General features: G+C 49.2%; 60 protein-coding genes (2 of these 60 only partly in view). 44 read left to right on the top strand and 16 right to left on the bottom strand.

The window, feature by feature from the left end:
* The 3 genes in view from bsdC to CXL14_RS01545 are tightly spaced (at most 17 nt apart) and all read left to right on the top strand, a layout consistent with a single transcriptional unit that may run on beyond the window.
* Positions 1–974, top strand: the 3' portion of a protein-coding gene (gene bsdC, locus CXL14_RS01555; protein ID WP_003156369.1) for a phenolic acid decarboxylase BsdC. 448 nt of this gene lie to the left of the window's left edge; the window shows 974 of its 1422 coding nt (coding positions 449–1422); its start codon lies beyond the left edge, outside the window; its stop codon occupies positions 972–974.
* 17 nt (positions 975–991) lie between these two features.
* On the top strand, positions 992–1219 hold the full coding sequence (locus CXL14_RS01550) for a non-oxidative hydroxyarylic acid decarboxylases subunit D (RefSeq protein ID WP_007410250.1): 228 nt from the start codon (positions 992–994) through the stop codon (positions 1217–1219).
* Positions 1219–1680 (top strand): hypothetical protein, encoded by a 462-nt coding sequence (locus CXL14_RS01545; protein WP_014416886.1) that lies wholly within the window; start codon positions 1219–1221, stop codon positions 1678–1680. The genes CXL14_RS01550 and CXL14_RS01545 overlap by 1 nt, the downstream gene beginning before the upstream one ends.
* A 42-nt stretch (positions 1681–1722) precedes the next feature.
* On the opposite strand, the gene CXL14_RS01540 is transcribed toward CXL14_RS01545, so the two are convergent.
* Positions 1723–3201, bottom strand: a complete 1479-nt coding sequence (locus CXL14_RS01540) for a peptide MFS transporter (RefSeq protein WP_012116786.1) — start codon at positions 3199–3201, stop codon at positions 1723–1725.
* 278 nt (positions 3202–3479) lie between these two features.
* Here CXL14_RS01540 and CXL14_RS01535 point away from each other — a divergent pair, with 278 nt between their 5' ends.
* The gene (locus tag CXL14_RS01535) at positions 3480–5225 is read left to right on the top strand and encodes a right-handed parallel beta-helix repeat-containing protein (RefSeq protein ID WP_014416887.1); all 1746 of its coding nucleotides are present in this window, start codon (positions 3480–3482) and stop codon (positions 5223–5225) included.
* Between the two features lie 92 nt (positions 5226–5317).
* Here CXL14_RS01535 and CXL14_RS01530 read toward each other — a convergent pair whose 3' ends face one another.
* Positions 5318–5539, bottom strand: coding sequence for a YczF family membrane protein (locus CXL14_RS01530; protein WP_014720711.1), 222 nt, complete (start codon positions 5537–5539; stop codon positions 5318–5320).
* Positions 5540–5660: 121 nt separating this feature from the next.
* On the opposite strand from CXL14_RS01530, the gene gerKA reads away from it, so the two are divergent.
* The 10 genes from gerKA to CXL14_RS01480 all read left to right on the top strand — a co-directional run bounded on the left by gerKA (position 5661) and on the right by CXL14_RS01480 (position 16448).
* Positions 5661–7301, top strand: a complete 1641-nt coding sequence (gerKA, locus tag CXL14_RS01525; RefSeq protein WP_014416889.1) for a spore germination protein GerKA — start codon at positions 5661–5663, stop codon at positions 7299–7301.
* Positions 7288–8514 carry a Ger(x)C family spore germination protein gene (locus CXL14_RS01520; RefSeq protein ID WP_014416890.1) on the top strand — a complete coding sequence of 409 codons (1227 nt, stop codon included), beginning with the start codon at positions 7288–7290 and terminating at the stop codon, positions 8512–8514. Before gerKA ends, CXL14_RS01520 begins: the two co-directional genes overlap by 14 nt.
* 24 nt (positions 8515–8538) lie before the next feature.
* Positions 8539–9657 (top strand): endospore germination permease GerKB, encoded by a 1119-nt coding sequence (locus tag CXL14_RS01515; protein ID WP_014416891.1) that lies wholly within the window; start codon positions 8539–8541, stop codon positions 9655–9657.
* A 168-nt stretch (positions 9658–9825) separates the two neighbouring features.
* A complete protein-coding gene (locus CXL14_RS01510) occupies positions 9826–11151 on the top strand; it encodes an LLM class flavin-dependent oxidoreductase (protein WP_094296447.1) in 1326 nt (441 codons plus the stop codon).
* A gap of 13 nt (positions 11152–11164) precedes the next feature.
* The gene (locus tag CXL14_RS01505) at positions 11165–11656 is read left to right on the top strand and encodes a GNAT family N-acetyltransferase (RefSeq protein WP_014416893.1); all 492 of its coding nucleotides are present in this window, start codon (positions 11165–11167) and stop codon (positions 11654–11656) included.
* Positions 11657–11684: 28 nt separating this feature from the next.
* On the top strand, positions 11685–12476 hold the full coding sequence (locus tag CXL14_RS01500; RefSeq protein ID WP_014416894.1) for an amino acid ABC transporter substrate-binding protein: 792 nt from the start codon (positions 11685–11687) through the stop codon (positions 12474–12476).
* A 22-nt stretch (positions 12477–12498) separates the two neighbouring features.
* On the top strand, positions 12499–13173 hold the full coding sequence (locus CXL14_RS01495) for an amino acid ABC transporter permease (protein ID WP_007410261.1): 675 nt from the start codon (positions 12499–12501) through the stop codon (positions 13171–13173).
* A gap of 13 nt (positions 13174–13186) precedes the next feature.
* Positions 13187–13936 carry an amino acid ABC transporter ATP-binding protein gene (locus tag CXL14_RS01490; protein WP_014416896.1) on the top strand — a complete coding sequence of 250 codons (750 nt, stop codon included), beginning with the start codon at positions 13187–13189 and terminating at the stop codon, positions 13934–13936.
* 17 nt (positions 13937–13953) lie between these two features.
* Entirely contained in the window at positions 13954–15105 is a 1152-nt protein-coding gene (locus CXL14_RS01485) for a M20 peptidase aminoacylase family protein (protein WP_014416897.1), read from the top strand.
* Entirely contained in the window at positions 15102–16448 is a 1347-nt protein-coding gene (locus CXL14_RS01480) for an MmgE/PrpD family protein (RefSeq protein ID WP_014416898.1), read from the top strand. The genes CXL14_RS01485 and CXL14_RS01480 overlap by 4 nt, the downstream gene beginning before the upstream one ends.
* A 103-nt stretch (positions 16449–16551) precedes the next feature.
* Here the strand turns inward: CXL14_RS01480 and CXL14_RS01475 are convergent, their stop codons facing one another.
* Positions 16552–17235, bottom strand: coding sequence for an ABC transporter ATP-binding protein (locus tag CXL14_RS01475; protein ID WP_014416899.1), 684 nt, complete (start codon positions 17233–17235; stop codon positions 16552–16554).
* A gap of 14 nt (positions 17236–17249) precedes the next feature.
* Entirely contained in the window at positions 17250–18683 is a 1434-nt protein-coding gene (locus CXL14_RS01470; RefSeq protein ID WP_014416900.1) for an ABC transporter permease, read from the bottom strand.
* A gap of 212 nt (positions 18684–18895) precedes the next feature.
* On the opposite strand from CXL14_RS01470, the gene CXL14_RS01465 reads away from it, so the two are divergent.
* The 4 genes from CXL14_RS01465 (at position 18896) to CXL14_RS01450 (ending at position 22403) form a co-directional block, all read left to right on the top strand.
* Positions 18896–19579 (top strand): two-component system response regulator YclJ, encoded by a 684-nt coding sequence (locus tag CXL14_RS01465; RefSeq protein ID WP_014416901.1) that lies wholly within the window; start codon positions 18896–18898, stop codon positions 19577–19579.
* Complete coding sequence (locus CXL14_RS01460) at positions 19566–20993, top strand: two-component system sensor histidine kinase YclK (protein WP_088056326.1); 1428 nt, start codon at positions 19566–19568, stop codon at positions 20991–20993. The genes CXL14_RS01465 and CXL14_RS01460 overlap by 14 nt, the downstream gene beginning before the upstream one ends.
* Positions 20994–21151: 158 nt before the next feature.
* Positions 21152–22300: a Rap family tetratricopeptide repeat protein gene (locus CXL14_RS01455; protein ID WP_014304340.1), complete on the top strand. Its 1149-nt coding sequence runs from the start codon at positions 21152–21154 to the stop codon at positions 22298–22300.
* Positions 22284–22403 (top strand): phosphatase RapC inhibitor PhrC, encoded by a 120-nt coding sequence (locus CXL14_RS01450; protein ID WP_003156334.1) that lies wholly within the window; start codon positions 22284–22286, stop codon positions 22401–22403. Before CXL14_RS01455 ends, CXL14_RS01450 begins: the two co-directional genes overlap by 17 nt.
* 150 nt (positions 22404–22553) lie before the next feature.
* On the opposite strand, the gene CXL14_RS01445 is transcribed toward CXL14_RS01450, so the two are convergent.
* The gene (locus tag CXL14_RS01445) at positions 22554–22664 is read right to left on the bottom strand and encodes a YjcZ family sporulation protein (RefSeq protein ID WP_369878517.1); all 111 of its coding nucleotides are present in this window, start codon (positions 22662–22664) and stop codon (positions 22554–22556) included.
* Between the two features lie 79 nt (positions 22665–22743).
* Positions 22744–24108 (bottom strand): aspartate kinase, encoded by a 1365-nt coding sequence (locus CXL14_RS01440; RefSeq protein WP_014416903.1) that lies wholly within the window; start codon positions 24106–24108, stop codon positions 22744–22746.
* Positions 24109–24521: 413 nt separating this feature from the next.
* On the opposite strand from CXL14_RS01440, the gene CXL14_RS01435 reads away from it, so the two are divergent.
* From CXL14_RS01435 to CXL14_RS01420, 4 genes are read left to right on the top strand one after another with little or no spacing between them, the layout of a single operon-like run.
* Positions 24522–25475 (top strand): ABC transporter permease, encoded by a 954-nt coding sequence (locus CXL14_RS01435; protein WP_014416904.1) that lies wholly within the window; start codon positions 24522–24524, stop codon positions 25473–25475.
* The gene (locus tag CXL14_RS01430) at positions 25465–26412 is read left to right on the top strand and encodes an iron chelate uptake ABC transporter family permease subunit (protein ID WP_014416905.1); all 948 of its coding nucleotides are present in this window, start codon (positions 25465–25467) and stop codon (positions 26410–26412) included. The genes CXL14_RS01435 and CXL14_RS01430 overlap by 11 nt, the downstream gene beginning before the upstream one ends.
* Entirely contained in the window at positions 26406–27164 is a 759-nt protein-coding gene (locus CXL14_RS01425) for an iron ABC transporter ATP-binding protein (RefSeq protein WP_012116804.1), read from the top strand. The genes CXL14_RS01430 and CXL14_RS01425 overlap by 7 nt, the downstream gene beginning before the upstream one ends.
* Before the next feature lie 21 nt (positions 27165–27185).
* The gene (locus tag CXL14_RS01420) at positions 27186–28130 is read left to right on the top strand and encodes a siderophore ABC transporter substrate-binding protein (RefSeq protein WP_012116805.1); all 945 of its coding nucleotides are present in this window, start codon (positions 27186–27188) and stop codon (positions 28128–28130) included.
* Between the two features lie 41 nt (positions 28131–28171).
* On the opposite strand, the gene CXL14_RS01415 is transcribed toward CXL14_RS01420, so the two are convergent.
* The 4 genes from CXL14_RS01415 to CXL14_RS01400 all read right to left on the bottom strand — a co-directional run bounded on the left by CXL14_RS01415 (position 28172) and on the right by CXL14_RS01400 (position 31700).
* Positions 28172–29596 carry an MDR family MFS transporter gene (locus CXL14_RS01415; protein WP_014416906.1) on the bottom strand — a complete coding sequence of 475 codons (1425 nt, stop codon included), beginning with the start codon at positions 29594–29596 and terminating at the stop codon, positions 28172–28174.
* A gap of 17 nt (positions 29597–29613) precedes the next feature.
* Positions 29614–30489, bottom strand: coding sequence for a TetR/AcrR family transcriptional regulator (locus CXL14_RS01410; RefSeq protein WP_022552589.1), 876 nt, complete (start codon positions 30487–30489; stop codon positions 29614–29616).
* A 160-nt stretch (positions 30490–30649) separates the two neighbouring features.
* A complete protein-coding gene (nfsA, locus tag CXL14_RS01405) occupies positions 30650–31396 on the bottom strand; it encodes an oxygen-insensitive NADPH nitroreductase (protein WP_014416908.1) in 747 nt (248 codons plus the stop codon).
* A 16-nt stretch (positions 31397–31412) separates the two neighbouring features.
* A complete protein-coding gene (locus tag CXL14_RS01400; protein WP_014416909.1) occupies positions 31413–31700 on the bottom strand; it encodes a putative quinol monooxygenase in 288 nt (95 codons plus the stop codon).
* A gap of 141 nt (positions 31701–31841) precedes the next feature.
* On the opposite strand from CXL14_RS01400, the gene CXL14_RS01395 reads away from it, so the two are divergent.
* Positions 31842–32156 (top strand): ArsR/SmtB family transcription factor, encoded by a 315-nt coding sequence (locus CXL14_RS01395; protein ID WP_012116810.1) that lies wholly within the window; start codon positions 31842–31844, stop codon positions 32154–32156.
* A gap of 27 nt (positions 32157–32183) precedes the next feature.
* Here CXL14_RS01395 and gabR read toward each other — a convergent pair whose 3' ends face one another.
* Positions 32184–33593 (bottom strand): MocR-like transcriptional regulator GabR, encoded by a 1410-nt coding sequence (gene gabR / locus CXL14_RS01390; RefSeq protein WP_014416910.1) that lies wholly within the window; start codon positions 33591–33593, stop codon positions 32184–32186.
* Between the two features lie 107 nt (positions 33594–33700).
* On the opposite strand from gabR, the gene gabT reads away from it, so the two are divergent.
* The 4 genes from gabT to gdh all read left to right on the top strand — a co-directional run bounded on the left by gabT (position 33701) and on the right by gdh (position 38326).
* Positions 33701–35008 carry a 4-aminobutyrate--2-oxoglutarate transaminase gene (gabT, locus tag CXL14_RS01385; protein ID WP_014416911.1) on the top strand — a complete coding sequence of 436 codons (1308 nt, stop codon included), beginning with the start codon at positions 33701–33703 and terminating at the stop codon, positions 35006–35008.
* 105 nt (positions 35009–35113) lie between these two features.
* Positions 35114–36502 (top strand): succinate-semialdehyde dehydrogenase, encoded by a 1389-nt coding sequence (gene gabD / locus CXL14_RS01380; protein WP_014416912.1) that lies wholly within the window; start codon positions 35114–35116, stop codon positions 36500–36502.
* A gap of 154 nt (positions 36503–36656) precedes the next feature.
* Complete coding sequence (locus tag CXL14_RS01375) at positions 36657–37520, top strand: RhaT/GlcU family sugar-proton symporter (RefSeq protein WP_014416913.1); 864 nt, start codon at positions 36657–36659, stop codon at positions 37518–37520.
* Between the two features lie 20 nt (positions 37521–37540).
* Positions 37541–38326, top strand: coding sequence for a glucose 1-dehydrogenase (gene gdh, locus CXL14_RS01370; protein ID WP_015416819.1), 786 nt, complete (start codon positions 37541–37543; stop codon positions 38324–38326).
* A gap of 45 nt (positions 38327–38371) precedes the next feature.
* Here gdh and CXL14_RS01365 read toward each other — a convergent pair whose 3' ends face one another.
* From CXL14_RS01365 to CXL14_RS01355, 3 genes are read right to left on the bottom strand one after another with little or no spacing between them, the layout of a single operon-like run.
* On the bottom strand, positions 38372–38983 hold the full coding sequence (locus CXL14_RS01365) for a YcnI family copper-binding membrane protein (RefSeq protein ID WP_007410287.1): 612 nt from the start codon (positions 38981–38983) through the stop codon (positions 38372–38374).
* A 12-nt stretch (positions 38984–38995) separates the two neighbouring features.
* Positions 38996–40624, bottom strand: a complete 1629-nt coding sequence (locus CXL14_RS01360; protein WP_014416914.1) for a copper resistance CopC/CopD family protein — start codon at positions 40622–40624, stop codon at positions 38996–38998.
* Positions 40625–40656: 32 nt separating this feature from the next.
* A complete protein-coding gene (locus CXL14_RS01355; RefSeq protein WP_007609432.1) occupies positions 40657–41229 on the bottom strand; it encodes a DeoR family transcriptional regulator in 573 nt (190 codons plus the stop codon).
* Positions 41230–41405: 176 nt separating this feature from the next.
* On the opposite strand from CXL14_RS01355, the gene CXL14_RS01350 reads away from it, so the two are divergent.
* The 5 genes from CXL14_RS01350 (at position 41406) to CXL14_RS01330 (ending at position 45406) form a co-directional block, all read left to right on the top strand.
* The gene (locus tag CXL14_RS01350) at positions 41406–41747 is read left to right on the top strand and encodes a hypothetical protein (RefSeq protein ID WP_014416915.1); all 342 of its coding nucleotides are present in this window, start codon (positions 41406–41408) and stop codon (positions 41745–41747) included.
* A gap of 175 nt (positions 41748–41922) precedes the next feature.
* Positions 41923–43362 carry a PTS mannitol transporter subunit IIBC gene (locus tag CXL14_RS01345; protein ID WP_014720723.1) on the top strand — a complete coding sequence of 480 codons (1440 nt, stop codon included), beginning with the start codon at positions 41923–41925 and terminating at the stop codon, positions 43360–43362.
* 25 nt (positions 43363–43387) lie between these two features.
* A complete protein-coding gene (locus tag CXL14_RS01340) occupies positions 43388–43819 on the top strand; it encodes a PTS mannitol transporter subunit IIA (protein ID WP_012116817.1) in 432 nt (143 codons plus the stop codon).
* 1 nt (position 43820) lies between these two features.
* A complete protein-coding gene (locus tag CXL14_RS01335) occupies positions 43821–44942 on the top strand; it encodes a mannitol-1-phosphate 5-dehydrogenase (RefSeq protein ID WP_014416916.1) in 1122 nt (373 codons plus the stop codon).
* Between the two features lie 68 nt (positions 44943–45010).
* Complete coding sequence (locus CXL14_RS01330; RefSeq protein ID WP_014416917.1) at positions 45011–45406, top strand: 3-hydroxyacyl-ACP dehydratase FabZ family protein; 396 nt, start codon at positions 45011–45013, stop codon at positions 45404–45406.
* 38 nt (positions 45407–45444) lie between these two features.
* Here the strand turns inward: CXL14_RS01330 and CXL14_RS01325 are convergent, their stop codons facing one another.
* Positions 45445–45609: a hypothetical protein gene (locus CXL14_RS01325; RefSeq protein WP_003156294.1), complete on the bottom strand. Its 165-nt coding sequence runs from the start codon at positions 45607–45609 to the stop codon at positions 45445–45447.
* A 127-nt stretch (positions 45610–45736) separates the two neighbouring features.
* On the opposite strand from CXL14_RS01325, the gene CXL14_RS01320 reads away from it, so the two are divergent.
* The 9 genes from CXL14_RS01320 to CXL14_RS01280 all read left to right on the top strand — a co-directional run bounded on the left by CXL14_RS01320 (position 45737) and on the right by CXL14_RS01280 (position 53148).
* The gene (locus tag CXL14_RS01320; protein ID WP_014416918.1) at positions 45737–46486 is read left to right on the top strand and encodes a Cof-type HAD-IIB family hydrolase; all 750 of its coding nucleotides are present in this window, start codon (positions 45737–45739) and stop codon (positions 46484–46486) included.
* A 206-nt stretch (positions 46487–46692) separates the two neighbouring features.
* The gene (locus CXL14_RS01315) at positions 46693–47457 is read left to right on the top strand and encodes a 5-oxoprolinase subunit PxpA (RefSeq protein ID WP_007609444.1); all 765 of its coding nucleotides are present in this window, start codon (positions 46693–46695) and stop codon (positions 47455–47457) included.
* Positions 47458–47479: 22 nt separating this feature from the next.
* Entirely contained in the window at positions 47480–48694 is a 1215-nt protein-coding gene (locus CXL14_RS01310) for an NRAMP family divalent metal transporter (RefSeq protein WP_014416919.1), read from the top strand.
* Positions 48695–48719: 25 nt separating this feature from the next.
* A complete protein-coding gene (locus CXL14_RS01305) occupies positions 48720–49493 on the top strand; it encodes a putative hydro-lyase (RefSeq protein ID WP_231844641.1) in 774 nt (257 codons plus the stop codon).
* Between the two features lie 30 nt (positions 49494–49523).
* Positions 49524–50255 carry a 5-oxoprolinase subunit PxpB gene (pxpB, locus tag CXL14_RS01300; protein ID WP_014416921.1) on the top strand — a complete coding sequence of 244 codons (732 nt, stop codon included), beginning with the start codon at positions 49524–49526 and terminating at the stop codon, positions 50253–50255.
* Between the two features lie 2 nt (positions 50256–50257).
* Positions 50258–51265 carry a 5-oxoprolinase subunit C family protein gene (locus CXL14_RS01295; protein WP_014720726.1) on the top strand — a complete coding sequence of 336 codons (1008 nt, stop codon included), beginning with the start codon at positions 50258–50260 and terminating at the stop codon, positions 51263–51265.
* A gap of 17 nt (positions 51266–51282) precedes the next feature.
* Entirely contained in the window at positions 51283–52032 is a 750-nt protein-coding gene (locus CXL14_RS01290) for an IclR family transcriptional regulator (protein WP_014416923.1), read from the top strand.
* 64 nt (positions 52033–52096) lie between these two features.
* Complete coding sequence (locus CXL14_RS01285; RefSeq protein ID WP_014416924.1) at positions 52097–52738, top strand: GDSL-type esterase/lipase family protein; 642 nt, start codon at positions 52097–52099, stop codon at positions 52736–52738.
* Positions 52739–52932: 194 nt separating this feature from the next.
* Complete coding sequence (locus tag CXL14_RS01280; protein ID WP_369719110.1) at positions 52933–53148, top strand: YczI family protein; 216 nt, start codon at positions 52933–52935, stop codon at positions 53146–53148.
* Here CXL14_RS01280 and CXL14_RS01275 read toward each other — a convergent pair.
* Positions 53119–53439, bottom strand: a complete 321-nt coding sequence (locus CXL14_RS01275; RefSeq protein WP_014416925.1) for an antibiotic biosynthesis monooxygenase family protein — start codon at positions 53437–53439, stop codon at positions 53119–53121. The genes CXL14_RS01280 and CXL14_RS01275 overlap by 30 nt on opposite strands.
* Before the next feature lie 156 nt (positions 53440–53595).
* Between CXL14_RS01275 and CXL14_RS01270 the strand changes: the two genes are divergently transcribed.
* The 3 genes from CXL14_RS01270 to CXL14_RS01260 all read left to right on the top strand — a co-directional run.
* Complete coding sequence (locus CXL14_RS01270) at positions 53596–55599, top strand: penicillin-binding transpeptidase domain-containing protein (RefSeq protein WP_014416926.1); 2004 nt, start codon at positions 53596–53598, stop codon at positions 55597–55599.
* 114 nt (positions 55600–55713) lie between these two features.
* A complete protein-coding gene (locus CXL14_RS01265; protein ID WP_014416927.1) occupies positions 55714–56616 on the top strand; it encodes an aldo/keto reductase in 903 nt (300 codons plus the stop codon).
* A 299-nt stretch (positions 56617–56915) separates the two neighbouring features.
* On the top strand, positions 56916–56995 hold the 5' portion of the coding sequence (locus CXL14_RS01260; RefSeq protein ID WP_014416928.1) for a BglG family transcription antiterminator. Its footprint extends 2005 nt past the window's final position; the window shows 80 of its 2085 coding nt (coding positions 1–80); its start codon is at positions 56916–56918; its stop codon lies off the right edge, out of view.

The following is a 56995-nucleotide window of genomic DNA, read 5'->3' as shown; positions in this document are numbered from 1 at the left end:
TTGAAGATCCGGACAATTTCGGCAAGCAGAATGTCGGTATTTACAGAATGCAGGTAAAGGGAAAAGACCGCCTCGGCATTCAGCCCGTGCCTCAGCATGATATTGCGATTCATCTTCGCCAAGCTGAAGAACGCGGCGTGAATCTTCCCGTTACGATCGCGCTCGGCTGTGAGCCGGTGATTACGACAGCTGCATCAACTCCGCTGTTATACGATCAATCCGAGTATGAAATGGCCGGCGCAATTCAAGGGGAGCCCTACAGAATCGTCAAATCTAAATTGTCTGATTTAGACATCCCTTGGGGCGCTGAAGTCGTTCTGGAAGGAGAGATCCTTGCGGGAGAACGGGAATACGAAGGACCTTTCGGTGAGTTCACGGGCCATTATTCCGGCGGCCGCAGCATGCCGGTGATCAAAATCAAACGGGTATATCATAGAAACAATCCGATTTTTGAACATTTATACTTAGGCATGCCGTGGACGGAGTGCGATTATATGATCGGCATTAATACGTGCGTGCCGCTTTACCAGCAGCTCAAGGAAGCTTATCCGAACGAAATTGTCGCCGTGAACGCGATGTATACGCACGGGCTGATCGCCATTATTTCCACGAAAACGCGCTACGGCGGCTTTGCCAAGGCGGTCGGCATGCGCGCCCTGACCACGCCGCACGGACTCGGCTACTGCAAAATGGTCATTGTCGTGGATGAGGATGTCGATCCGTTTAACCTCCCGCAAGTCATGTGGGCGCTCTCAACGAAAATGCATCCGAAACACGATGCAGTCATCATTCCTGACCTGTCCGTCCTTCCGCTTGACCCGGGGTCTGATCCGGCAGGGATGACACACAAAATGATTCTTGACGCGACAACGCCTGTCGCGCCGGAAACAAGAGGCCATTATTCTCAGCCGCTTGATTCTCCGCTGACAACGAAAGAGTGGGAACAAAAACTGATGGACTTGATGAATCAATAAGAAAGGATGAGATTGCAATGAAAACATGCCCGCGCTGTGAATCGAAAAAAGGAGAAACCGTCAGCCAATCGCCGGTCAAAGGCGCTTGGGAAATATACCAATGCCAAACCTGCTTTTTCACATGGAGATCCTGTGAACCGGAAAGCATCACGAATCCGGCGGCATTCAACCCGGCATTTAAAATCGATCCGAAAGAAACAGAGACGGCCGCACATGTTCCCGCTGTTCCGGAAAGAAAAGCGTAATGCTGCCGGAGCAGCTGCCGGAGGCGCTTTACACGCTTTTAGACGGGACGGAGCTTGAAAAAAAGCAGCACGACGCGTTTGTGCTCCAATCTGTGACGAAAGAAGGCCGTCCGCACGCGGCCATGATCAGTGCCGGTGAAATCGTGGCCGTGAGCAGAACGAATCTCCGGCTCGCCTTATGGAAAAACACGACGACCGTAAGCAGCCTGCTGCATTCGGGACAAGCGCTTTTCATCGCCTGGAACGGAGGAGCCGCATATTATGTCACATTGGAATGTGAGGCGCTTCCGCCGCTGAAAGAGGCGAAACACGAGCGGGAACGGTTCAGCTGCCGCGTGATCACCGTCAAGGAAGATCGGGCGAAATACGCGGATCTGATATCCGGACCGGCCATCCAGCTCCACGAACCGGAAGATGTCTTGAAGAGATGGAGAGAAGCACTTGAGGAGTTAAAACGATAGACGCATAAAAAAAGCCTGCGGACGATTCCGCAGGCTTTTCTTTTATTGTACGCCTTTCATCGCCCGTTTAATGACGGGAGACAGAAGAATCAAAATAATACCGAGAATGATCGAAACAAGACCGATTGAGCCGAAGTAGGCCGCTTCAGAAATCTTATCAAACAAACCGACTACTTTTGCGTTCAGGGCTTGACCGCAGGCGTTTGTTAAAAACCACATGCTCATCGTCTGCGCTGAGAAAGCGGCAGGCGCAAGTTTTGTTGTGACGGATAAACCGACCGGTGAAAGGCAAAGCTCACCAAGCACAACCAAAAGGAAGCTGAGCACAAGCCAAAGCGGGCTCACAAGCTCGCCGCTTCCGCCCATAACCGGAAGCACCATGACTAAAAATGATAATCCGGCAAGGATAATGCCGATCGCGAATTTAATCGGTGTTGAAGGCTGGCGTTTGCCGAGCTTCATCCAGATCCAGGCGAACACCGGCGCGAAAATAACGATGAATAATGGATTCAGAGACTGGAACCATGAAGACTCAAGATGCATGCCCGCAAAGGAAAGTCTCGTGCGCTGATCCGCATATAAAGCAAGAATCGTCGCGCCCTGCTCCTGAATCGCCCAGAACATTGCCGCTGCAACAAACAGCGGAACATAAGCCGCAAGCCTTGATTTTTCCGTTTTCGTCGCTTTTTTGCTCGTGAACATCACGATAAAGTAAATGACCGGAATGACAATGCCGAGGATACTGACGGTGTCAATCACACGCTGGATCGTCAGCCAGCCGGTTTGGATCAGAACGATGATAACGGCTGCTGCGATGACCACTCCGATTCCCGTGCCGATCACTGATGATTTAGAAATCGGATTCGGTACATTGGAGCCTGCTTTGCCGAGGTATTTCTTTCTCGTAAGAGCGAAAACAATCAGTCCGAGGAACATACCGGCCGCGGCGCATCCGAAGCCTAAGTGGTAGTTGTACTTCTGTCCGAGTGTTCCGACAATTAGCGGCGCAAGCAATCCGCCGAGGTTGATGCCCATGTAAAAGATGCTGAAACCTGAGTCGCGGCGCTCGTCTTCCTTCGTATATAAATCTCCGACAACGCTGGATACGTTTGGTTTAAGCAGGCCGGTTCCGATAATGATCAGAGCCATGCTGGTGAAAAACGCCGCCGTGCTGCCAGGGAAGGCAAGAGCGATGTGCCCGAACATAATTAAAATTCCGCCGTAAAATACGGTGTTTGCCGTGCCGAATACCCGGTCGGCCAGCCATCCGCCGATGACGCTCGACATGTATACGAGAGACCCGTATATGGACATGATGGCAACTGCGGTCGTTTTATCAAAGCCGAGACCGCCATGAGCGACTTCCGTGTATAAATAGTAAAGCAATATGGCTCTCATACCATAGTAGGAGAAACGCTCCCAAAATTCGGTGAAAAACAGTGTGAACAAGCCGCGGGGATGACCGAAAAAGCCTCGTTGCGGCACAGTTTCTGTTATAGAGTCCTTATCAATAGATGCCACCTGAGCCAACCCTTTCTTAAAAAAGTGTATTACAAAAATCATATTCTTATATAATACTTGTGTCAATATAATTTATACTGAATTCAAAAAATTCCAGAATGAAAAGATATTAAAACGTTGAATATAGACGAATTTTCCTAATTCCAATGACTTATTTTGTTATATTATCTGACTAAACTATCTTTATAAACTTTTTTAATAAAATTTAAAGTATGTACAGGCGGAGCGGGATATGGCGGAATAAGATGACAATAAGAGAGGAAGGAGGAGATTATCACTTGCCGAATCGTATATTGGATATTACGGATTGCGGTGTGGCGGCAGACGGAAAAACCGACGTGACGGGCGCCATCAACCAATGCTTGGCCAGGGCCGTCAGCGAAGGCTGTCATACGGTGTTTTTTCCGCCCGGAACGTATAAAATCAACGGCACGCTTGGCGGGGACAGAAGCCAGCCGTTTCGGAACGCCGGGATTAACGTGCCGAGCCATCTCACCATCGTTTTAGATCCGGAATGCACGATTAAAGTGGCGCCGAACAGCTCCTGGGGCTACTCGGCTTTCTATATAGGCAGGCGTGAAAATGTCACCATCACCGGCGGCCGGATCATCGGGGAACGGGATGAACACACGTATACCAATGTCCCTTTGCGGTCGACCCATGAATGGGGGTTTGGAATCTGTATTGAAGGCAGCAGCAATGTGCTGATCGAAAATGTGAAGATTTCCGATTTTACGGGAGACGGCATTATTGTCAGCCCGCTCGGGTTAAAAACAAACAGTGATTACGAAACTTCAGAACAGGTGACCATCCGCCGCTGTGAGATCAGGCAGTCAAGGCGGAACAACATTTCAATCACCGGCTGCAATACCGTTACGGTGGAAGAATGTGTAATTGAAGACGCCGGGCAAGGGAACGGAACGGCTCCGAAATTCGGAATCGATATTGAATCGTACGGAGAAGGCGATATTGATTATGAAGAAGCTCTTCATATTACGGTCCGCAACAACTTTTTTTCCGGAAACGCCGCAAGCTCAGTCACCAACTTTAACGGATATAATGTGTTAATTGAAGGAAATCATTCCGATAACACAATCAGCTACGGGTATGGGGCACATACCGTCATTTCGGGGAATGTTTTCTTTCGGTCAGACGGCGGCTCAAGGACCGCAGTTGCCGGACAAGGTGTGTCACAAGGACAGGACAGCAGCAATGCCGTCATTTCCAACAATCTGATTACCGGTTTTTCCACCGGAATAGATGTAAGGGGAAAAAGCGTCCTCGTCACCCATAACAAAATCAATCAATTTGAAAATACGGGCATTTCCGTCTATCAGGCAGAAGATGTGACCGTTGACGGCAATGTCATTGAAAACGGACGTTCCGAAACGAGACGAAGCACGGGGATGCGGGCGACGCTGTCGGAAAACGCCGTCTTTACGAATAACACTCTGAATCAGGTGACAGACGGAATCAGCATGTCGGCCGGCAATATCACCGTAAAACAAAATGTGCTGACATCGTTCAGCCGGGGCATATGGGTCACAGGCGGAAATGCCGTTATTGAAGGAAATACGCTGATTCCGAATGCGTATCAGGGCGCCGCGGAGTCCTATGCCGTATCTGTGACAAATGACGCCAGGGCTGTCATCAAAGGCAATCTCTTTAAGAACTATAAAAACTATCCCGTATTCAGTTCAACATCCTCGGGAACCTCTGTCATCAGCAACCGCTTTGAATCATCACCGCTTATCGTTACCGTGTATCTGAACTCAGGCACGCATGAAGTCATAGACAATACGCTTACGATCAACCGAACGGCGGGCAGCCCGATCGGCATCTATCTGAACGGAGCCTCCAATTCCCTCGTGTCGGGCAATACCATCAACAACCTTTCCGCCGCTTCTGCTTCCGCCATCCAAACCAATTCCTCCGCAAGTACTAAAATTATCGGCAACCGCATTATCAAAGGCGTCATTGTGAAACACACGACAGATACGGAAAGCGGAAATATCGTCATCTGAAAACAATCTGCGCCGGAAACATAAAAAGAACACATGAACTCCGAAAGAAGGAGGGATGTGTTCTTTTTTGACACAATACAGCCGTGCGCCTGTCAGGCATCTTTTTTACCTGATTTATATAAAACGATCATTTCTCTGATTAAAAAGAGGGCGAATAAAAACAGCATCAGCCATTCTGAGAAGGTGGTCAATTTAAAAGCGGACAGGTTGTTTTGGACCGCTCCATAGAAACTGAAACCTTGCAGCATATCCATCGTTACTGAAATGATCAGACAGGCAGCAAGCAAAAAAAATGAAACCCCCAATATTTTCATGCGCATCACTCTCCCTTTTTATCCTTTTCGATTACGCAGAACTTATACAGACTTTCCGCCGTGCATAATCTTTTGCCGTACAGGAAGAATATGAAAAAAACGAGGAAAGGTTTTTTGCGATATGCCGCCATTTTTTAAGCAGAAGAAACAAAAAAAAGCCGATCAAAACGACCGTGACAATGAAGGCAGAAAAGAAGCGGACAGCCAGCCGGACAAAGAGCGGGATGAGCCGATCTCCCTCAGCTTAAAGCAAAATATGAAGAAACTGTCTGAGAGGTTCGGCAACAGTGCCGATGTCGTCATCCGCCGGCTGAAAATCGGAAAAGAAGAGCTTCCGGCCGCAATTGTGTATATCGCCGGTTTGGTAGACGAACAGCTCGTCAGCCAATCCCTTCTGGAGGATTTAATCGACATCCCGTCCGTTCAGCCGGAACAAGCAGTCTGCCTGATATACGATAAAACGCTTGCGATCGGCGGGGTGAAAGAGGAAGAAAAATGGAAAAGTCTTTATGCCGGGCTGGTGGCGGGCAGCACGCTCATTTTTGTCGACGGGGCTGACAAGGCGCTGATCGCCAGCACGGAAGGGGGAGAGCACCGGTCCATTCAAGAGCCGAGCACCCAGGTCTCTTTCCGCGGCCCGCGGCAGGGATTCACTGAATCTCTGCAAACCAATATTTCCATGATCCGCAGGTATGTAAAAACGCCTGATGTATGGGTTGAAAAAATGGAGATCGGACACGAAACGAATACGGATGTCGCGCTGATGTATATTAACGGAATTTGTGATAAAAAGCTGATTAAGGAAGTCCGCAAGCGGCTGAAGCACATTGACATCGACAGCATTCTGGAATCCGGCTACATTGAACAGCTCATTGAAGACGCGCCGTTTTCTGTGTTTCCCACCGTATATCATACAGAGCGGCCGGACGTTGTGGCGGGGAATCTGCTGGAAGGACGATTTGCGATTGTCGTGGACGGAACGCCGTTCGTTCTCCTCGCGCCGGCATTATTTATTCAATTTTTTCAATCCGTTGAGGATTATTATTCACGATTTGATATCGCCACTAGCATCAGGGTGCTGCGGGTTTTGATCTTCTTCATTTCACTGGTGGCGCCGGGGATTTATGTGGCGGCGACGACCTTTCACCAGGAAATGATTCCGACGCAGCTGCTGATTGTCATCGCGGCCCAGCGGGAGACGGTGCCGTTCCCGGCCGTGATTGAAGCGCTGACGATGGAAGTGGCCTTTGAGATTCTCAGGGAGGCGGGTGTCCGGCTTCCGAGAGTTGTCGGCTCCGCCGTTTCCATCGTCGGAGCGCTTGTCATCGGCCAGGCCGCCGTGCAGGCCGGCATCGTCTCCCCGGCCATGGTTATCGTCGTCGCGCTGACGGCGATTGCCAGCTTTGCGACCCCGGCTTTTGACATGGCGATATCTGCGCGCCTGATCCGGTTTCTCTTTATTCTGTCGGCGGCGGTTATGGGATTTTACGGGCTGATTCTGGGCATTATCATGATGTTTGTCCATCTGTGCGGCCTGCGTTCATTCGGATTTCCGTATATGTCCCCGCTCGCTCCTTTAACCCCGGGCGGACTGAAGGATTCCCTCCTCCGCGCTCCGTTATGGGCGGATGAAAAAAGGCCGGGACTGCTCGTGCAGGAAAACAACAGGCGCCAAGGGGAACATCAAAGACCGAAACCGGAGACATCCAGAGGAATGGTTAATAAAGATGTAGAAGAGGGCGACGGTAATGAAAAGACGTAAATGGATGCTTATCCTTTGTACGATGGTTTCCCTTATGTTTGTATCCGGATGCTGGGATAAAAGGGAGCTGACCGATTTAGCGGTGATCTCCGCCATCGGTATTGACCGGACCGAAACGGGAAAATACGTCCTTCATTTCCAAATTATCAATCCGGGAAATGTGGCCGGCGGTCTGCAGGGCGGCGGAGCGGGAGACCGGCCTCCGGTTTCCGTCTATTCGGTGTCCGGAGACAATATGACGGAAGCTTTGAGAAAAGGCTCGATGAAAGTGTCCAGAAGGCTCTATTTTGCCCATACGAATCTCGTGGTGTTCAGTGAAAAGCTGGCGAAAGAGGAAGGGCTCAGTTTTATTCTGGACAATCTTGACCGCGACACCGAATTCAGGACGACCGCAACCGTTGTGATCGCGCATAATTGCAAGGCTGAAGACATTATTAAAGTGCTGACGCCGATTGATAAAATCCCTTCCAATAAAGTGAACAAGACGCTCAGCTTCACGCAGGAACAATACGGCAGAGTCATTAAAACCAGCCTTCAGGACGTTCTGATTGATCTCGCTTCTCCGGCCGGGTCGCCGTTTATTCCTGGTTATGAAATGCACGGAGACGATAAAGCCGGTCCTACGATGGAAAATACGCAGACAACTGAACCGGAAGCAGTGCTGTCAGCGGACGGACTGGCGGTGTTCAAAAAGGATGGGAGGCTGGATTACTGGATTGAGGATGACGACAGTGTGGGGGCTGTATGGCTGCTCAATAGGATCAAACATACGTTCATCAATGCGGATTGGAAGAACGTGAAGCATGCAATCAGTCTGCAGGTCACCCGCCAGAATACAAAGGTGACGGCCACTTTTCCGAACGGAAAACCGAATATTCACGTGCATGCTCAGGTCGAGGGGCTGGTGGACGCTGTCAGATACCCTTTCCATCTGTCTGATCCGCAAGTGCTGATGACGATGCAAAAGGCGCTCAGCGTGCAGCTTGAGAAAGATATCACCAAATCGATTGAAGATATAAAAGCCCATAAGAATGACTTCGTCGGCTTCGGAGACCTGATCTATCGGAAGCATCCGGACAAATGGAAAAAGTTCAAAGGGAAGTGGGATGAAGAATATTTCCCCAATCTCCCCGTAGATGTCAAAACGGAAGTCATTATCAGAAGAACGGGCTTGCGGAATAATCCTCTCTCAGACAAGCTTGAGCATGATTGATTTGAGGAGAAAGGAGCGAAGCGTATGGAAAATGCGAAAATCGGCACGCGTCAGCTGTTTATTATGATCATTTTGTTTGAATTGGGCAGTTCGTTATTGATCCCGCCGGGAACGATGGCCGGGCGGGATGCGTGGCTGTCCGTGCTTCTCGGGTGCGTTATCGGTCTCGGGCTTTTCTACGTTTATCAGGCGCTGTATCAATTTTTTCCTGAGTCTTCTCCGAGAGATTACATGAACGAACTGATCGGCAGACATCTGAGCTGGGCGGTCTCCCTTCTTTATATTCTCTATTTTGCTTATATCGCGGCCCGCGTATTGCGGGATTTTGGCGAAATGCTTGTCACCTTCGCCTACCAGGACACGCCGCTTTTAATTGTGAATGCCATGCTGATGATCGCCGCGATATTTGCGGTCAGAAAGGGAATTGAAGTGATAGCGAGAGCCGGCGAGCTGCTGTTTGGCATTATGTATTTCCTGACAGCCGTCGGGCTGATCCTCATTATCAGCTCAGGCACGATAAACCTCAGATTTCTCCAGCCCGTTTTAGCGGAGGGTGCAGGAACGGTCATTTATTCCGTGTTTAAACAGACGATGTTCATCCCGTTCGGTGAATTAATCGTGTTTGTCATGATTTTCCCTTATTTAAAAGATCGGAAAAAGGTGAAGAAAACCGGATTTCTGGCGATTATCATCAGCGGGCTGTTTTTGGCGATGTCAGTGGCGATTAATATTTGTGTGCTGGACGTCAACTTAATGCTCCGCTCTCAATTTCCGCTGCTGAGCACCATACAGACAATTAAAGTGGAAGAGTTTTTAGACCGGCTGGATGTCTTTTTCATGCTCGTGCTCGTCATCGGCGGTTTTTTCAAAGTCAGCCTTTTTACATATGCGGTTGTCGTGGGCGTGTCCACGCTGTTTAAAGAAAAAAATCCGTCCCAGCTGGCCTTCCCGGTCGGATTGGGGGTGCTGATTCTCTCCATCAGCATCGCAAGCAATTTTTCGGAACACATGAATGAAGGCTTAAACATTGTGCCGATCTATATTCATCTTCCGTTTCAAGTGCTGTTCCCCGTTTTGCTGCTTATCATTGCCGTTATTAAGAAAAAGGTCAAAGGGACCGTCTATACAGTTTCGAAGAAATAACCCGGGCGGTGCGCCGGGTTTTTTTAAATATCATGATTTTTGTCTTAATGCATTGACAAACTTGCCTGACAATTGTACATTTTGATTTATTCTTATAAAATTACTAGGAAATATAGGTTTAGTGGTGTTAATATTTTCCTAACTGTATTTCAGAATAGAAGGAGATCCATCATGACAAAGAAAAAAGAAATCAAACTCGGTGTGTTTCTCGCGGGCACCGGCCATCATGTCGCTTCTTGGAGACATCCTCAGGCACCGGCGGACGCGAGCATGAATTTGGATTATTTCAAAGAACTGGCGAAAACGGCTGAGCGGGGGAAATTGGACATGCTGTTTTTGGCGGACAGTTTATCAATAGACGGCAAATCACATCCGAATGTGCTGACGCGCTTTGAGCCGTTTACGCTGCTGTCGGCGCTCGCTCAGGTCACATCCCGCATCGGTCTGACGGCGACCGCATCTACCACATACAGCGAACCGTTCCATATCGCGAGACAATTTGCATCGCTTGATCATCTTTCCAACGGCCGCGCGGGCTGGAATGTCGTCACATCATCGATTGAATCGACCGCGCTTAATTTCAGCGGCGAAAAGCATCTTGAGCACCATCTCAGATATCAGCGCGCGGAAGAATTCGTTGAAGTCGTCAAAGGATTATGGGATTCGTGGGAGGAAGACGCCTTTATCCGTGACAAAGAATCAGGAGCATTTTTCGATAAAGACAAAATGCATGAATTGAACCATAAAGGAACATATTTCTCCGTGAGAGGGCCGTTAAATGTCGCCCGCACACCTCAAGGGCGCCCGGTCATTATTCAGGCCGGATCATCAGGAGACGGAAAAGCGCTGGCCGCCAAAACGGCGGAGGTCATTTTCACCGCGCAAAATCATTTGGAATCCGCGCAGGAATTCTATCAATCTATTAAAGAACAAGCGGCTTCTTTCGGCCGTGATCCTGAAAAAATCGCGATCATGCCGGGAATTTTTCCCGTTATCGCCGATACCGAAGAAGAAGCAAAGGCAAAATATGAAGAGCTCCAAGACCTCATCATTCCGTCTGTCGGCCTGAACATTCTGCAAAACTATCTGGGCGGCGTCGACCTTTCCGCCTGCCCGCTTGACGGCCCGCTGCCTGAATTGGATGCGGATGCGTCGAATGCCGTTAAAAGCCGGTTCAAGCTCGTTCAGGAGATGGCCAAACGCGATAACATGACCATCCGCGAACTTTACAAATATGTGGCGGGTTCAAGAGGCCATCATATCTTTGTCGGAACGCCGGAACAGCTTGCCGATAAGATGGAAGAATGGGTCGGAAAACAAGCTTGTGACGGTTTTAACATCATGCCGCCGCTTTTGCCTGAAGGTCTCACTCTTTTTGTAGACAAAGTGATTCCGATTTTACAAGAACGGGGCGTGTTCAGAAAAGAGTATGAAGGAACGACGCTCAGAGAACATTTCGGACTGGAAAAACCGGCAAACCGATATGCCGGCTAAAGGAGGGCTCATCATGTCAAGACAATACCGGCTCGCAACGGAGGCAGACGCTTATGAGCTGCTTTCACTGACACTGCGGGCGTATGAACCGATCCGCAAGCTCGGCATCAACTTTGCCGCTGCCACGGCGGATAAGGAGCTCGTTTTGAATAACATACAAAAAAACGCCTGTTACGTTTTGGAAGAAGACGGACGGATTCTGGCGACGATTTCTCTGCGGATGCCGTGGGGGCCGAATCCCGGGCCGTATGGTGTCCCTCATATTTGGTGGTTCGCCGTCGATCCTGAAACCGGAAAAAAAGGGACGGGCTCGGACATGCTGGAGTGGCTGGAGAATACAGTGCTCCGCGATACATTAAAAGCGCCTTTCGTGTCACTGGGCACAGCGGACAAGCATCCGTGGCTGATCGGCATGTACGAGCGGAAAGGCTACGTCCGTGCAGGCGAAAAGGATTTAGGAAAAGGGCACATCACCATTTATTTAAAAAAACAATTGCAGGATTAACATTTTAATAGGAAAAGGCGGGATTTCAATGAAGAAGAAAACATGGGCTTTGCTGCTGTCTGCCGCGCTTTTGGCGGTCTTATCAGCATGCGGAAACGGAAAAGAAAGCGAAGGCGGCGATAACGTACTGCATGTAGGCGCCACGGGACAAAGCTATCCGTTCGCATATAAAGAAAACGGCAAGCTGACCGGCTTTGACGTGGATGTCATGGAAGCCGTCGCGAAAAAAATCAACATGAAACTGGACTGGAAGCTGCTTGAATTCAGCGGTCTGATGGGAGAGCTCCAGACCGGCAAACTCGACACCATCTCTAACCAAGTCGCTGTCACGGACGAACGCAAGAAAACGTATAACTTCACAGAACCGTATTCGTATGCGGGCACTCAAATCGTCGTCAAAAACGATAACAAAGACATCAAATCAGTCAACGATCTGAAAGGAAAAACAGTGGCGGCCGTTCTGGGCTCAAACCACGCGAAAAACCTTGAGAGCAAGGACCCGGATAAAAAAATCAACATTAAAACATATGAAACACAAGAAGGTACGCTGAAAGACGTGGCTTACGGACGGGTTGACGCTTATGTAAACAGCCGCAGCGTCCTGATCGCCCAGATCAAAAAGACCGGTCTGCCTCTGAAATTAGCAGGAGACCCGATTGTCTATGAAAAAGTCGCTTTCCCGTTTGCGAAAGATGCGGCTCACGATAAAATCCGTAAAAAAGTAAACAAAGCCATTGAAGACCTGCGGAAAGACGGCACGCTGAAAAAGCTGTCTGAAAAGTACTTTAACGAAGATATCACAACGGAAGCAAAGCATTAAGAAACGGCGGTGAAAATCGAGAATGAACAGCATTGATTGGGGATTTATGTTTTCAGCTTTTCCCGCGTTAATCGAAGCCTTGCCGATCACATTACTTATGGCCGTCGCGGCCATGGTATTTGCCGTGATCGGCGGCCTTATATTAGCGCTTATCACAAAAAATCGTGTTCCTGTGCTTCACCAGCTGTCAAAGGTGTATATTTCATTTTTCCGGGGCGTGCCGACGCTCGTGCAGCTTTTCTTAATTTATTACGGCCTGCCTCAGCTGTTTCCCGGAATGAGCAAGATGACGGCGTTAACTGCGGCGATTATCGGGTTAAGCCTGAAAAATGCCGCCTACTTGGCTGAAATCTTCCGCGCGGCGCTCAACTCAGTCGATGAGGGGCAGCTTGAAGCCTGTCTGTCTGTCGGAATGACAAAATCCCAGGCGTACAGACGGATCATTTTCCCGCAAGCCGTCAGAAACGCGCTTCCCGCGACGGGAAATACGTTTATCGGCCTGTTAAAAGAAACATCGCTCGCCTTTACATTAGGAGTGATGGAAATGTTCGCCCAAGGAAAAATGTACGCATCAGGCAACCTCAAATATTTTGAGACGTATTTAGCCGTCGCGGTCATGTACTGGATTCTTACGATTATTTACAGTGTGCTGCAGGATCTGCTCGAACGGGCGATCAGCAAGCCTTATCGCACATAGGAGGAGGCTCAGGATGATACAAGTCAGACATATTCGAAAAGCATTTAAAGACCTTACCGTACTTGACGGGATCGATCTTGAGATCAAAAGCGGCGAAGTCACGGCCATCATCGGCCCGTCAGGCTCGGGAAAATCAACGCTCCTCCGTTGTTTGAATCTGCTGGAGCGCCCGGATGACGGCATCATTGAAATCGGTGATGCAAAGCTGAATGCCTCGTCCTATTCGCGCAAAGACGTTCATAAGCTTCGCCAGCAGACGGCGATGGTGTTTCAGAATTACAACCTGTTCAAAAACAAAACCGCCCTGCAAAATGTGACAGAGGCGCTGATCACCGCGCAAAAGAAACCGAAAAAAGAAGCGGAACAGATCGGTATGGATCTGCTGCGGCAAGTCGGTTTAGAACACAAAGCGGACAGCTACCCGATTACGATGTCAGGCGGGCAGCAGCAGCGGATCGGGATTGCGCGCGCCTTGGCCGTTGATCCTCACGCGATTTTACTGGATGAACCGACTTCGGCCCTTGACCCTGAGCTTGTAGCCGGGGTGCTCCAAGTCATCAAATCAATTGCCGAAAAACAGACAACCATGATCATTGTCACGCATGAGATGGCTTTTGCTCGTGAAGTGGCCGACAAGGTTATTTTTATGGCAGACGGACGCATCATCGAACAGGGAACGCCGGAAGAGCTGTTTGACAATCCGCAGAACGAACGGACGAAAAAATTCATTAAGCAAGTGGGAGAGCCCGCCGAACTTGTCTAAGAAGGGAAGAAGAAGAAATGGCAAATGAAACGTATGAATCATTAAACAAACGTTTAATCAATATCCGCCGCGACCTTCATGAACACCCTGAGCTGTCAGGCGAGGAATACGAAACGACGAATAAAATCCGCCGCTGGCTGGAGGAAGAAGGAATCACGGTTCTTGATGTGCCGAAACTTCAAACCGGAGTGATCGCTGAAATCAAAGGAGACAAAAGCGGCCCCGTCATCGCCGTCAGAGCGGACATCGACGCATTGCCGATCGAAGAGAAAACAAACCTTCCGTTTGCTTCGCGAAACAGCGGCGTGATGCACGCCTGCGGCCATGATTTCCATACGGCATCTATCCTCGGCACGGCTTTTTTATTAAATGAGAGAAAGCATGAGCTGAAAGGAACGGTGCGGTTTATTTTTCAGCCCGCGGAAGAAATTGCCGCCGGAGCAAGACAGGTCATTGAAGCCGGCGCGCTTGACGGTGTATCGGCGATATTCGGCATGCATAACAAACCTGACCTCCCCGTCGGCACGGTCGGTCTGAAAGAAGGCCCGCTGATGGCGAGTGTCGACCGCTTTGAAATCACTGTTAAAGGAAAAGGCGGCCACGCCGGAATCCCTGATAACAGCATTGATCCGATTCAGGCGGCAGGACAGATCATCGGCGGCTTGCAATCAGTTGTCAGCAGAAATATCAGCTCGCTTCACAATGCCGTCGTCAGCATCACAAGAGTTCAGGGCGGCAGCTCTTGGAATGTCATCCCGGACCATGTTGAAATGGAAGGCACCGTCCGGACGTTTCAAAAGGAAGCGCGTGACGCTGTTCCGAAACATATGAAGCGGGTTGCCGAAGGAATCGCGGCAGGGTTCGGGGCAGAAGCCGAATTCCGCTGGTATCCTTACCTTCCGTCAGTGATGAACGACGCTCGTTTCATACAGGCGGCGGAGCAAACGGCTGAAGATCTCGGGCTTCAAACCGTTCGGGCAGAACAGTCGCCCGGCGGCGAAGACTTCGCGTTATATCAAGAAAAAATCCCCGGCTTCTTCGTCTGGATGGGAACAAACGGAACAGAAGAATGGCACCATCCCGCCTTCACACTCGACGAAAAAGCGCTCCCGGCAGCGGCTGAGTTTTTCGCCCGGCTGGCCGTCAACGTATTGGAGCAGACGGATTGAATACGGAAAATCTGACGGCCGGGCTTGCTCAGGCCGTCATGTCGTCTGTGCCGGAAACATCCGCTGAAGCGATGAAAGAAGCGCGCAAAGGACTGCTTGATTTTACAGCGGCAGCCTTTGCGGGGAGACGGGATAAAGGAGTTGAAAAGCTGGTAAAACTGGCCGAAGAAGAAGGCGGGGCGCCGATAGCGCCGCTTATCGGCAGAAATCAAAAAACCGCGCCGTCCCAATCCGCGCTCATTAACGGCTTCATCGCACATGCGCTTGATTTTGATGATGTTCATTCTGATGTAAGAGGACATCCGAGCGCCGTCATCCTTCCGGCTTTGATTGCAGCCGCATCAGCCGGCCGTATAGACAAAAGCCGTTTTCTCGGTGCTTATGTGACGGGAATCGAAGTGATGGCGCGGCTCGGCGAGTCAGCTGGAAGGCATCATTACGAGAAAGGCTGGCACAATACAGGAACGTTAGGTGCCATTGCGGCCGCATGCGCCGTCGGATTCGCGGAGAATCTGAATCAAACCCAATTGCAGAAAGCAATCGGGTTTGCGGCTGCCCGCTCCGGAGGCATGAGAGTGCAATTCGGGACAGAAATGAAGCCGCTCCACGCCGGACTGGCCGCTCAAGCCGGGTTGTTCGCCGTAAAGCTTGCAAAGGCCGGTTTCGGCGGCTCAGTTCATGCGCTCGACGGGGAGAAAGGTTTTTTCGGACTGTACGGCGATCTTGAACGGGCAGAAACCCTGCTTGTAAACGGGTGGGGAAAACCTTGGCGGATTGTGAGCCCGGGACTTTGGTTTAAGGTTTATCCGTTTTGCTCGGCGGCTCATCATGCGGCGGACGCCATTCTCAAGCTGAAGGCCGAACATGGTCTCACTTTCGGCCAAACGGAACGGATCGACGTGATTTATCCGCCGGGCGGGGACGCCGCATTGACAGAACGGCGTCCGAAAACAGGCGAAGCGGGACGGTTCAGCGTGGAATATGTGATCACCTTAGCTTTGCACGGTAAGGATTTTTCAGTTGAACATTTCACATCCGAGCCGATTCCGGAATCCTTTCAAAAAGGATTTGAGCGGATTCACCGCAGCTGCGATGAACAAATTCAGCCGGCTGAAAACGCCGTTCCGAAGGGCCGTTTTACAATTGTACGGGTTACGGCTTCCGGCGGTCATGTCTATGAAACACGTATCGACTGTCCGAAGGGAGCGCCGGGAAACGGCCTTTCTGAAAAAGACATTGAAGACAAACTCCGGCTCGCTTTGCCGGGGGAAGAGGAAAAGGCGGAAGAATTGATCAAAGCAGCCCGACAATCAAATATGGACCGTTATTTACAGCTGATATAAATAAAAAGAGCGGGGGGATGCAGCCCTCGCTCTTTTTACGTTCACTTCTATTGAATAGGGGGATATAGGGTGCGCCCCTGTCTGCGCTGGCAGGGGCGCGGTATCAGGAAACGGCCGTGCCGTTTTCTTTTACCGTGAAACCTCCTCTTAATAAGCGGATGTTGATATCCGAAACTTTGGCAATTTGTTCGTCGTGCGTAACCATGATGACGCATTTGCCGTCTTTATGCGCCAAGTCCTGAAAGAGCCGGACGATTTCCTTTGACGTATCCTCGTCGAGATTTCCCGTCGGCTCGTCCGCGCAAATCAAATCCGTGTCACAGCAGAAAGCCCGCGCAATTGAAACGCGCTGCTGCTGTCCGCCGCTTAATGTCAGCACCCGCTGACGGGCCTGCTGTTCGGTGAAGCCGACTTTTTTCAGCATGCTGAGCGCGAACGCATCTTTGTTGTTCTCCTTAGAGCCGGTGATCTCCATCGCCGTTGTGACATTCTGGAGCGCCGTCATATACGGGATCAGATGATAAGATTGAAAGACGATAGAGACATATTGATTTCTGAATTTGGTTAATCCGATTTTGGAGATGTCTTCTCCGTTATAAAGGATGCTTCCCTCTTTAGGTGTGTCAAGGCCGCCCGCCAGAGACAGAAACGTTGTTTTTCCCGTTCCGGAGGCGCCGACAATTGTATAAAACTTCCCTTTTTCAAAGCTGATCGTTATATCCTGAAACAGCGGCTGTGATTTGTCTTGGTACCAGTAGCCGGTCTGTTGAAAGGTTAATAGGCTCATTATGCTGCCTCCTCTTATTCCTGCTTGGTCAGGATCGTTTTAGGGTGAAGCCGCATGACTGATACAGACGGCAGTAATGTGGCGATGACGGCAATTGCGACGCCGATCCCGCCAAGAATCAGAAGGTCATTCAGCGAGACGTTTACCTGCATTGTACTGATGACATCCGTGCCGGATGAATGCTGACCGAACATGCCGCCTCCCCGCAGCATTTCTCCTCCGCCCCAGCCGCTTGTTTGCTGCGAATCACCGGCTGAGCTGACCTGCTGGGAAAGAAGCTGATTTCCGAGCTGATTCGCCACAAGGCTGCCCGTGACGGATGCGATCCCGATGGCGATAACCGCGACAACCAGAATTTCCGTTAAGAATTGTCCGATGAGCTTCCAGCGCTTTTCGCCGATCGCCATCAAGACACCCATTTCATACTTGCGTTCCCTGATCGACATCATCACGATCAACCCAAGAATGACCGCGCCCGCGATGGATACAAGGTATACCACGTTTTTAGAAAATGACGCGACATTTTCAATCGGGCCGACCATTTGCTGATACACCTGATCATTTGTCGTCAGCGCGTAGGTTTTATCATCTACAGATGTTTTTTTCGCAGCCGCAACGAATGAGTCAATATATTTGGCATCATCCATATAATAAACGGCTGAGCTGATTTTGTTTTTGTTATCAGACCCTTTTAACGCCGCCGCGGCGGTGTAAGGCGTATAGATTTTATTGTCAGGATTTAAGAATGAAAAATGCTGTGCCTGATCGTCTCCTGATGATGTTGTTTTATAGATTCCCACAATTTTAAGCTTCGTTTTCACAGAATCATCCGCTGCTGAGGAAACGGTAATGGAGCCGCCGACCTTCAGCTTGTTTTGATCTGCCAGCGTTTCATTAATCACGGCGACTTTTGCGTCCGCATCTGTTTTTGTGATGGCGCGTCCGTCAGTGATTTTTGAGCTCCCGTCCGTGAAATCATCAAGCAATGCCGTAGAGAGCACGCCTTCGATCGAGATATTCGCTGAAATCATCTGTCTTCCGCCACCTTGAAAACGGCCGGCGCCGGAACTGTTATCGGCTGATTCGCCTGAGCTTTTTATCGCATCAAAGCTTTCTGCATTTGCTGACGCTGTCGTGAGGAAGTTGTAATTTTTAACATGCTGTAAAGATGTAAGCTTCTTGGCATCTGAGACGGGAATCGGCGTTGATTCAAACGTCCTCTTTTCACCGTCTTTTTGCTGCTGCGCCATTTGCTTTTGGCGGTCAGCCTGGAGTGTGACGCTCCCGCCGAGCTGCTGCCTTGCCAGTTCGCTTGATTTCTTTGCCGCTGACTGGATCGCAAGACCGGACAGGACAAAAATGCAAATCACTGAAAACACAACCAGCTGCAAAAATGTTTTTCCCTTTTTAGCCTTCATGCTCCAAAAGGCTCTTTTTATAAAGTTCATGTCTGTTCCTCCGCATGGATGTCAGATCTTGTAAAACCGGCCTCCTTTAGCACCGGCCATCCGATATGTATATAGTAGGAGAAATGTATGAAAAAAATATGAACAAACTATTTCCGGGTGATGAAATAAAAACTAACATTTGTGAAACCCGAAAACATCCGGGTAAAATGGTGCTATTATAAGAAAAAGCGTCAAGATAAGCGGAGGAACAAATGAAGATATTAATGATAGAAGATAATATAAGCGTATGCACCATGACGGAAATGTTCTTTTTTAAAGAAGGATTTGAAGCCGAATTTGTCCATGACGGAGTGGAAGGCTATCAGCGGTTCACGGAAGAGGACTGGGATTTGGTCATTCTGGACATTATGCTCCCATCCATGGACGGAGTGACGATCTGCCGGAAAATAAGAGAGACGAGCAGTGTGCCGATTATTATGCTGACCGCAAAGGACACGGAGTCTGATCAGGTGATCGGGTTTGAAATGGGGGCCGACGACTATGTCACCAAGCCGTTCAGCCCGCTGACACTAGTAGCGCGGATTAAAGCGGTGATCAGAAGATACCGGGCGACGGGGCAGGCCGTAAAAAGCGACGACTTGATCGAAACGGCGTGTTTTTCAATCAATAAGAAGACGCGGGAAGTGTTTCTGCACGGAAAACCTGTCGAGAATCTGACGCCGAAGGAATTCGATCTGCTCTTTTATCTCGCACAAAACCCGCGCCAGGTTTTTTCGAGAGAGCAGCTGCTTGAGCAGGTGTGGGGCTATCAATTTTACGGCGATGAACGTACGGTTGATGTTCATATTAAACGGCTGCGCAAAAAACTGTCCAGTGACGAAAAACCGTTTTTATACACGGTGTGGGGGGTAGGATACAAATTTGATGAGGATTAAATACTTATATCAGCTGCTGTTAAGCCATGTCAGCATTTTGATTTTGGCCTTTTTCATCATCATTTCCCTGTTTTCGCACTTTGTGAAAGATTTTGCGTATCAAAATAAAGTGGATGAGCTGTCATCTTACGCCCAGCAGATCACAAGTGAGCTGAACGGCCGTGATCTTGATCTGCGCCGCCTGTATCCGTATCAGGACATGTTAAAAACGCGAGAGACCAGGTTTATTATTTTTGATGAACATCAGCAGCCTTACTTTTTTCCTGACGATATGCCGCCGCGCGAGAAGCTGAAAAGTAAAGAGTGGCACATGCTGAAGCAAGGGAAAACCGTTCAGATCAGAGCGGAGATGAACCGTTTTAATACGGAAGGCTTGGAAGTATCGCTTGTCGCAAAACCGCTTTTTATCAACGATCAATTTAAAGGAGCGGTGCTGCTCGTGTCTCCCGTCAGAGGGGTCGAGCAGATGATCAGCCAGGTCAACCGCTATATGATTTACGCGATCATCAGCACCCTTATCATCACGATTCTGCTGAGCTGGCTTTTATCTAAATTTCACGTCAAGCGGATTCAGACATTGCGGGATGCGACCGGAAAAGTGGCATCCGGTGATTACGATATTTCGCTCAAGAACAGCGGCGGCGATGAAATCGGCATGCTGGCGTCCGATTTCAACATCATGGCCAAAAATCTGAAGCAATCGAGAGAGCAGATTGACCGCCTCGAAAAACGGAGGCGCCAATTTATCGCCGATGTCTCCCATGAGCTGAGAACGCCTTTGACGACCATTAACGGACTTGTGGAGGGGCTTAACAGCAACACCATCCCGGAAAAAGATAAAGAGAAATGCTTCTCGCTGATCAGCGAAGAAACGAAGCGGATGCTCAGGCTCGTGAAAGAAAACCTGGATTATGAAAAAATCAGATCCCAGCAAATCAAACTGGACAAGCTCAGCCTGCCGCTCATCGAGGTGTTTGAAATTATTAAAGAGCATCTCAATCAGCAGGCGGAGGAAAAACAAAATCAGCTGCGTATTCAAGTGGAGGACGGCGTCAAAGTGTTCGCCGATTATGACAGGCTGATCCAGATTCTCGTCAACATCACGAAAAACAGCATACAATTTACGCAAAAGGGAGACATCACGCTGCGCGGGTATGAAGGCTATAAAGAAACGGTGATTGAAATCGAAGACACCGGGATCGGCATCTCCAAAGAGGAAATTGAGCATATATGGGAGCGGTTTTATAAGGCGGACGTGTCCCGGAGGAATACCGCATACGGCGAATACGGACTCGGCCTGTCCATCGTCAGGCAGCTCGTCGAAATGCACAAGGGCACGATAGATATTGACAGCGAAAAAGGAAAAGGCACGACCTTTACAATCCGCCTTCCGCTGAATACGAAAAATGAATAATCTTGAAACCGGCGGTCCCGTCTGGCCGCCGTCTGTTTTAACTCCACTCGGAAAATTGCGCTCTGCCGAAACAAAGTTTGCGTGTTTTTCGGGATGGAAAGAGACGGAAACGTGATAAAATAACTGGTAAACAGGTCTTGGATGGGGAGGGTGAAGGAATGAAGAGCGGGTTAATTCCTTCTTCAGCAGTCGGGCAGAAAATTAACGAGTGGTATCGATACATCAGAACATTCAGCGTGCCGGATGCGGAGATCTTGAAAGCCGAGATCAAACAAGAGCTTGACCGTATGGAGCCTGATTCGAACTTAGTGCTTTATTATTCCCTCATGGAATTTCGCCATCAGCTGATGCTGGACTACTTGGAGCCGCTGGAAAAACTGAAGATAGAAGACCAGCCGACCCTGTCGGAAATTCTTGATAACATTGATAACAGCCAGGCCGGCCTCAAAGGGCTTCTCGATTATTACGTCAACTTTTTCAAAGGCATGTTTGAATTTGATAAAAGAGAATTTATCTCAGCGATTACATATTATAAACAAGCTGAGAAAAAACTGGCCTTCGTATCGGACCATGTGGAACGGGCGGAGTTTTATTTTAAAGTGGCCGAAGCTTATTATCATATGAAACAAACGTATTTTTCTTTGATACATATAAAAAACGCTTATGAAATATACGTAGAGCAGGACACATATAACGTCCGGATCATTCAATGCCATTTTGTATTCGGCGTCAATTTAATGGATGAAAGGCGCTTTGAACAGGCGGCCAAACATTTTCAGCACGCTCTGCAAATGGCCGAAAAAGAACAAAAAGCGCAGCTTGTCGGGAGGGCGCTGTATAACCTCGGACTGTGCTACTACAATCAGGACCGCATCGGCGAAGCGATTCCGTACTTTGAACGGGCGGTCGATACATTTGAATCACAAAGAATCGTCAATTCTCTTCCTCAAGCATATTTTCTAATCACACTCATTTACTTTAAACTCGGAAAAAAAGAAAAAGCGTCGGAATATCACAAGCGGGGATATGAATATGCTAAAGAAACAGACGATCCCGTTTACACGGTAAAATTCGAATGGCTGCAGGCTCTGTATCAGGCGAAACCGGATGAGGAAACAATCAGCGCGTGTTTCCGTTACCTGGAAGATAAAAATTTATACGCCGATATAGAGGATTTAGCACTAGAAGCAGCTAAATATTACTATGAACAAAATTGCTTTAAAATTTCTTCTGACTATTTTCTGAAAGTCGAAGAGGCAAGGAAACAAATACAAAGGAGTGAGGGTTTGTATGAAATTGAAATCTAAATGGTTTGTTATTTGTTTAGCAGCCGCCGCGATTTTTACAGTGACAGGTGCAGGCCAGACAGATCAGGCTGAATTCCATGTAGCTGAAAGAGGAATGACGTGAGAAGAAAATAACCTGAACAAAGGAAAAGACTGCCTGGGAATATTCCCGGCAGTCTTTTTTTTTGCGCGGCCGGGCTCGGACAGCGGCGGAAAACAAAAGAAAACGCCGCAGGTCAAAACCCGCAGCGTCCTCATATAGACGGAGTGATGCTTAGAAACCGCCAACGAAGGCAGTACCAACAATAATCAACAGGATAAATAAAACAACGATCAAAGCGAAAGAGCTGACTCCTGAATATCCTGACATGAGCTTCACCTCCATATTGTCTATACCATACAATATGTAAAAGAAGCTGCTTTGTAAGGGATATTAGTGGACAAGAGAAAAAAGAGGCGGTGTCCTATGAGAGTAAGACTCCGGCGAAAAATTCGTCATACAGCGCCCGCACCGCGTGTTTTTCCTGTTCTTCTTTCACTCCGAACATCATGCTGACTTCCGAGGACCCTTGATTGATCATCTCGATGTTGACGCCGGCTTCCGACAGTGCTTTGGATGCCCTGGCGGTTGTGCCGACATTATGGCGCATCGCTTCCCCGACGACCATAATCAGCGCCAGATTGTGCCTGACTGTGACTTCATCTGCTTGAAGCTCCTGCTTCAGACGGGTGACGAGCCTGTGTTCCAGTTCTGAGTCCATCTGATTGTGCCGAAGGATGATTGTGATGTCGTCAATGCCGGATGGAACGTGTTCATACGTCAATCCTTCTTCCTCCAAAATGTGAAGGGCTTTGCGGCCGAAACCGATTTCCCGGTTCATTAAATATTTGCTTATGTAAATGCTGCAAAAGCCCGTGTCGCTTGCGATGCCGATGACTGGCCCGTTCGTATTGTCACGGCTGCTGACGACGCGTGTTCCTTTCGCATCCGGATTATTCGTATTCTTAATCTGAACGGGGATGCCGGCCCGAAATGCGGGAATCAGCGCTTCATCATGAAAAACGGAAAATCCGGCATAGGAGAGCTCACGCATTTCCCGATACGTCAGTTCGTTAATTTCTTTCGGATGCCGCACGATTGACGGGTTGACGGAATAGACGGCGTCCACATCAGTAAAGTTTTCGTACAGGTCAGCTTTTAAGCCGTTGGCGAGAATGGAGCCGGTAATATCAGAACCGCTCCGGGAAAACGTCACAATCTCATGCTCCTTCGTGTAACCGAAAAATCCCGGAAAAATGATCAAGCCTTCACGGTTTCTCAGACGGTACAAATGATCATAAGACTCAGGGAGCACCTGCGCGCTTCCGGGTTCATTCGTCACAAACAGCCCCGCTTCTTTCGGACTTACATATTCCGCTTTAACGCCCTGGCGCCGGAAGTAGGCTGCGATCAGCTTCGCGTTGTTGTCCTCGCCGCTCGCCTTCACCGCATCCATATATTGTTCGGGATTGGTTTTACAGCTGTTTAAGAGAGCGAATAGGTCACTGCGGATTCTTTCTATAATAGAGAAATCCAGGTTCAGCTCCCGCGCGATGGCTGCGTACCGTTCAATGACCGTTTCGGCAAGCTCGGGTGCTGCACCTTTTTGCAAATAATGCTCCGCACAGCGGATTAACAGATCCGTCACCTTTGTATCGTTCGAGAAGCGTTTTCCCGGTGCCGATACGACGACGGCTTTCCGCGCGGGATCAGCCGTCACGATTTGAAACACTTTCTCAAGCTGGGCTCCTGACGCAAGAGAGCTGCCTCCGAATTTTACAACTTTCATGATTTACATCCCCTAATATTTAAATTTTCTCACAAATTTAATTTTTATTATCTCTCTTTCAAACATGTAAATCAAGGATTTTTTCTACGTGGGGAGAACATTTGTATTTTCATGGAGGAATTTTGCCGCTGTTTGTCAGATTTGTTTCCCTCAAGCGTGTCATCATGTGCAAAAAATGATAAGCAGCCAAATGAAGGTTATAGAAAATCCTGCAAATTCTTGATAGACTGATTGTAAGACAATTTAGTGTACGGCCCGCGGATGACCGCTTTTGAAAGCAAAACTGTATTGACTGCGCTTGGAAAGATGATAAGATTATAATTGTCGTTGATAATGATAATCATTACGAGTGGGATATATGGGAGTTGTTTGGCAATCAGTCATACCGTTTGTGATGGGTGCAGGGAGGCAGCATGAAGCTACGTTACTTACTTTTGCTACTGGCGGTTTTGGCGTGTACTTCTATATTTATCGGTGTAGAAGATTTGTCGCCGCTGGATATTTTTCATTTAAATAAAGAACAGGCAGGTACATTATTTGACAGCCGGCTGCCGCGTTTGGTGAGCATTATCATCGCCGGCATGAGCCTGAGCATCTGCGGATTAATCATGCAGCAGATCAGCCGGAATAAATTTGTATCGCCGACGACTGCGGGAACGATGGACTGGGCAAGGCTCGGAATTTTGATTTCATTAATGCTTTTTACGTCAGCGAGTCCGCTTGTGAAAATGTCTATCGCTTTCGTTTTCGCGTTGGCGGGAAATTTCCTTTTCATGAAAATCCTCGAGAGAATCAAGTTCAATGATGCGATTTTTATTCCTCTCGTCGGTTTAATGCTTGGGAACATCGTCAGCTCAATCGCCACGTTTATCGCATATAAATACGATCTGATCCAAAACCTGTCATCTTGGCTGCAGGGAGATTTTTCACTGGTCGTCAAAGGCCGGTATGAGCTTTTATATCTGAGTATCCCGCTGGTGATCATCGCTTATGTGTATGCGGATAAATTTACGGTGGCGGGAATGGGAGAGAGCTTTTCCGTCAATCTCGGCCTGAAATACAAACGCGTCGTTAATATCGGTCTGATTATCGTGTCGCTCATCGCTTCACTGGTGATCCTGACCGTCGGGATGCTGCCGTTTCTCGGTTTGATCATTCCCAATATGGTGTCGATTTACAAAGGGGACAACCTGAGGAGCAGCCTGCCCCACACCGCTCTGCTGGGCGCTGTTTTTGTACTGTTTTGCGACATTTTGGGAAGGTTGATCATTTTCCCGTACGAAATTTCCATCGGCCTGATGGTCGGTGTTATCGGCAGCGGCATCTTCCTGTATATGCTGTTAAGGAGAAAAGCATATGAGTCATAATAAAAAAATTACGCTGCTGGCGGCGCTCGCCATGATATGTATCGGATTCTTCCTGTTCTACGGACTGGGCAATTGGGAATACTCCCTGCCGAGACGATGCTTCAAAGTGCTTGCCATGATGCTCACCGGAGGAGCGATCGCGTTTTCAACGGTCATCTTCCAGACGATTACAAATAACCGCATACTGACACCGGGCATTTTAGGCCTCGATTCCCTGTATATGCTCATTCAGACCGTCATCGTGTTCCTGTTCGGTTCAATGAATATCGTCATGATGAACAAAAATCTTAATTTCGTCATCTCCGTCGGACTGATGGTGCTCTTGTCACTCGTTTTGTATCAGCTCATGTTTAAAGGCGAGGGGCGGAACGTGTTTTTCCTTCTGCTTGTCGGCGTCGTGTTCGGCACGCTGTTCAACAGTCTGTCATCCTTTATGCAGATGCTGATTGATCCGAATGAGTTCCAGGTTGTTCAGGACAAAATGTTTGCCAGCTTTAACAATATCAACACCGATCTTTTATGGTTTGCCGGTGCTGTCTTTCTTCTGACGGGCATTTATGTCTGGCGGTTCACGCGGTTTTTTGACGTGCTGTCGCTCGGCAGGGAGCACGCCGTCAACCTGGGGATTGATTACGATAAGCTTGTGAAACAGATGCTCATTGTCGTCGCCATTCTTGTGTCTGTCTCTACGGCTCTTGTGGGGCCGATTATGTTTTTAGGACTGCTTGTCGTCAATCTGGCGAGAGAGTTTTTAAAAACCTACAGGCACACGTATTTAATCGCGGGTTCTGTCCTGATCAGCATCGTCGCGCTCGTCGGAGGCCAGTTCGTCGTGGAGAAAGTGTTCACGTTTTCCACGACGCTGAGCGTCATCATTAATTTTGCCGGCGGGATTTATTTTATCTATCTGCTGTTAAAGGAGAATAAATCATGGTAGAGGTCAAAAATGTAAGCAAACAATACGGAGGGAAAACCGTCCTTGAGAAAACGTCTCTATCCATTCAAAAGGGCAGGCTCACCTCATTTATCGGTCCGAACGGCGCGGGAAAAAGCACGCTGCTGTCTATCATGAGCCGGCTGATTAAGACGGATTCCGGGGAAATCACGGTCGACGGGCAAGAGATCGGGGCCTGCAAAAGCAACGATCTGGCGAAAAAAATCAGCATCTTGAAGCAGACGAACCAAATCAATATCAGACTGACAATTAAAGACCTGGTCAGCTTCGGCAGATTTCCGTATTCCCAAGGGAAACTGACGGATGAAGATTGGGTGCATATCAACCAGGCCCTCAGTTATATGAAGCTGGATGAATTAAAGGATAAATACCTCGATCAGCTCAGCGGAGGCCAGTGCCAGAGGGCATTTATCGCGATGATCATCGCTCAGGATACCGACTATATTTTTCTCGATGAGCCGCTGAACAATTTAGATATGAAGCATTCCGTTGAAATGATGAAGCTGTTGAAGCGGCTTGTGGAAGACTTCGGAAAAACGGTCGTCGTAGTGATTCACGATATCAACTTCGCATCCGTATATTCAGACCATATCGTCGCACTGAAAAACGGCCGGATCGTCAAAGAAGGGCCGGCGGAGGAGATCATTGAAACCTCCGTGCTTGAAGATATTTATGATATGACCATCCCGATTCAAGAGATTGACAGTCAGCGGATCGGTGTGTACTTTTCTTAAAAACCAGATGAGGTGAAAATCATGAAAAAATTCGCATTGCTATTCATTGCGCTAGTTACGATTTTTGTTGTTTCTGCATGCGGAAACGGGGACAAAACATCAGGCAAATCAAAAGAAACAATCACAATCAAAGATGACCTGAACAAAGAAGGAGTCAAAGTGCCGAAGAATCCGAAAAAAGTCGTCGTATTCAACTTCGGAATGCTGGACACGATGGATGAACTCGGTTTACAGGATCACGTGGCGGGACTTCCGAAACAAAACCTTCCAAAATACTTATCTTCATATAAAAGTGATAAATACGCCAATACCGGCGGTTTAAAAGAACCGGATTTTGAAAAAGTCGCGGATATTGATCCGGATTTAATCATTATCGCCCACAGACAATCTGATTCTTATAAAGAGTTCTCAAAAATCGCGCCGACGATTTATCTTGATGATGACTATACAAACTACGTTGACAGATTCAAGCACAACACCGAAGTGATCGGCAAAATCTTTAACAAAGAAAATGAAGTGAAAGATAAGCTTGCGAAAATTGACAAATCCATTGCCGATCTGAAGAAAAAGACAAGCAGCACGGATAAAAACGGGTTAGTGGTGATGGCGAACGACGGCAAAATCAGCGCGTTCGGATCTAAATCAAGATACGGCTTCATTCATGATGTGTTCGGCGTCAAACCGGCTGACAAAAACATTGAAGCCTCACTGCACGGACAAAGCATTTCCTATGAATATATCGCCAAAACAAACCCTGATTACATGTTTGTCGTTGACCGCGGAACAGCGATCGGCACAAAATCTTCAACAAAACAAGTGGTTGAAAATGATTATGTAAAATCGGTGAAAGCCGTGAAAAACAACCATGTTGTCTACCTTGATTCAGCTACATGGTATTTATCAGGAGGCGGCCTGGAATCCATGGCGCAAATGGTGAAAGAAGTAAAAGACGGAATCGAGAAGTAAAAAAAGAACCCGGTCACATACGTGATCGGGTTCTTTTTGGTTTACCGCGTAACGGCCTGCTGCTGCTCGGGCTGACGCGGTTTTTTCTTCAATATAAAAGATAGGAGGAAGCCGGCCAGCGCGATGCAGGCGGCTACGACAAATGCCGCATTCATGCCGTGCAGGGCGGCGTTTGCCGGAGTTGACGCATTTGCGTGCGCGGCCTGGCTGCTCATCACGGAAACCAGCAGCGCCGTACCGATAGAACCGCCGACTTGGCGGACGGTATTGTTCATGGCTGTGCCGTGCGGAATTAAGTGGCGCGGCAGGGCGTTGATCCCCGCTGTCGTCACCGGCATCATAATCATGGCTGTTCCCAGAAGCCGCGCGGTATAAACGACGACAATCCAAATGAGAGACGTCGAGTCCGTCAGATTCATAAACGGCAGGGACGTGAGCAGGATGATGAAGAATCCGGTCATCGCAAGGCCTTTTCCGCCGATTTTGTCAAACACCCGGCCGATAAACGGAGACATCATCCCCATCACAATCGCGCCCGGCAAAAGCATTAATCCGGTATCAAACGCGGATACGCCCCGGACTTTTTGCGTGTAAAGCGGGAGAATGGTTTCCGTTCCGATCAGCAGCGCGAAAACAAGCGTTCCGAGCAGGGTGGTCAGGCTGAAAATCCCGAAAGAAAACACGCGGAATTCCAGCATCGGTTTTTTGAGCTTCATCTGTCTTGCGATAAAGAAAATCAGCGCGGCCGCTCCGACAAGCAGCGAAGTCAGCACTTCAGTACTGGTCCACCCTGATGAACCGGCGCTTGAGAAGCCGTAAAGCAGACCGCCGAATCCGAGGGTCGATAAGATCACAGATAAAATATCAATCTGTGTTTCTCGTAATGTCGTGACGTTTTTCATCAGAATAATCGCTAAAAGCAAATCGATGACTGCGATCGGGAAGATAATATAAAACAAAGACCGCCAAGAGAATGCTTCGACCGCCCATCCGGAAAGCGTCGGGCCGATCGCCGGCGCGAACGAAATAACCAAGCCGACCATACCCATGGCGCGGCCGCGCTTTTCCATCGGGAAAATCGTGAGAAATACCGTCTGCATGAGAGGCAGCATAATTCCGGCGCCGGCCGCCTGAATAATCCGGGCCGTTAAGAGCACCGGAAAGTTCGGGGCGAATGCGCCGACAATGGTGCCCGCCGTGAAAATACTCATGGCGGAAATCAAGAGGGTGCGGCTTGTAAATTTCTCTATTAAAAACGCGGTAATCGGAATCAAAATCCCGTTCGTCAGCATAAACGACGTTGTCAGCCATTGCGCTTTGTTGGCGTCTATATTGAAGTCATTCATAATGTGCGGCAGCGCCGTGATAAGCAGTGTCTGGTTCAAAATGGCGACGAACGCACCCGCCAAAAGAATCCCGACGATGACAGAGCGGTTGTATGGTGCAGTTTTAATACTCTTATTCAAGCTGATTCCTTCTTTCTTTATAGTTTGAGCAATGTTTTAACGGCTGCAAGCGGCTGGTGCAGCGGTCCGGCCTGCTCCAAATAACCGATGAGCGCTTTGATGAGAAAATCCCGCGGCTGTTTGTCCGCTGATTCTTTCTCCAGCATAGCCGCCGCGGAAGCGAGTCCTGCGGCGTCATATTTTTCCTCCGGAAGGGCTGAGACGGCTTCTTTCAGTTCCTTCAGGCTTTCAGCCAGCAATACGGTTTTGTCTTTCGGCTCAAATGAGGAAGCGGAGGCGATATAAAGGTCAATCATCTCCTGAGGCAAAGCGGTTTCGGTTGTCCTGTTTTCGACGATGAGATTGAGATGGCGGATGATAAACTCCGTGAGCGGCTCCAGGGCGAGCGGTTCTTTTTCCAGCTTAATCAGCGTGATGCACTCTCTCAGGAGCCCCTGCAGGACGATCACCAGCTCCCATACATAAGGAATAATGTCATCGCCGTACGTCTGAATCAGTGAATCGCGATGCCAGCAGATAAAGGTGGAGCGGGCCCTGTGAATATGCCGTTTTACCCGCTCATTAATGGAAGAGGGGCTTCCGTACATCAGCATATTAAAAAACTGCTGATTGCGCCTGAAGCCTTCAAGCTCAGCCATCAGTTTTTTGGCAAACCGTTCCTCAGGGGAGAGGCTTGTTTCTTCATTCAATAATGAAGCGGCGGCTACCATCTGTTTCTGGTTAAAGTCGAGCAGCTCCAGGAGCAGGTCTTCCTTTGATTCAAACAGCTTATATAAAGATGCTTTGGAGACTTTGCACTCCTCTGCGATCGCCTGCATCGAAACTGACGAAAAGCTTTTCCCGGAAAAAAGCTTTCTTGCCGCCAGCAGAATATCCGTTTTCTTATCATTCATAAGCCCAGATTCCTTCTTTCGTCACAATAGAAAACCCATCGGTTCACAGAAAACCAATGAGTATATGATGAAAATATTAACAAAAATTTTTACATAGTGTCAACGCTTTTGTTTGAGAAATAGAAAAAACCTGCCGGAGTGTTCCGGCAGGCTGATCCGCTTATTTATCCGTCTTAAATCCTTGTTTTTCAAGCATTTCACGAATGTGAGGATAATAAAGCTGCTTATAGTAGGAGGTGATGCCTTGTGACCAGTTTCTCGTTTCCTGTCCGTCGGTGCGTTTTTTCATGTATTCGGACATCTGCTTGTCATAGGCCTCGATATGTGTTCTTACATCTTCTTCTTGATACGTTTCATGATGCAGAACGGCTGCTTGCGGCAGACGCGGTTTTTTCGCGGAGCGGTCTGCCGGATGGCCGATGACGAGACCGGAAACCGGGAAAACGTATTTCGGAAGTTTCAGCAATTCAATGAGTTCGTCCGGCTTGCCGCGCACGGCGCCGATCGGCACAGTGCCGAGTCCCATTGATTCAGCTGCAGCCGTTGCCGTACCCAGCGCAATCCCGACATCTACGGCTCCCACAAGTACGGACTCTAAACCGTTCGTGATCTCAAGCGGTGTATCATTATATTCTTCAAGCGCAATTTTGGCGCGGTTAAAATCAGCGCAGAATAAAAGGAAAACCGGCGCTTGGTCAATCCACGGCTGGCCGCCCGCCAATTCGGATATTTTTTTCTTCCGTTCCTTATCTTTCACCGCTATAACGGTAAATTGCTGGCCGTTAATGGAAGTCGGCGCTGCTTGAGCGGCTTGGATGATAAGGTCCAGCTGTTCATCCGATACGGGTTCATCTGTGTAGCTGCGGATGGAACGGTGGTCTGTTAATAATTGAAGGACTTCGTTCATGTCATTCATCCTTTCGTTACTCTGACAGTTCTGTGCGGACGACGTCAAGCGGCGCACTCAGCAGTTCTTTTGCTTTTGCCACAAATCCTTGGAAATGGTCAGTTGCGTTGTGGAATTTCATCGCTTCTTCATCTTTCCATTGCTCAAGCATGACGAATGTATTTTCCTCACCGACTTTTTCGAAAAGGTCGTATTGCACATTTCCTTCTTCCGCGCGTGAATGCTGAACAAGTGATTGCGCTTCTCCTAAAAATTCCTCGCGTTTATCCGCTTTTACTTTCATGTAAGCCTGTAAGACGATCATTGTTATTCCTCCTGATTGGGTTAATTTGTTATAGTTCGAATATTATCGAACTAACTGTAACATGTTTCGCTGCGAATGGTAAAGGAAAAACCCTCACCGCCTAAATTGTCACCCGCCGCTTTTATGTGTTACATTTGACTCATGAACATTCCAAACCATCCTGAAACCGAACGCTTACAGCTGACAAAGGTTCTTCATGCTCTGAGTGATCCGCTCCGCTTAGAGCTGGTCAAACAATTGGCGGAAACAACAGAAAAAACGTGCGGAACCTGCGCTGATGTCCGGGTCGCTAAATCAACGCTGTCCCATCACTTCAAAGTGCTGCGGGAAGCGGGGATCGCCCAAGTGCGCATAGACGGGAAGCACCGTTATTATTCCCTGCGCAAAGATGATTTACAAGCGGCGTTTCCCGGCCTGCTGGAGGCGATTTTGCAGACAGAGCCGGACCGCTGGTAAATAAGTCCCCGAATTCCGGGGGTTTTTTTATGCGCCGAAAACTGCCAGGTAAAGTCTGTAGACGCCTTCTTGAATATCGCTCTCCTTCAGGCGGGCGAATCCCAGAATGAGCTGCGGCTTATTTGAATCGCTTCCCGTTTTCAGACGGAACCGGCTCATCGCAAACAGATCGAGCTGTTCTGCATCCGCCCGTGCCAATATCTCTTTTTCTGAACGGGCGCAGTCAAACTCAGTGACAAAATGAAGCCCCGCATTGGCGCCCTTTACACTGATTCTATCTCCGAATGTTTCTTCCAAAGCCGAAATGAGGCGTTCCCGCATGTTCTTATAATGCTGCTTCATCTTTTTAATATGTTTCTGATATTCACCTGATTCGATAAATTCTTTCAGCGCGAGCTGGGCAAGCGTGCTGCACGTATGCAGGTCATACGTTCTCTCTTTGAACGTCCGCAAAAGCCCGGGCGGCAGAACCATATAGCTGATGCGCAGACCTGGGAAAAGGGATTTTGAAAAGGTCCCCATGTAGATGACATTTTGAAACCGGTCAAGGCTTTGAAGCGCCGGTATCGTATCGGCGTCATATTTAAATTCACTGTCATAATCATCTTCAATGATGAAGCGGCCGTTCTGTTCGGCGGCCCAGTTTAAAAGCTGAATCCGCCGGGAAGCGGGCATGATCACGCCTGAGGGGAATTGATGGGAAGGCGTAGTGATCAATACAGAGGGCCGGCGTTTTTCGATTTCGTCCATGGACATGCCTTTTTCATCAAGGCTGATCGTTGCAACCTTTTTCCCGAGGTTTTGCAGCAGCCGGTACATCCTCATATATCCCGGGTTCTCCATGGCGTAGGGCGCGTCTTCGGGCAGCAGTTCCGTCAGCAGCTGCACCAGCAATTGCGTGCCCGCCCCGAGCACGATTTGTTCCGGGCGGCATGTAACGCCCCTTGTCAGGGAAATAAGCCGCGAAATTGTTTCACGGACTTCATATAAACCTTGCGGGTGGACGAGTTCTCCGAGTGTATGAAATGAACGGGCGGCTGCTTTATGCTCACAGCGAAACCAGCTTTTCAGAGGGAAATGCGCCGTATCCACGCTCATATGAGAAAACGAAATCCAGCCGCTCTTATCCGTCTCCCGCTCTTTCAAATCATCAGGCAATAGAAGCGAAGGCGCTTCTTCATGATAAACCGTATCAATTTCCTCCACGAAAAAGCCTTTTCTTTCGACTGCATATAAATAACCTTCCGAAAGCAGCTGCTGATAAGCTGAATTCACTGAATTCACGCTGACCTTCAGCGTCTCGGCAAGCTCCCGTTTAGACGGCACCTTTGTATGAGGCATCAGGCTGCGCTTCAAAACGGCCGCTTTTATGTGCTGATAGATCTGCTGATAGATATAATCCGCCGTTTCCGAATGATCAATGGAAATCGTCAGCATCCAGACCCTGCCCCTTTCTGATACCATGGATAAATTGATTTTGGTACTTTTCATCATACCAAAAAGAAGTCAGAATGATAAGAAAACAATGCAGGGGGATGGAATCTATGAGTCGAACAGCATCAACGGAAGTGACAACTGCCCAGTGGCAGCAAAAACGGGATCAATTCGTTTCCAAGGGGGTCGGCAACGGAAACCGCGGCATGGCCGTAAAAGGGGAAGGGGCGCTTTTGTACGATTTGGACGGCAGACGATTCATTGATTTTGCCGGAGCGATCGGAACGCTGAATGTCGGCCATTCCCATCCGAAAGTGGTGGAGGCCGTGAAGAAACAGGCGGAGGATCTGATTCACCCGGGATTTAACGTCATGATGTATCCGTCTTATATTGAGCTGGCCGAAAAACTTTGCGCCCTTGCGCCGGGAGATCATGCGAAAAAAGCGATTTTTCTCAATTCGGGAGCGGAAGCGGTGGAAAACGCCGTGAAAATCGCCAGAAAATATACGAAGCGCCAGGCTGTCGTGTCATTTACAAGAGGGTTCCACGGCCGCACGAACATGACGATGAGCATGACGAGCAAGGTGAAGCCTTATAAATTCGGTTTCGGCCCATTTGCCTCAGAGGTGTATCAGGCGCCGTTTCCTTACTATTATCAAAAGCCGGCCGGCATGAGCGACGAGCAGTATGACGACTTTATCATCAGCGCTTTTGAGGATTTCTTTATCTCCGCAGTTGCACCGGAAACCGTCGCCTGTGTCGTAATGGAGCCGGTTCAGGGAGAAGGCGGCTTCATCATTCCGTCAAAACGTTTCGTGCAGCACGTCGCCGCTTTTTGTAAAAAACACAGCATCGTTTTTGTAGCGGATGAGATCCAGACCGGTTTTGCCAGAACGGGAACATATTTTGCGATTGAGCATTTCGGAGCCGTTCCTGATTTGATCACCGTATCCAAATCACTTGCGGCCGGATTGCCGCTGAGCGGCGTCATCGGCCGGGCGGAAATGCTTGATGCCGCCGCGCCGGGTGAACTCGGGGGCACATATGCGGGAAGCCCGCTCGGCTGTGCGGCTGCGCTCGCGGTCTTGGATATTATTGAAGAAGAAGGGCTGAATCAGCGTTCCGAGGAGATCGGCCGGATCATCGAGCATCAAGCGCTCGAGTGGAAAAAAGAGCATGCCTGTATCGGAGAAGTGCGCAGACTCGGTGCGATGGCGGCCATCGAAATTATCAAAGATCCGGACACGCGGGAACCGGACAAAGCGAAAGCCGCGGCGATCGCTAAAACGGCGAACGAGAACGGACTGCTGCTGCTGACGGCCGGCATTAACGGCAACATTATCAGATTCCTGACGCCGCTTGTCGTGACGGATGAGCAGCTCAAAGAAGGCCTTTCCATTATCGAAGCAGCTCTGTGAGTTCAATTATTGGAATGCCGGCGGATGTGTCTGCTATCATGAAAGTGTGAGATACATCAACAAGCATTCAATGGCTTTACTATAGCAGAGAAAGGAATGTTCAATATGCCAGAACAATTAACAGTGTACAACCCGGCAACGGGAGAGGCGATCGAAAGCATCCCCCAGCAGACGGCCGAAGATGTTGAAAAAGCGATTGAACGTTCACATCAAGCGTTTCAATCATGGTCCAAAACATCAGCGGGAGAACGTGCCTCACTTTTGAGAAAATGGTATGAGCTGATTGTTGAAAATAAAGAAGAACTTGCGGAATTAATTACGAAAGAAAACGGCAAACCGTATGAAGAAGCGGTCGGAGAAGTTTTATACGGCGCCGGTTATATTGAATGGTTCGCCGAAGAAGCAAAACGGATTTACGGCAGAACCGTACCTGCGCCGACAACGGGCAAACGGATTGTCGTCACCCGTCAGGCGGTCGGCCCGGTAGCCGCGATCACGCCGTGGAATTTCCCGAATGCGATGATTACAAGAAAAGCCGCGCCCGCTTTGGCGGCAGGCTGTACGTTCATCATCAAACCGGCGGAGGATACGCCGCTTTCCGCTTACGCCCTTGCGCGTCTCGCATATGAAGCGGGAATTCCGAAGGACGTGCTGCAAGTGGTGATCGGTGACGGAGCCGAAATCGGAAACGTCTTCACCAGCAGCCCGAAAATCCGTAAAATTACTTTTACCGGCTCAACGCCTGTCGGCAAAATCCTGATGAAAAACAGCGCCGACACCGTAAAACATATGTCAATGGAGCTTGGCGGACATGCGCCGCTGATCGTGGATGAAGACGCTGATCTTGATCTGGCGGTAGCCCAAACAATGGCCTCTAAATTCAGAAATGCCGGCCAAACCTGCGTCTGTGCGAACCGGCTGATCGTACACGAATCCGTAAAAGACGAGTTTGCGAAAAAACTGAGTGAAGAAGCTGCGAAACTCAAAGTCGGAAACGGTCTTGAAAAAGGCGTAAACGTCGGCCCTGTCATCAACAAAAAAGGCTTCGATAAAATCGTCGGCCAAATTAATGACGCCGTGGAAAAAGGCGCAAAAGTGCTGACGGGCGGAACGTATGACCAAAACGATGAAAAAGGATGCTATTTCGTGACGCCGACCGTGCTTTCAGATGTAGATACATCCATGAACATCATGCATGAAGAAACATTCGGCCCGGTTGCGCCGATCGTTACGTTCTCAGATATTGATGAAGCGATCAAGCTTGCGAACGATACGCCGTTCGGGCTTGCGGCTTATTTCTTCACAGAAAACTACCGCCGCGGCATTTATATTTCTGAACAGCTTGAATACGGCATCATCGGCTGGAATGACGGCGGTCCGTCCGCGGTTCAAGCGCCGTTCGGAGGAATGAAAGAAAGCGGCATCGGCCGTGAAGGCGGTACGGAAGGCATTGAACCGTACCTGGAAACCAAATACATGTCTATCGGACTTTAATGAGCCGAAAAGAAAGCCCCGCTTCTAAGCGGGGCTGTTTTTATTGAGCAGTCTGCCGGTGAATATCGCCGGCAGGCTTTTTTGATCTTGCGGGAATAATCGGTTCGATTCCAGACAAAATAACAGCAAATACGATTGAAAGAAGGTCGCCATCATGGATATATTACTGGCTCTTCTCCCGGCTTTATTTTGGGGGAGCATCGTGTTATTTAACGTCAAATTAGGCGGCGGGCCTTACAGCCAGACGCTGGGAACGACAATCGGGGCGCTCATCGTTTCGTTTGTGCTATATCTGTTTGTCCACCCGGTGCTGTCTGGGCGCATTTTTATTGTCGGCATCATCTCGGGGCTGTTTTGGTCGCTCGGCCAAAGCAATCAGCTTAAAAGCATACAGCTGATGGGCGTTTCAAAAACGATGCCGATATCAACGGGAATGCAGCTCGTCTCGACTTCTTTGTTCGGTGTGATCGTATTCAAAGAATGGTCAACCCCGATCGCGATTACGCTGGGTATTCTCGCCCTTATTTTTATCATCGTCGGGATTGTGCTCACATCTTTAGAAGATAAAAAGGGGCGGGCGGACGGAGAACCGGGAAACTTAAAAAAAGGCATTGTCATCCTGCTGATCTCCACGCTCGGTTATTTGGTCTATGTCGTTGTGGCCCGGCTGTTCGGCGTATCCGGATGGTCAGCGCTTCTGCCGCAGGCGATCGGGATGGTCATCGGGGGACTACTCCTGACGTACAAGCATAAACCGTTTAATAAGTACGCCCTCAAGAACATTCTGCCGGGAATCATCTGGGCGCTCGGGAATATGTTTCTGTTCATCTCACAGCCGCGCGTCGGAGTTGCGACAAGTTTTTCCCTTTCTCAAATGGGGATCGTCATCAGCACGCTCGGCGGAATCTTCATTCTCCGTGAGAGCAAAACGAAGCGTCAGCTGGTCGCCATTGCCATCGGGATTATCCTGATCATTGTGGCCGCGGTATTCTTAGGCGTTGCGAAATCAAATTCATAACATATGCAGGAGGTTTGAACATGTACACGGATTTAAAAGGAAAAGTCGTTGCCATTACGGGAGCTTCATCAGGATTAGGAAAAGCGATGGCGATCCGCTTCGGACAGGAGCAGGCGAAAGTCGTGGTTAACTACTATAGTAATGAAAAAGACGCCCAAACCGTTAAAGAAGAGATTCAAAAAGCGGGAGGCGAAGCGGTCATCATTCAAGGAGACGTCACAAAAGAAGAAGATGTCAAAAACATCGTGCAGACCGCAGTGAAGGAATTTGGCACATTGGATGTCATGATCAATAACGCCGGCATGGAAAATCCGGTTCAGTCGCATGAAATGCCGCTCAAAGACTGGAACAAAGTCATCAATACCAATCTGACCGGCGCTTTCTTAGGAAGCCGCGAAGCCATTAAATATTACGTAGAGAATGATATTCAAGGAAACGTCATTAACATGTCAAGCGTACATGAAATGATTCCATGGCCGCTGTTTGTTCACTACGCGGCAAGTAAAGGCGGCATCAAATTGATGACGGAAACGCTGGCGCTTGAGTACGCGCCGAAGCGCATCCGTGTCAACAACATCGGGCCGGGCGCCATTAATACGCCGATCAACGCGGAAAAATTTGCAGATCCCGTTCAGAGAAAAGATGTGGAAAGCATGATTCCGATGGGATATATCGGTGAGCCGGAAGAAATCGCGGCTGTCGCCGTCTGGCTTGCTTCAAAGGAATCAAGCTATGTGACCGGCATTACGCTGTTTGCTGACGGCGGAATGACAAAATATCCGTCATTCCAGGCAGGACGCGGATAAGAAAAAAAGCGATCGCAGGCTCTTTAGAGCCGGATCGCTTTTTGCTTACGCGCGTTTTTTCTTTACAAGCGCCGCGATGGAAAGGATAATCGCCGCAGCTGACAGAACGATGGCCGCAATATCAAGCGCTGATACGCCGGATTTGCTTTCTTCGTTTGACTGTTCAGCTCCGTGCGCATCCGTCACGCTGGCCGATTTCGTGATTTTCGTAATTGAGTGAGGCGTGTCGGCTTTCTCATCACCCGTCCATTCTACAATGCTGCCGTCTTTGTAATATTGGTAAGCGTCCCAAGCGGCATCTCCGCTCTTTTCAGGATTTTTCGCAACGAACGTGAACTGCTGGAATTGGCCGGGCTGAATGCCGCCGTCCTTTGCTTCCCAAGTGACGGAGACCGCTTTGTCATCATGTTTGGATACGGATGTTTTCCAGCCCGGAATCGGCTGATACTGCTGAAATTCAACGCCGGCGGGCATTTTCAGTACGACTTTCGTTGTCGGCTCATTCTTTTCCACAGGCACTTTCATCGTGTACGTTTCCCAAGAACCGGCCGCGGATTCCGCGGGTTTGACTGAGACGTGGGCGCTTGCTGTCGCCGTAAAACCGACGAGTGACAGGGTCACGGCGGATATGAATAATAAAGCCTTTTTTTTCAACATGAGATACACTCCTTAGTTTGTCGTTGAGAATATTTGGTTGATTTCATTAAAATCGTTTGTCAGCCCGTGGACTTTGATCTTCCAGTTTCCCTTTTCGGTGATGGACAGGTTGGCGGCTTCGAATGTGCCTTCCTTCGTCTTCTTCAAATCAAAGGTGCTTTCATGCTGTTTGCCGCTGAAGCCCGTCTGGTAAACAGTGACCGTAAATTGCTGAATGTCTTTTACCAAGCTGCCGTTGTGATCGGTGACAATGACTTGAAATTCATTTTTCCCCGGCTGGTTCGGCGTAATGTGCAAGGACAGGGTTTCCCCGTTTCCGATCGTTTCTGAGCCGTTAAAAGGCAATGGCGCAGGCGGCGGCGGGCTGGGCAGGCTTGTGAAGACGGCGGTTGTGAATAATACCGCGATGCCTAGTGCCCATTCGGCCTTTATCGTTGCGCTGATGCTCCTTTTTCTGCTGAACTTCGTCATCCATACGTGAACGGCGCCGAGCGCAAGCATGATGACAAACAGTCCGATTTTCAAAAGGAGCGTCTTACCGTAAGCGGTGTGAAAGAGTGAATCAAACGTGCGGATAATGAAAAATCCGTTCAGCACACCTGAAAATAACAGCACGCCGACAGAGGCGAACGCCCAAGGAGAAAACCGTCTGACCGTTTCCCAAGCGATGGTTTTATCGGGTTTTCTCCACTCTGATGAAAGAAGCAGCACAAGCGCGGCGATACCGCCCATCCATACAGACGCGGCCGATAAATGGAGAAAGTCCATTGCGATGCCGACCGCTTTTTCGTCGATAACCGCCGCGTGCCCGGCGAATGCTTTTGCCAAAAGCGAAGCGAAGAAGAACAACAGCGGCGCCGTCCAGTACGCAAATGACCGGAATGCTTTCTTCTTCAGCAGCGGGATCATGGACAGGGCGAGCAGGATAAATAAGCTGATCTGGATCATCCAGACGTACCCGCCTGCCGTTTTCAGAAGCGTTTCTTTTACATAGTCCGGCTGAAACGCGGCGCTCCAAGCGCCGCCCGCGTTTTCTTTCGTCTGGATCGGGAGCTGGCAGATAAGCGCGAGCCCCGTTAAACACAAAGAAATCACGAGCAGCTTTACAGTTCGTTTTGCTTTTGATGAATCTTTATTATTTCTGTACCAAAACAGATGGAAAAAAGCCGTGCCGATAAACAGGGAGAGAGCGGTGTACAAAATACCGCGGTCGATGGCCGCTTCGGGATGAAGCGCCGCTTGCGATGATGTCTGCTCCTGAAGTTCTCCGCCGGCTTTTCCGATACTGAAAGGGATGACGCCGGATACCGGATGTCCGTCGGCCGATACCGCGTTCCATTCCGCTCTGTAAATATCATGCGGCAGGTTTTTTTTCAATGCCGCGGTCATGATGCGGGCATCATTTTTTTGAATCACCGTTTTGCCCGCGTCAACCCGTTCGCCGGATGAATTATAGACCTTAATGGAGTGGAAGCCTTCTTCAATCTGTTCATTAAACTCAATTTCAATCTGCTTCGGCGCTTGTTTTAATTCGCTGTTCTCACCCGGATTTGAGTTTGTGATGTAGGCGTGGGCGAAGCTTGTTTTCGGAATCAAAACAAGGAACAGCAAAAAGATGAGCCAGCGTTTGTTCTGTCTCATGGATGATGACACCGCCTTCCGGTTGGTTGTTGTTATGTCTTGCTGCAGGTGCATCCCTTCTGCCTGTCGTGTAAGATGATGTCCGCCGCCTCGTCAAAGGTGCAAATGACCCCGCCGAATCCTTTTTGAAACCGTTCTGCGTAATCAAGCGTTGAGAAGGGAATCGCCTGAGGCCGGCAGCAGTGAAGGTCAATATCGGCATGGACTAAAAAGTATGCGGAAGCGGCCGTCAGCGTCGTCTGAAGAAGAAAATCTTTACAAATGACGTGGGACACTTCTTCCTTTTTATCCTCATACCGCAAAATCGCGCAATGAATGCAGCACATCTGCTCAACGGCTTGTGAAACGGTAATAAGCTGAACAGAATACGAATGCTGAATCGGCCGCAGGCAATAGCCGCATTGATTGGCGCTTCGTTCTGAAGCGGGCGGGAGCGTAATGCCGCCGGGTGTCCGGATAATCCGGTTTGCATCCGCCAGCTGATTGACGTCTCTGTACACGGTCATCTCGGAGACGCCGAATCTCTCGCTTATGTCAGAGATTTTCAGCGCGCCCTCTTCTTTCAGCCATTCAAGCAAGGTTTGCTGTCTGTGAATCGGAAGCAATTCTGCATCCTCCTTTTTATGCGAATGAGTGATGAACCTCCCTCTAAGAGTAGATGTTTTCACAAATGCACACAAGAGCCTGATGATAAAATATGTGAAAAAATGTTGAACAATCACAAATGTAAAAGACGTAGTCAGACTCTGTTATAATAGAAGAGTTGAATGGAGGAATAAACATGAAAGAAACGACCTGCCCGAACTGCGGCAAGCCGATTACAGGCGACATGGTCAGATCATCCATGATCCCGTGCCAGTTTCAGTGCGGGCATTGCCATGTGAAATTGCGTGAATATAAAGTATCAGCTCCGATTATGGCTGCGGCCATTGCGATCACGGTGCTTTTGATTTATCTTGTGCAGATGGCCAGAACCGCCGTCATGCCGATGTTTCCGGCAGCGCGGTATGTGCCGGCCGCCATTTTCGCGCTCGTATGTGCGTATCCGGTGTTTATTATCAGTGAGCGGCTCATTGCCAAACTCGTTGTCACAAAAGGACACATTATATACAGAAAGCGGTAAGACACCTTTGATGAGGTGTCTTTTTTTTGTTAAGGATTTGTCACAGTCTCTGTGCCAAACTCCTCTTTACTTTTCATTGAATGGGGATTGTAAGCGTTTTATGATGAAGACACAGGGGAGAGAGAAACCCCGTGTCTTATTTATTTTCATCTGAAGGCAAGCAAACAGGGAGGGAATGAACATGCAGCAAGAACAGCAAGCTGGCATGAAAGTGAAGATACAGCGGTTCGGCAGTTATTTAAGCGGTATGATCATGCCGAATATCGGCGCATTTATCGCATGGGGAATTATCACCGCGCTGTTTATTCCAGCGGGATGGTTTCCGAATCCGCAGCTGAATACATTGGTAAGCCCGATGATTACGTATCTACTGCCGCTTTTAATCGCATATACGGGCGGAAAAATGATTTACGATCACCGCGGGGGAGTCGTCGGAGCGACGGCGGCCATCGGAGTCATTGTCGGAGCGGACATTCCGATGTTCTTAGGGGCAATGATTATGGGGCCTTTGGGCGGTTATCTCATTAAACAATTAGACCGTGTGTTTAAAGATAAAGTCAGACAGGGTTTTGAAATGCTGATCAACAACTTCACGGCGGGAATTATCGGAGCTGTGCTGACGATTATCGCGTTTTATGCGATCGGCCCGGTCGTCCTGTCTCTTAACAAATTGCTGGCGGCGGGTGTGGAAGTCATTGTCCACGCGAATTTGCTGCCGATTGCAAGCGTTTTCGTAGAACCGGCGAAAGTCCTGTTCCTGAATAACGCGATCAACCACGGCATTTTAAGTCCGATCGGAATCGAGCAGGCCGCCAAAGCGGGTAAATCCATTCTGTTCTTAGTGGAAGCGAACCCCGGGCCGGGACTCGGTATTTTACTGGCATATATGTTCTTTGGGAAAGGCTCTTCAAGATCGACGGCTCCGGGAGCGGCGATCATTCATTTCTTCGGGGGGATTCATGAAATCTATTTCCCTTACATTTTAATGAAACCGATGCTGATCCTCGCGGCGATTGCCGGGGGAGCGAGCGGGCTGCTTACATTTTCGATCTTTAACGCGGGTCTTGTTGCCGCATCATCTCCGGGAAGCATCATCGCCATTTTGGCGCTGACGCCGAAAGGAAGCTATCTCGGCGTGCTGGCGGGCGTCATCGTTGCCGCGGCCGTATCGTTTATCGTTTCGGCGCTTATTCTGAAATCGTCTAAAGCGGGTGAAGAAGATTTGACAGCCGCGGCGGAAAAAATGCAGGAAATGAAAGGCAGGAAAAGCGAAGCGGCGGCCGCGTTGGCAGACAAAGAGGAAGAGCCGGAAAACAGCGCCGCTGATATTTCCGCCGACCAAGTCAGCCGCATTATCTTCGCATGCGACGCGGGTATGGGATCGAGCGCAATGGGCGCCTCCATTTTAAGAAACAAAGTGAAAAAAGCAGACCTGGATATTGATGTGACAAATACGTCGATCAATAATCTTCCGAATGACGCGGATATCGTCATTACGCATAAGGACCTGACTGACCGCGCGAAAGCGAAGCTGCCGCAGGCGGTGCACATTTCGGTTGATAATTTCTTGAACAGCCCGAAATACGATGAACTGATTGAAAAGCTTAAAAACTAATCAAACAGAAAGAGGGATCTTCATCATGGAAGTATTGGCTAAAGCGAACATCAAACTGAACCAGACGGTGAACTCAAAAGAGGATGCCATCCGCCTCGCGGGACAGACATTGATTGATAACGGCTACGTGAAGAACGGCTATGTGGAAAAAATGTTCGAACGTGAAGAAACATCATCCACGTTTATGGGGAATTTCATCGCGATCCCGCACGGCACGGAAGATGCAAAGGATGAGGTGCTTCATTCAGGCATTTCCGTCATCCAGATTCCGGACGGTGTTGAATACGGTGAAGGCAATACGGCAAAGGTCGTTTTCGGTATCGCCGGAAAAAACAATGAACACTTAGACATCCTGTCAAACATCGCCATCATCTGCTCAGAGGAAGAAAACATCGAACGGCTGATCAGTGCAAAGACGGAAGAAGAACTGGCCGCTATTTTCAGCGAGGTGAACTGACATGATTGCCCTTCATTTCGGAGCGGGAAACATCGGGCGGGGCTTTATCGGCGCCCTGCTCCATCATTCCGGCTATGACGTAGTTTTCGCTGATGTGAATGAAACGATGGTCAGCCTTCTCAATGAAAAGAAGGAATATACCGTGGAGCTTGCCGACGGCGGCCGGCAGACCGAAATCATCGGCCCCGTTTCAGCCATCAACAGCGCGGTGCAAGAACAAGAGCTGTACAGGCTGATCAATGAAGCGGCGATCATTACGACGGCGGTGGGCCCGAACGTTCTCAGACTCATCGCCCCGTCCATCGCGGAAGGGCTGAAGCGCAGAACGTCCTCTGAGCCTCTCAATATCATTGCCTGTGAAAATATGATCGGCGGCAGCAGTTTTCTGAAAAAAGAAGTTTTCGGACATTTGACGGAAGCGGAGCGGGAACTCGTGAACCGGACGGTCGGCTTCCCGGATTCTGCGGTGGATCGGATTGTGCCGATTCAGCACCATGAAGATCCGCTGAAAGTATCCGTAGAACCGTTTTTTGAATGGGTCATAGACAGAACCGGCTTTGCCGGCGGCCAGCCGGTACTGGAAGGTGCGTTGTTTACGGATGATCTTACGCCTTTCATCGAGAGAAAGTTGTTTACCGTCAATACCGGCCATGCCGTTACGGCGTACGTCGGCTATCAGCGCGGATTAAAAACCGTCAAAGAGGCCATCGGCCATCCGGAAATCCGGCGTGTCGTGTACGATGCACTTTCAGAAACGGGCGAGTACTTGGTGAAAGCGTACGGCTTTAAGCAATCCGAACACGAGCAGTACATGAAGAAAATCATCGGCCGCTTTGAAAATGAATACATCACGGATGATGTGACAAGAGTCGCCAGATCACCGCTTAGAAAACTCGGAGCGAATGACAGATTAGTAGGGCCGGCCAAAAAAATAAAAGAACCGAACGCGCTGGCAGAAGGCATCGCCGCCGCCCTGCGCTTTGACTATCAGGATGATCCGGAAGCGGTTGAGCTGCAAAAGCTTATCGCGGAAAAAGGCACGAGCGGCGTTCTTCAAGACATTTGCGGTATTCAGCCGCATGAGCCGCTGCACGGCATCGTGCTCAAAAAGCTCAATCAATAAAAATGAACCCGCGTCGGGGGACGCGGGTTTTTTCTTGCGTTATAATGAGAGAGAAGGGAGGCTGCGTGATGAATCAGAAGCTATTGCCCCATCGTTTTCCGTTTCTTTTGATTGACGGCACGACGAACAGTGAAGCCGGAAAATGGGCGGCTGCTTACAAAAACATCAGTGAAAATGACTGGTTTATAACTGAATCCCAAAGAGAGATGCCATTTTCGTTCATCGTTGAAGCAATGGCCCAAACGGCGGCTTGCGCGGGAATTACCGGCGGTGACGGCCTCGGTCTCTTATCCGCGGTGAAGAAAGCGGAAAGGTTAGGTGCCGCTTTGCCGGGAGACCGTCTGGATCTTTTTTTTGAGGTCACGCGAATCAGACGCGGTTTTGTGTTCGGCCGGGCGAAAGCTTCCGTTGCCGGGAAGCCTGTGGCGGAAGCTGAGCTCAGCATATTTATCCAGCCATCGTAAAAAAAGCCGCCTCCAGCGGCGGCTTTCGGACAAGTCTGTTATTTTGTATCATAATCTCTTTCACTTTGTGAATTGTCCCTTTGGTCATGTTTGTGTTTTTCGTCATTGGCGTTTTCTTTCAGCTCTTCCAGCGGAATCGGATCGGTTAAATCATGATGTTCAGGATTTTCATTCGGTTTGTTCTTTTGTTTTCTTTCTTTCATCCTCCATCACCTCAATATTTCTTTTCCTCAACGTTCTCCCCGCCAAACGCAGGAAGCGGTTTTTTGTTCCTGCGGGTCATATGTATTAAAATAGAGACGACTACATTATAAAAAGTGAGGTACATATATGCCGATACAAAGAGAAGACGCAGATATTAAACTGATCGCGATTGATATGGACGGAACCCTGCTCAATGACGAGCAGCTCATCCCGGAGGAAAACCGGCGGGCGATCAAGGAAGCGGAGGCGAAAGGAATTCACGTCGTCATCAGCACAGGACGCACGCTGATGACCTGCCGCGAACTGGCTGAGTCTCTCGAGCTGTCATCCTTTTTAATCACGGCAAACGGCAGCGAAATCTGGGATTCCAACTTTGAGCTGGTTGAGCGCAAGCTTCTTCATACCGATCATATTCAAAAATTATGGGATCTGCGGAATAAGCACAACACGAATTTCTGGGCCTCTACCGTCGATAGAGTGTGGAGAGGGGAATTCCCGGAAACGATTACGGATCATCAGTGGCTTAAGTTCGGATTCGAAATCGAGGATGACGAAGTGCGGAATGAGGTGCTGAAAGAGCTCAAAGAATACAAGGAGCTCGAGATCACAAACTCAAGTCCGATCAACATCGAAGTCAATGCCCTCGGTATCAACAAAGCGGCTGCGCTTGCGAAGGTATCGGAAAAACTCGGCTTCACGATGGAAAATGTGATGGCCATGGGTGACAGTCTGAATGACATTGCCATGATTGAAAAAGCGGGTGTCGGCGTCGCCATGGGGAATGCGCAGGACATTGTGAAAGAAACAGCTGACTGGGTGACTGATCTCAACACGGAAAACGGGGTCGCCAAAGCGATCCGCCACTGGGTGTTATAATAGAAAAAAGAGAGAGTCTCAGTATGAGACTCTCTCTTTTTTGTTTTGTCAGATTTGTGACTAGGTCCATGGTAGGTTTTCTGACAAAAGGATGTTCAAACCTGTCAGAATTAAATATAATGAAGAGAAATCCAACAATTCGGAATAGTCATTCCGAATAGCGGAATGATAATAATATAAAACGTTTACAATACAGGAGGGATCTTATGTTTCAGATTGACATCAATTGTGATTTAGGAGAGAGTTTCGGTGCTTATAAAATCGGGCTGGATGAAGAGATTTTGGACTATGTGACATCTGCAAACATCGCCTGCGGCTTTCATGCGGGTGATCCCAGCGTGATGCGCAAAACGGTTGCGCTTGCGGCGGAAAAAGGCGTGAAAATCGGCGCTCATCCGGGACTGTTCGATCTTCAGGGATTCGGGCGGCGGCAGATCGCGATTACACCCGAGGAAGCGTATGATCTGACGCTGTACCAAATCGGCGCGCTGTCAGGTTTTTTAAAAGCAGAAGGTGTCGAGATGCAGCATGTGAAGCCGCACGGCGCTTTATATAATATGGCCGCCGTCAATCCCGGCCTGTCAGAAGCCATCGCTCAGGCGGTCTGTCATTTTGATCCCGGGCTTATTCTTTTCGGGCTTTCCGGAAGCGAGCTGATTAAAGCGGGAGATCGAATCGGACTGAGGACGGCAAGCGAAGTGTTTGCGGACCGCACCTATCAGGAAGACGGCACGCTGACGCCGCGTTCAGAGCCGGATGCGCTGATTCAGGATGACAAAAAAGCGGTCGGTCAAGTGATTCAAATGGTGAAAGACAGCACGGTGACATCACGTAAGGGACAAGCTGTAAGCCTGAAAGCGGACACGGTCTGCATTCACGGAGACGGAGCCCACGCCCTCACATTCGCAAAAACAATCAAAAAAGAATTAAAAGCGGCAGACATTCAAATCAGCGCGCTTGCAAAAGACTGAGCAGCAGAGGGAGGAAGACAGCATGGAGCAAAAGAAAAAAACAGCCGGAAAGGCTTCCGGCAGATGGTCGCTTCTTTTAGGCGCGACATTTTTGATGGCGACATCATCAATCGGGCCCGGCTTTCTGACGCAAACGGCCACGTTTACCAATACATTGGCGGCAAGCTTCGGCTTTATCATTTTAATTTCTATTATTTTGGACATTTTCGCGCAAACCAATGTATGGCGGATTATCGCGGTTTCCGGAAAGCGCGGCCAAGAGATTGCCAATATGGTGCTTCCGGGCGCCGGTTATGCCATTGCTTTTCTGGTCGTGCTCGGCGGACTTGCGTTTAATATCGGAAACATCGGCGGCGCGGGTCTCGGTCTTCAAGTATTATTCGGGATCAAACCGGAGATCGGCGCTTTAATCAGCGCAGCGGTCGCGGTGCTGATTTTTGTCATAAAGGAAGCCGGAAAAGTCATGGATCGTTTTATGCAGATCGCCGGCATCGTCATGATCGTATTGACGGTGTATGTTGCCGTAACGACGGCTCCGCCGGTCGGACACGCCGTTGTGAAAACTTTTATGCCTGATCATATCAGTGTGCTGGCGATCGTGACGCTTGTCGGCGGCACAGTCGGCGGATACATTACATTTGCCGGCGGCCACCGTTTGCTTGATTCAGGCATCCAAGGGAAGGAAGTCATTCCTCAGGTCACGAAAAGCTCCATCACAGGCGTTCTGATTACATCGATTATGCGGATTGCCCTGTTTCTCGCCGTGCTCGGCGTCGTCTCAAAGGGCCTGAGCATTGATCCTGATAATCCCGCGGCTTCTGTATTCCGGCTTGCGGCGGGAAATGTAGGCTATAAAATTTTCGGCGTCATCATGTGGTCTGCCGCTATCACGTCTGTCATCGGCGCCGCCTATACATCGGTGTCATTCTTCAAATCGTTTTCAACAAAAATCGAAAAGCACTCACATGGCGTAATTATCGGTTTTATCATCGTATCCACTCTTATTTTTGTCACGATCGGCCAGCCTGCCAAAATTCTGGTCGCGGTCGGTTCGCTTAACGGCTTAATTCTGCCTCTTGCATTAGCGATGATTCTGTTGGGCGCTTATAAGAAAAAAATCGTCGGCGATTACAAGCATCCGATCTGGCTCACGATTGCAGGGGCGATCGTAGTGGTTGTCATGGCGGTTATGGGCATCTATACATTATTCACGCAGATGCCGCAGCTATGGAGCTGATGATATGAAAAAACATATGAGAGACATGAGCCCCGAAGAAGTCAGACAGCTGATCAGGAAAGGGCAGATGACCGGGCCGACGGCGGGGTTGGCCGCTTCTTACGCACAAGCCAATCTCGTCGTTTTGCAAAAGGATCTTGCCTTTGATTTTCTCTTATTCTGCCAGCGCAATCAAAAGCCTTGTCCGGTGCTTGACGTGACGGATGCGGGTTCACCCGTTCCGGCAATAGCGGCGCCGGGAGCTGATATCCGGACGGACTTGCCGAAATACAGGATTTATCGGCATGGCGTGCTTACTGAAGAGGTAACGGATATTACGCCGTATTGGAAGGATGATGATGTCGGGTTTTTGATCGGCTGCAGTTTTTCATTCGAGCAAGCCCTTATCAATCAGCAAATTCCAATCAGGCACATCGATGAGGGTGTGAATGTCCCCATGTATAAAACAGACATTGACTGTGTTCCCGCCGGCCCGTTTTCGGGAAAGATGGTCGTCAGCATGAGACCGATTCCGGAAAGACTGGCAGTCCGCGCGGCGCAGGTCACGTCACGTTTTCCCGCCGTGCACGGCGCCCCCGTCCGCATCGGAAATCCGCAAAGCATCGGTATCAGCGATTTGCATCAGCCGGATTTCGGAGATGCCGTAACGGTGCGGGAAGGCGAAGTTCCCGTATTCTGGGCTTGCGGCGTTACGCCCCAGGCGGTGATCATGGAAGCAAAGCCTGACATCGTAATAACACATTCACCGGGGCACATGCTGATCACCGATATACGAAATGAATCGCTTGCTGTCCTGTAAAGTGAGAAAGAATACAACGAGGTGATGACAATGATGCAGTATAGCGGAAATACAGCGCTTGATATACAGCCGTACGGTGATTCCGCCGTTATCATCCGCTTTGGCGGGCACATCAGCGAAGAGGTCAACAGCCGGGTGCATGCGGCGGCAGCCTGTATGGAAGAACGGCCGTTTCCGGGCTTCGTTGAATGTATTCCGGCATTTACAAGCTTAACGATCTTTTATGATGTGTATGCCGTCTCAAACATAAAAAAAGGCGTCTCTCCTTTTGCCCTGGTCAAGAAAGAAGTGACGGAACGTCTCAGCCATATAATGACCGACCGCAAAGAAGAGCGCCGGGTGATGGAAATCCCCGTTTGCTACGGCGGTGATTTCGGTCCCGATTTAGAAGAGGTCGCTGAGATGAACGATCTGACCCCGGAAGACGTCATCCGCATTCATACTGAAGGCGAATATCTCGTTTATATGCTCGGATTTGCGCCGGGATTTCCGTTTTTAGGAGGAATGTCTGAGCGGATCAGAGCGCCGAGAAAGGCGTCGCCAAGGCCGTCCATCCCGGCCGGTTCAGTAGGAATCGCGGGAATGCAGACCGGTGTGTATCCGATATCCACTCCCGGCGGCTGGCAGCTGATCGGCAGCACCCCGCTCCGGCTTTTCAGGCCGGAAGAACATCCGCCGAGTCTTTTGAGAGCGGGCGATACGGTGAAATTCGTCCGGATCACGGCAGAGGAATACAGCCGCATCAAGGAGGGAGCCGAATGAGTATGAAAGTGGTAAAACCCGGTCTCTTGACGACGGTTCAGGACACGGGGCGGACGGGGTATCAGAAATACGGTGTACTGGGAAGCGGCGCAATGGATACGATCTCTCTGCGCATCGCCAATCTTCTTGCCGGAAATCAAGAAAAAGAGGCGGGGCTGGAAATTACGCTCATGGGGCCCGGGCCTTCCTTTGAATTTTCAGAACCTGCGGTTATTGCCGTCACGGGAGCTGATTTTGCCCTTCATATTAATGGGGAGCCCGCTCCTCTGTGGAAACCGGTTTTGATAAAGGAAAACAGCGTCGTCTCGTTCGGGCCGTGCAAGATGGGGAGCCGCGCATATCTCGCCGTCGCGGGGGGATTTGACGTGCCCGCCGTCATGGAAAGCAAAAGCACGTATGTCAGAGCGGGGATCGGCGGTTTTTGCGGAAGAGCGCTGCAAAAAGATGATGAGCTGCCGCTCGGCCGTATGACGCCATGTTCGGAATCAATCGCGTACCGTCTGAGCGATTCTTTCGGACAGCATGGTTTCTCAGCGCCTGATTGGTCTGTCAGCAGCAGGGGATTTCTGCCGCTGAAAAAAAATCCGGTCATACGAGTGCTTGAAGGCGCTCAATTTCACGCTTTTACAGAAGAAGCAAAATTGCGTTTTTATCAAGAGTCATATACGGTCACGCCTCAATCCGACCGAATGGGCTACCGGCTGAAGGGCGCTCCGCTTGAATTGCGGGAGCCGCTGGAGATGGTATCTGAGGCCGTGACGTTCGGAACGGTGCAGGTGCCGCCGGACGGCAATCCGATTATTCTGCTGGCTGACAGACAGACGACGGGGGGCTATCCGCGGATGGCGCATATCATATCCGCCGATCTTCCTCTCGTCGCCCAAACGATGCCGGGGGAACATATCACGTTCCGGGCCGTTTCGCTGGAGGAAGCGGAAATGCTGCTTTTGGAGAAGGAACAGCAGCTGAAGGAGCTGAAAGCAAGGCTCAAAATGGAATGGCTGATCTGACAAAGGGGCTAAAGACCATGGAAAACAAAAACAAAACCGTCATCAAATCAATGGAACTGCTTCATTTGTTTCTGACTGAACCGAGCCTGAGCTTAAATGAGCTGGTTTCTCTATCGGAAATGCCGAAGACCTCGGTTCATCGCATGGCAAGCTCACTGGAGGAAACGGGGTTTCTCACCCGGGCGGCGGACGGCCGTTATCAGCTTGGTCTGATCTTTTTACAATTCGGCCAGCTCGTCTCTGAACGTCTGGATATCAGGAAAATAGCCAAGCCGATTATGGAAGAGCTGTGCGGCGAAGTGGATGAGGCCGTTCAGCTGATCATGAGGGACGGAGATGAAGCCATTTACGTCGAGAAAATTGAAGGCACCCAAACCGTCCGCCTGTATACGGCAATCGGCCGCCGGTCGCCGCTGTACGCGGGTGCGTGCGCCAGAAGCATTCTATCGTTTCTGCCAAAAGAGGAGATTGACACATACATTCAGAAGACAAAGCTTGCCGCAATCGCCTCAGGCACGATGACGGATCGGGCTGAACTTCTTCAATCCATTGAAAGATCCTTGCAATCAGGGTATACGATCAGCTATTCGGAATTAGAAGATTACACGGCGGCGATCGGAGCGCCGATTTTCAATCACGAAGGTAAGGTGGCTGCCGGAATCAGCATCGCCGGCTTCGAAGCCCGGTTTTCAGAGGACAGGCTGCCATATTTAACCGAAAAGGTCAAAAACACAGCACAGCATATTTCTGAGAAATTGGGTTATTGACCGAGCCAATTTTTCTTCACTCGCGTACATTACAATATCGATAGTAACGAGTGGAGGAAAGTAAATGGGACTTGTTTATACGGCGCTGGGGGATTCTTTGACGACGGGGAGGGGGGCCGGGCCGTTTTCCGCCGGTTTTGTCCAGCGGTTCGGGCGTATGCTGGCAGAAGATTTACAGACAAGAACTGACGTATCCATCTTTGCCAAATCAGGCCTTGAGACGGGAGAAATTCTCGGGCTTATGTCCTTGCCGTACATTCAGAGGCGGATTCAGGCTGCTGATATGATTACGATTACAGGCTGCGGCAACGATTTGATCGATTCGGTTCAGGCATATCAGCAAACATCGGACGCTTCGGTGTTCACCAGCGTGTCCAGTCACTGCCATGAGAACTTTGAAAAGATGATAGCCAAGATCGCTGCCTTAAAAGGACCGCACCCGTCTCCTTATGAGATCCGCGTCTTTAATTTATACAATCCTTTCCCGGGAATCTCCATTGCAGAAAAATGGATATCCTCTTATAATGCGCACCTCAGCACACTCGCATCGGCGCCGCACGTCAAAATCGCCGACGTCCACAGCGCTTTCAAAGGAAAAATGAATGAATATCTCTCTCATGACCGCGTACACCCCAACAGCAAGGGATATGAAGTCATGGCATGCGTCCTGCGGGGGCTCGGATACGGAAGCCTCGCCCGCTCATAACGCGCGCTCCTTTTCATCGGGAGCGCGCTTTTCGTGCTCCTTAAAACAAACTTAAAATTGTCCGACTTTCGTTCTATCCGCGCAAAAAATACGCTAGAATAATGGGGGATAAAGACAGAAATAGAATTGTGTTCAAAAAATGATAACAGAAAGGATGGATTGCTTTGCTGCGCGCCTTAAAACTGTCACTCGCGATGCTGATTATTATACTTGCGGCCGCCGCATTTACGTATGCGGAACATACCTCTGTCATACAGCCGGTTATGCTCGTGTTTCTCGGTGCGGTCATGTTCATTCAGGGGCTGGAGGAAAAACGGAAAGAAAACGACGGTTCCGGGAAATTCAATATCTATACCGCCGTTTTTGTATGGTCGATCTCCTTAATTGGTTTTACGCTTCACGCGATCTGAGTCTGATAGATCCTGAAAATGCTCCACAACGGGAAATGGTGAATAAAAACGGTGCAGTAAGGCTTTCCATTCCTGATATTCCGGCGATCCGCGAAAGCCTTTTGTATGATCTTCCAATGTATCCCATTCCACAAGCAGCAAATATTTATGCGTCTTTTCCATACATTTGGACAAGGAATGGGACAGATAACCTTTCATGCCCGCGATAATCGGCTCCGCCCGGCGGAATGCCTCTTCGAATTCCCCCTCAAGACCTTCTTTTACATACAGCATGGCTGCTTCTCTGACCATCTGAAATTCCCCCTTTTTTTAATAGATACATTGTATAAGAATATGGCCCGTGACGGCAGGAAAAACAAAAAAATTTTAAACACTATGAGAAAAAAATCCTTGCCAGCCTGATTTGGTTTAGGAGAAAATAACAGTTGGAAGGCAGGGGAATAGACAGTGAAAAAAGGGTTATACCTATTACTTTTACTCGCAGGAATCATAGGTTTGATCGGCTGCTCGAAAACGGAATCGGCCGAAGACAGAATGAAAGATTTCGTAAAAGACTGGAACGGCGGTCATTACGATAAGATGTACCAAAGCCTCACCCAGGATGAAAAGAAAAAACTATCCAAAAAGGATTTTGTAAAACGATATGAAACCATTTATGAACAAGCAGGGGTCAAAAATCTGAAAGTCACTGCCGAAAAACAGGACGAAGACGACAAGAAAAAAGATGACCTCCAGCACATCGATTATAAAGTCAGCATGGATACAAAAGCAGGGAAGGTCGCTTTTGAAAACACGGCCGTCCTGAAAAAAGAAAAAACAGACGATGGAGAATCATGGAACATCGACTGGAATCCTTCTTTTATTTTCAAACAGCTTTCCGATGACAAAACCGTGCAGATCGCAAATGAAGAACCGAAGCGCGGACAAATTTACGACAAAGACGGAAAAGGTCTCGCCGTGAATACCGAGGTGCCGGAAATCGGCATTATCCCTGGAAAACTCGGCAAGGATAAAGACAGCGTGATCAAAAAACTGTCTGAAAAACTGGACCTTTCTGAAGACGATATCAAAAGCAAACTGAACCAGGGCTGGGTAAAAGACGACTCCTATGTCCCGATTCAAAAAATCAGACCGGATGATGAAAGCAAGGTCAAAAGCCTGCTCGCATTAGACGGCGTGACGAAAACGAAGGTCAGCTCCCGCTACTATCCGTACGGCGAAAAAGCGGCCCATCTGACCGGCTATATTAAAACCATCACAGCGGAGCAGCTGAAAAAAGCGAAAGACGGCCAATACAGCGATACTTCCAAAATCGGCATCGCCGGCCTTGAGAATGTATATGAAGACAAGCTGCGCGGCACGACCGGCTGGAAAATTTACGTCCCGCAAACAGGTGAGGTCATTGCTGAAAAGAAAGCCGAAAGCGGGCAGGATATTCATGTAACGATTGACATGAAAACGCAGACGAAGCTGTATGACTCTATGAAAGATGACAGCGGAGCGGCAGTCGCTCTTGAACCGCAAACGGGAGAGACACTCGCGCTCGTCAGCGCACCGTCTTATGACCCGAACGGCTTTATTTTCGGCTGGAGCGGAAAAGAATGGAAAAAGATGAATGAAGATAAAAACAATCCGTTTTCAGCGAAATTCAACAAACTCTATGCGCCGGGATCAACGATTAAACCGATTGCCGCGGCAGTCGGCCTGACAAACGGCACATTGAAAGCGTCAGAAAAGAAAAAAATCACCGGAAAAGAGTGGCAGAAAGATTCAAGCTGGGGCGGTTACCATGTCACACGCGTATCAGAGCGCCTGAATGAAGTGGATCTCGAAAACGCGCTGATCACATCGGACAACATCTACTTTGCGCAAAATGCCATAGATGCCGGAGCGGACGCGTTTACAAAAGGATTAAAAACATTTGGCTTTGATGAAGAGATTCCGTACCAATTTCCGATTGAAAAGTCTTCAATCGCTAACGGCAAGCTTGATTCCGAGATCCTTCTCGGAGATACGGGCTACGGCCAGGGGCAGATGCTGATGTCTCCGCTGCACTTAGCGGCTGACTATACCGCATTTGTAACAGACGGAAATCTCGTCAAACCGACATTGATCAAAGACGGAGAAAAAACACCGCAAATCTGGCATAAGCAAGTGGTGTCGGAAGCCAATGCCGAAGAAATCACAAAAGGGCTGAGAGGCGTCGTTGAAGATCCGCGCGGCTCTGCATATCAGCCGGCCGTAAGCGGCATTACCGTAGCCGGGAAAACCGGTACAGCCGAGCTGAAAACGTCTAAAGAAGATAAAGACGGCAAAGAAAACGGCTGGTTTGTCGGTTACGATTATAAAAAGAAAGACCTCTTGATTGCGATGATGATTCAAGACGTCAAAAAACGCGGCGGAAGCCATTACGTCGTTGAAAAAGCGAAAAAGCAGTTTCAGAATCATTAAATGACGATTTTTTGCGGGCTGAAAGGAAAATCGGCCGCCGAAGCAGAATGAAACAGCATGGGCAATTCCTGAAAACAGAGATACAAGAGGCTCTAAGAAAAAGGGGGATTTCACATGCAGCGCATTCAATTGGCTGAAGACCTGGAATTTTCAAGAGTGATACACGGGCTTTGGCGTCTGAACGAATGGAATGTTTCAGACGGAGAGCTGCTGAATCTGATTGAATGGTGTATCAGCCAAGGCATCACCACCTTCGACCATGCCGATATATACGGCGGTTATACGTGTGAAAAGCTGTTCGGCGGCGCTTTGTCCCTTTCGCCTTCAATAAGGGAGCGAATCGAAATCGTCACAAAATGCGGGATTGTCATTGAATCACCGGAACGGCCCGGAAACAAGTCGCATCATTATAATACGTCGAAGTCTCACATCTTAGCGTCGGCGGAGCAGTCGCTTTTGAATCTGAATACGGATTATCTGGATGTGCTGCTCATTCACAGACCGGACCCGCTTATGGACCCGGAGGCTGTGGCTGAAGCGTTTCACGCGCTGAAAAGCTCGGGAAAGGTCAGATATTTCGGGGTGTCGAATTTTAAAGCGCACCAGTACAGAATGCTCGAATCCTATTTGGATGATCCGCTCATCACAAACCAAATTGAAATCTCGGCGTACGAGCTGGAAAATATTCATGACGGCACGCTGGATTTCTGTCAGGAAAAACGCATTCCGCCGATGGCGTGGTCACCGCTTGCGGGCGGGAGCGTCTTTACCGGACAATCCGATAAGGACGTCCGTATCCGTGCCGCGCTTCGTTCCGTACAGGAAGAAATCGGCGCCGCTTCCATTGACGAAGTCATGTACGCATGGCTGTTCACCCACCCGGCGGACATCATGCCGATTGTCGGCAGCGGAAAAGAGAACCGCATTTCCGCCGCGGTGCGTGCATCCGCGTACAAACTCAGCCATGATCAGTGGTTCCGGATTTATACCGGTGTCCAAGGCTGCGATATTCCATAAACAGAACAAACGCCCGGAAGCTATCTTCCGGGCGTTTGTTTATGTGGTGTGCAATGTCTAAAAACAAGTAAGGTCACTTTGAAGTATAGCCGTGCGGATCAAGAGTAACAAGCGTCATGGCATATTATCTGACACATTTTTCTTTTTCAATACTGTCACACGGCCCAGTGCCAAATTGCCATTTGAAAATGGTTGAATAATCATTGAAAGCGTTTTATATTATAACTTACACCACTTTCCCCGGCAGCACTCCCCATATGCCATACTTCTCACAACTAGAAAATCTGGAGGCGCGTTTCATGTATATGACAGCGAGAGAACAAAAATTAATGAAACATCTATTACTGCAGAACCGGTACGAGACAGTGCATGAACTGGC

The organism is Bacillus sp. SJ-10 (genome assembly GCF_002843505.1).
Lineage (GTDB): Bacteria > Bacillota > Bacilli > Bacillales > Bacillaceae > Bacillus > Bacillus velezensis.
This window is presented reverse-complemented; position numbering and strand designations above follow the sequence as displayed.

Coding starts and splice junctions, on each gene's coding strand:
- CXL14_RS01475 (WP_014416899.1), bottom strand. CDS start 17,235: ATGAGCCTATTAACCTTTCAACAGACCGGCTACTGGTACCAAGACAAA.
- CXL14_RS01320 (WP_014416918.1), top strand. CDS start 45,737: ATGCCGATACAAAGAGAAGACGCAGATATTAAACTGATCGCGATTGAT.
- pxpB (WP_014416921.1), top strand. CDS start 49,524: ATGATGCAGTATAGCGGAAATACAGCGCTTGATATACAGCCGTACGGT.
- CXL14_RS01335 (WP_014416916.1), top strand. CDS start 43,821: ATGATTGCCCTTCATTTCGGAGCGGGAAACATCGGGCGGGGCTTTATC.
- CXL14_RS01505 (WP_014416893.1), top strand. CDS start 11,165: ATGTCAAGACAATACCGGCTCGCAACGGAGGCAGACGCTTATGAGCTG.
- CXL14_RS01485 (WP_014416897.1), top strand. CDS start 13,954: ATGGCAAATGAAACGTATGAATCATTAAACAAACGTTTAATCAATATC.
- CXL14_RS01435 (WP_014416904.1), top strand. CDS start 24,522: ATGAAGCTACGTTACTTACTTTTGCTACTGGCGGTTTTGGCGTGTACT.
- CXL14_RS01310 (WP_014416919.1), top strand. CDS start 47,480: ATGGAGCAAAAGAAAAAAACAGCCGGAAAGGCTTCCGGCAGATGGTCG.
- CXL14_RS01395 (WP_012116810.1), top strand. CDS start 31,842: ATGAACATTCCAAACCATCCTGAAACCGAACGCTTACAGCTGACAAAG.
- CXL14_RS01530 (WP_014720711.1), bottom strand. CDS start 5,539: ATGAAAATATTGGGGGTTTCATTTTTTTTGCTTGCTGCCTGTCTGATC.
- CXL14_RS01340 (WP_012116817.1), top strand. CDS start 43,388: ATGGAAGTATTGGCTAAAGCGAACATCAAACTGAACCAGACGGTGAAC.
- CXL14_RS01465 (WP_014416901.1), top strand. CDS start 18,896: ATGAAGATATTAATGATAGAAGATAATATAAGCGTATGCACCATGACG.
- gdh (WP_015416819.1), top strand. CDS start 37,541: ATGTACACGGATTTAAAAGGAAAAGTCGTTGCCATTACGGGAGCTTCA.
- CXL14_RS01455 (WP_014304340.1), top strand. CDS start 21,152: ATGAAGAGCGGGTTAATTCCTTCTTCAGCAGTCGGGCAGAAAATTAAC.
- nfsA (WP_014416908.1), bottom strand. CDS start 31,396: ATGAACGAAGTCCTTCAATTATTAACAGACCACCGTTCCATCCGCAGC.
- CXL14_RS01470 (WP_014416900.1), bottom strand. CDS start 18,683: ATGAACTTTATAAAAAGAGCCTTTTGGAGCATGAAGGCTAAAAAGGGA.
- CXL14_RS01305 (WP_231844641.1), top strand. CDS start 48,720: ATGAGCCCCGAAGAAGTCAGACAGCTGATCAGGAAAGGGCAGATGACC.
- CXL14_RS01290 (WP_014416923.1), top strand. CDS start 51,283: ATGGAAAACAAAAACAAAACCGTCATCAAATCAATGGAACTGCTTCAT.
- CXL14_RS01375 (WP_014416913.1), top strand. CDS start 36,657: ATGGATATATTACTGGCTCTTCTCCCGGCTTTATTTTGGGGGAGCATC.
- CXL14_RS01550 (WP_007410250.1), top strand. CDS start 992: ATGAAAACATGCCCGCGCTGTGAATCGAAAAAAGGAGAAACCGTCAGC.
- CXL14_RS01545 (WP_014416886.1), top strand. CDS start 1,219: ATGCTGCCGGAGCAGCTGCCGGAGGCGCTTTACACGCTTTTAGACGGG.
- CXL14_RS01520 (WP_014416890.1), top strand. CDS start 7,288: ATGAAAAGACGTAAATGGATGCTTATCCTTTGTACGATGGTTTCCCTT.
- gerKA (WP_014416889.1), top strand. CDS start 5,661: ATGCCGCCATTTTTTAAGCAGAAGAAACAAAAAAAAGCCGATCAAAAC.
- CXL14_RS01265 (WP_014416927.1), top strand. CDS start 55,714: ATGCAGCGCATTCAATTGGCTGAAGACCTGGAATTTTCAAGAGTGATA.
- CXL14_RS01430 (WP_014416905.1), top strand. CDS start 25,465: ATGAGTCATAATAAAAAAATTACGCTGCTGGCGGCGCTCGCCATGATA.
- gabT (WP_014416911.1), top strand. CDS start 33,701: ATGAGTCGAACAGCATCAACGGAAGTGACAACTGCCCAGTGGCAGCAA.
- CXL14_RS01345 (WP_014720723.1), top strand. CDS start 41,923: ATGAACATGCAGCAAGAACAGCAAGCTGGCATGAAAGTGAAGATACAG.
- CXL14_RS01400 (WP_014416909.1), bottom strand. CDS start 31,700: ATGATCGTCTTACAGGCTTACATGAAAGTAAAAGCGGATAAACGCGAG.
- gabR (WP_014416910.1), bottom strand. CDS start 33,593: ATGCTGACGATTTCCATTGATCATTCGGAAACGGCGGATTATATCTAT.
- CXL14_RS01330 (WP_014416917.1), top strand. CDS start 45,011: ATGAATCAGAAGCTATTGCCCCATCGTTTTCCGTTTCTTTTGATTGAC.
- CXL14_RS01420 (WP_012116805.1), top strand. CDS start 27,186: ATGAAAAAATTCGCATTGCTATTCATTGCGCTAGTTACGATTTTTGTT.
- CXL14_RS01325 (WP_003156294.1), bottom strand. CDS start 45,609: ATGAAAGAAAGAAAACAAAAGAACAAACCGAATGAAAATCCTGAACAT.
- CXL14_RS01495 (WP_007410261.1), top strand. CDS start 12,499: ATGAACAGCATTGATTGGGGATTTATGTTTTCAGCTTTTCCCGCGTTA.
- CXL14_RS01280 (WP_369719110.1), top strand. CDS start 52,933: ATGCTGATTATTATACTTGCGGCCGCCGCATTTACGTATGCGGAACAT.
- CXL14_RS01350 (WP_014416915.1), top strand. CDS start 41,406: ATGAAAGAAACGACCTGCCCGAACTGCGGCAAGCCGATTACAGGCGAC.
- CXL14_RS01275 (WP_014416925.1), bottom strand. CDS start 53,439: ATGGTCAGAGAAGCAGCCATGCTGTATGTAAAAGAAGGTCTTGAGGGG.
- CXL14_RS01440 (WP_014416903.1), bottom strand. CDS start 24,108: ATGAAAGTTGTAAAATTCGGAGGCAGCTCTCTTGCGTCAGGAGCCCAG.
- CXL14_RS01500 (WP_014416894.1), top strand. CDS start 11,685: ATGAAGAAGAAAACATGGGCTTTGCTGCTGTCTGCCGCGCTTTTGGCG.
- CXL14_RS01450 (WP_003156334.1), top strand. CDS start 22,284: ATGAAATTGAAATCTAAATGGTTTGTTATTTGTTTAGCAGCCGCCGCG.
- CXL14_RS01445 (WP_369878517.1), bottom strand. CDS start 22,664: ATGGAGGTGAAGCTCATGTCAGGATATTCAGGAGTCAGCTCTTTCGCT.
- CXL14_RS01295 (WP_014720726.1), top strand. CDS start 50,258: ATGAAAGTGGTAAAACCCGGTCTCTTGACGACGGTTCAGGACACGGGG.
- CXL14_RS01425 (WP_012116804.1), top strand. CDS start 26,406: ATGGTAGAGGTCAAAAATGTAAGCAAACAATACGGAGGGAAAACCGTC.
- CXL14_RS01365 (WP_007410287.1), bottom strand. CDS start 38,983: ATGTTGAAAAAAAAGGCTTTATTATTCATATCCGCCGTGACCCTGTCA.
- CXL14_RS01315 (WP_007609444.1), top strand. CDS start 46,693: ATGTTTCAGATTGACATCAATTGTGATTTAGGAGAGAGTTTCGGTGCT.
- CXL14_RS01360 (WP_014416914.1), bottom strand. CDS start 40,624: ATGAGACAGAACAAACGCTGGCTCATCTTTTTGCTGTTCCTTGTTTTG.
- CXL14_RS01410 (WP_022552589.1), bottom strand. CDS start 30,489: ATGAATGATAAGAAAACGGATATTCTGCTGGCGGCAAGAAAGCTTTTT.
- CXL14_RS01285 (WP_014416924.1), top strand. CDS start 52,097: ATGGGACTTGTTTATACGGCGCTGGGGGATTCTTTGACGACGGGGAGG.
- CXL14_RS01515 (WP_014416891.1), top strand. CDS start 8,539: ATGGAAAATGCGAAAATCGGCACGCGTCAGCTGTTTATTATGATCATT.
- CXL14_RS01490 (WP_014416896.1), top strand. CDS start 13,187: ATGATACAAGTCAGACATATTCGAAAAGCATTTAAAGACCTTACCGTA.
- gabD (WP_014416912.1), top strand. CDS start 35,114: ATGCCAGAACAATTAACAGTGTACAACCCGGCAACGGGAGAGGCGATC.